The organism is Microcoleus sp. BR0-C5, from assembly GCF_036705045.1.
In the GTDB taxonomy this organism is placed as follows: Bacteria; Cyanobacteriota; Cyanobacteriia; order Cyanobacteriales; family Microcoleaceae; genus Microcoleus.
The window spans coordinates 47,338-92,729 of the sequence record NZ_JAUBTR010000002.1 but is presented as its reverse complement, the minus strand read 5'-3'; the positions used below and the strand labels follow the sequence as shown (position 1 = coordinate 92,729).

General features: G+C 46.2%; 31 protein-coding genes. 16 read left to right on the top strand and 15 right to left on the bottom strand.

Annotated features, from left to right (window positions below):
* Nucleotides 1-55 precede the first annotated feature (55 nt).
* The 7 genes from QUB08_RS01220 to QUB08_RS01190 form a co-directional block, all read right to left on the bottom strand.
* On the bottom strand, nucleotides 56-643 hold the full coding sequence (locus tag QUB08_RS01220) for an REP-associated tyrosine transposase (RefSeq protein ID WP_333222739.1): 588 nt from the start codon (nucleotides 641-643) through the stop codon (nucleotides 56-58).
* Between the two features lie 147 nt (nucleotides 644-790).
* The gene (locus tag QUB08_RS01215; protein WP_333222737.1) at nucleotides 791-1,240 is read right to left on the bottom strand and encodes an EVE domain-containing protein; all 450 of its coding nucleotides are present in this window, start codon (nucleotides 1,238-1,240) and stop codon (nucleotides 791-793) included.
* Nucleotides 1,237-1,728, bottom strand: a complete 492-nt coding sequence (locus QUB08_RS01210; RefSeq protein WP_333222735.1) for an SRPBCC family protein — start codon at nucleotides 1,726-1,728, stop codon at nucleotides 1,237-1,239. The genes QUB08_RS01215 and QUB08_RS01210 overlap by 4 nt, the downstream gene beginning before the upstream one ends.
* A 59-nt stretch (nucleotides 1,729-1,787) precedes the next feature.
* Nucleotides 1,788-4,148, bottom strand: a complete 2,361-nt coding sequence (locus QUB08_RS01205; RefSeq protein WP_333222733.1) for an FHA domain-containing protein — start codon at nucleotides 4,146-4,148, stop codon at nucleotides 1,788-1,790.
* Between the two features lie 77 nt (nucleotides 4,149-4,225).
* The gene (locus QUB08_RS01200; protein WP_333222731.1) at nucleotides 4,226-6,076 is read right to left on the bottom strand and encodes an ABC-ATPase domain-containing protein; all 1,851 of its coding nucleotides are present in this window, start codon (nucleotides 6,074-6,076) and stop codon (nucleotides 4,226-4,228) included.
* Between the two features lie 177 nt (nucleotides 6,077-6,253).
* Nucleotides 6,254-7,291: a M28 family peptidase gene (locus QUB08_RS01195; RefSeq protein WP_333222729.1), complete on the bottom strand. Its 1,038-nt coding sequence runs from the start codon at nucleotides 7,289-7,291 to the stop codon at nucleotides 6,254-6,256.
* Nucleotides 7,292-7,643: 352 nt separating this feature from the next.
* On the bottom strand, nucleotides 7,644-8,222 hold the full coding sequence (locus QUB08_RS01190) for a hypothetical protein (protein WP_333149614.1): 579 nt from the start codon (nucleotides 8,220-8,222) through the stop codon (nucleotides 7,644-7,646).
* A 342-nt stretch (nucleotides 8,223-8,564) separates the two neighbouring features.
* Between QUB08_RS01190 and QUB08_RS01185 the strand changes: the two genes are divergently transcribed.
* Together QUB08_RS01185 and glgP are read left to right on the top strand one after the other, a co-directional pair.
* Complete coding sequence (locus QUB08_RS01185; RefSeq protein ID WP_333222727.1) at nucleotides 8,565-11,912, top strand: EAL domain-containing protein; 3,348 nt, start codon at nucleotides 8,565-8,567, stop codon at nucleotides 11,910-11,912.
* Nucleotides 11,913-12,811: 899 nt separating this feature from the next.
* Nucleotides 12,812-15,370, top strand: a complete 2,559-nt coding sequence (gene glgP / locus QUB08_RS01180) for an alpha-glucan family phosphorylase (RefSeq protein WP_333222936.1) — start codon at nucleotides 12,812-12,814, stop codon at nucleotides 15,368-15,370.
* 571 nt (nucleotides 15,371-15,941) lie between these two features.
* On the opposite strand, the gene mnmG is transcribed toward glgP, so the two are convergent.
* From mnmG to QUB08_RS01165, 3 genes are all read right to left on the bottom strand, one after another.
* On the bottom strand, nucleotides 15,942-17,858 hold the full coding sequence (gene mnmG / locus QUB08_RS01175) for a tRNA uridine-5-carboxymethylaminomethyl(34) synthesis enzyme MnmG (RefSeq protein ID WP_333222725.1): 1,917 nt from the start codon (nucleotides 17,856-17,858) through the stop codon (nucleotides 15,942-15,944).
* A 226-nt stretch (nucleotides 17,859-18,084) separates the two neighbouring features.
* Entirely contained in the window at nucleotides 18,085-18,438 is a 354-nt protein-coding gene (locus tag QUB08_RS01170) for a transcriptional regulator (protein WP_333159525.1), read from the bottom strand.
* Nucleotides 18,428-18,799, bottom strand: coding sequence for a type II toxin-antitoxin system RelE/ParE family toxin (locus QUB08_RS01165; RefSeq protein ID WP_333222723.1), 372 nt, complete (start codon nucleotides 18,797-18,799; stop codon nucleotides 18,428-18,430). The genes QUB08_RS01170 and QUB08_RS01165 overlap by 11 nt, the downstream gene beginning before the upstream one ends.
* Nucleotides 18,800-18,953: 154 nt before the next feature.
* On the opposite strand from QUB08_RS01165, the gene QUB08_RS01160 reads away from it, so the two are divergent.
* From QUB08_RS01160 to QUB08_RS01125, 8 genes are all read left to right on the top strand, one after another.
* A complete protein-coding gene (locus tag QUB08_RS01160) occupies nucleotides 18,954-19,283 on the top strand; it encodes a hypothetical protein (RefSeq protein WP_333222721.1) in 330 nt (109 codons plus the stop codon).
* Nucleotides 19,284-19,481: 198 nt separating this feature from the next.
* Nucleotides 19,482-21,011: a photosystem II chlorophyll-binding protein CP47 gene (psbB, locus tag QUB08_RS01155; protein WP_333222719.1), complete on the top strand. Its 1,530-nt coding sequence runs from the start codon at nucleotides 19,482-19,484 to the stop codon at nucleotides 21,009-21,011.
* 419 nt (nucleotides 21,012-21,430) lie between these two features.
* Complete coding sequence (locus tag QUB08_RS01150) at nucleotides 21,431-21,526, top strand: photosystem II reaction center protein T (protein WP_006635641.1); 96 nt, start codon at nucleotides 21,431-21,433, stop codon at nucleotides 21,524-21,526.
* Nucleotides 21,527-21,720: 194 nt separating this feature from the next.
* The gene (nrdR, locus tag QUB08_RS01145; protein ID WP_333222934.1) at nucleotides 21,721-22,278 is read left to right on the top strand and encodes a transcriptional regulator NrdR; all 558 of its coding nucleotides are present in this window, start codon (nucleotides 21,721-21,723) and stop codon (nucleotides 22,276-22,278) included.
* 639 nt (nucleotides 22,279-22,917) lie between these two features.
* Nucleotides 22,918-24,051: a 30S ribosomal protein S1 gene (locus QUB08_RS01140; RefSeq protein WP_333222717.1), complete on the top strand. Its 1,134-nt coding sequence runs from the start codon at nucleotides 22,918-22,920 to the stop codon at nucleotides 24,049-24,051.
* 364 nt (nucleotides 24,052-24,415) lie between these two features.
* Nucleotides 24,416-25,825, top strand: coding sequence for an adenylate/guanylate cyclase domain-containing protein (locus tag QUB08_RS01135; protein ID WP_333222715.1), 1,410 nt, complete (start codon nucleotides 24,416-24,418; stop codon nucleotides 25,823-25,825).
* Nucleotides 25,826-26,070: 245 nt separating this feature from the next.
* Nucleotides 26,071-30,285 (top strand): chemotaxis protein CheB, encoded by a 4,215-nt coding sequence (locus QUB08_RS01130; protein WP_333222713.1) that lies wholly within the window; start codon nucleotides 26,071-26,073, stop codon nucleotides 30,283-30,285.
* Nucleotides 30,286-30,515: 230 nt separating this feature from the next.
* The gene (locus QUB08_RS01125; protein ID WP_333122668.1) at nucleotides 30,516-31,256 is read left to right on the top strand and encodes an HAD family hydrolase; all 741 of its coding nucleotides are present in this window, start codon (nucleotides 30,516-30,518) and stop codon (nucleotides 31,254-31,256) included.
* A gap of 342 nt (nucleotides 31,257-31,598) precedes the next feature.
* On the opposite strand, the gene QUB08_RS01120 is transcribed toward QUB08_RS01125, so the two are convergent.
* Together QUB08_RS01120 and tsaD are read right to left on the bottom strand one after the other, a co-directional pair.
* Entirely contained in the window at nucleotides 31,599-32,090 is a 492-nt protein-coding gene (locus QUB08_RS01120; RefSeq protein ID WP_333222711.1) for an N-acetyltransferase family protein, read from the bottom strand.
* 195 nt (nucleotides 32,091-32,285) lie between these two features.
* Nucleotides 32,286-33,359: a tRNA (adenosine(37)-N6)-threonylcarbamoyltransferase complex transferase subunit TsaD gene (tsaD, locus tag QUB08_RS01115; RefSeq protein ID WP_333222709.1), complete on the bottom strand. Its 1,074-nt coding sequence runs from the start codon at nucleotides 33,357-33,359 to the stop codon at nucleotides 32,286-32,288.
* Nucleotides 33,360-33,689: 330 nt separating this feature from the next.
* On the opposite strand from tsaD, the gene QUB08_RS01110 reads away from it, so the two are divergent.
* The 5 genes from QUB08_RS01110 (at nucleotide 33,690) to QUB08_RS01090 (ending at nucleotide 36,905) form a co-directional block, all read left to right on the top strand.
* A complete protein-coding gene (locus QUB08_RS01110; RefSeq protein ID WP_333037176.1) occupies nucleotides 33,690-34,178 on the top strand; it encodes a Photosystem I reaction center subunit III in 489 nt (162 codons plus the stop codon).
* A gap of 118 nt (nucleotides 34,179-34,296) precedes the next feature.
* On the top strand, nucleotides 34,297-34,425 hold the full coding sequence (gene psaJ / locus QUB08_RS01105; RefSeq protein ID WP_333037175.1) for a photosystem I reaction center subunit IX: 129 nt from the start codon (nucleotides 34,297-34,299) through the stop codon (nucleotides 34,423-34,425).
* Between the two features lie 259 nt (nucleotides 34,426-34,684).
* Nucleotides 34,685-35,497 carry a carbon-nitrogen hydrolase family protein gene (locus QUB08_RS01100; protein ID WP_333222707.1) on the top strand — a complete coding sequence of 271 codons (813 nt, stop codon included), beginning with the start codon at nucleotides 34,685-34,687 and terminating at the stop codon, nucleotides 35,495-35,497.
* 405 nt (nucleotides 35,498-35,902) lie between these two features.
* Entirely contained in the window at nucleotides 35,903-36,421 is a 519-nt protein-coding gene (gene ilvN / locus QUB08_RS01095) for an acetolactate synthase small subunit (protein ID WP_041622928.1), read from the top strand.
* Nucleotides 36,422-36,539: 118 nt separating this feature from the next.
* Nucleotides 36,540-36,905 carry a four helix bundle protein gene (locus QUB08_RS01090; protein WP_333222705.1) on the top strand — a complete coding sequence of 122 codons (366 nt, stop codon included), beginning with the start codon at nucleotides 36,540-36,542 and terminating at the stop codon, nucleotides 36,903-36,905.
* A 43-nt stretch (nucleotides 36,906-36,948) separates the two neighbouring features.
* On the opposite strand, the gene QUB08_RS01085 is transcribed toward QUB08_RS01090, so the two are convergent.
* Nucleotides 36,949-40,494: an EAL domain-containing protein gene (locus QUB08_RS01085; protein WP_333222703.1), complete on the bottom strand. Its 3,546-nt coding sequence runs from the start codon at nucleotides 40,492-40,494 to the stop codon at nucleotides 36,949-36,951.
* 242 nt (nucleotides 40,495-40,736) lie between these two features.
* Entirely contained in the window at nucleotides 40,737-41,798 is a 1,062-nt protein-coding gene (locus tag QUB08_RS01080; RefSeq protein WP_333222701.1) for a transposase, read from the bottom strand.
* Between the two features lie 198 nt (nucleotides 41,799-41,996).
* On the opposite strand from QUB08_RS01080, the gene QUB08_RS01075 reads away from it, so the two are divergent.
* Nucleotides 41,997-43,013 (top strand): zinc-dependent alcohol dehydrogenase family protein, encoded by a 1,017-nt coding sequence (locus QUB08_RS01075; RefSeq protein ID WP_333222932.1) that lies wholly within the window; start codon nucleotides 41,997-41,999, stop codon nucleotides 43,011-43,013.
* Between the two features lie 482 nt (nucleotides 43,014-43,495).
* Here QUB08_RS01075 and QUB08_RS01070 read toward each other — a convergent pair whose 3' ends face one another.
* The gene (locus QUB08_RS01070; RefSeq protein ID WP_333222699.1) at nucleotides 43,496-45,169 is read right to left on the bottom strand and encodes an asparagine synthase-related protein; all 1,674 of its coding nucleotides are present in this window, start codon (nucleotides 45,167-45,169) and stop codon (nucleotides 43,496-43,498) included.
* Nucleotides 45,170-45,392 lie beyond the last annotated feature (223 nt).

The window sequence follows — 45,392 nt, the reverse complement described above, 5'->3', positions numbered from 1 at the left end:
CTTGCCTGTGACTGAAGCGGGCAAGATGCCCACCCCACAAGAAATTCAGAAAAAGCTAAACTTCATACATTTGCCAGAAAAAAGGATATTCCTCTGGAGTCACTGAAAGACCAGCTTTGACAGGATTTTGCCTAATATATTCCCAAAAAACCTGAAATTCTCGTTCATCTCTGACAATGTGGTCATGTCGCTCATCCTGCCAGACAGTACCAATATGCTTCATCACCTTGGGAATTTGTTTAGAACTGTAGCTTTTCATACTGTGCAGAATGCTGCTGAGCGACCAGAATTTATTATCCGACTTTTCTAAAGGCTGCATGAGCATATGCACATGATCGGGCATTACAACTAAGCAAAAGATTTGATATCTTTGCCTATCAAAAAAATTGCAAGCATTGAGGACAACTTGCCTCGCAGCCGGATTTAATTCCAGCTTTTCCCAAGTATTAAAACTGATGAAATAGACCGATCCTTCTAACTCCCAATGAGGTAAATTTCTGTAAGTAACTTTTAATTGAGCATCTCTGAGTTTAAGGGGCAGACTAGAAGCCTGTCCCACAAAAAGCTGATATTGACCTGTGGGGTGGGCATCTTCCCCGCCCAAATCCTGATTGCTTGCCTCACTCAAGTTTCCGCGAATCATATGACTAAGTACAACCGCAACTTAATCTAAAATAGCCTTCATCAGGCAAGATGCCAATACCCTTACAGCTCATTTTCCTAAAGTCTTTAAATTTTTGTGGGGTGGGCATCTTGCCCGCCCCAAATATGCAGGTTAAATGGTCACAGTTTATTTCATCTTCAAAATCTTCTGTGCCGCACTTTCAGATACCGGCATCACCGATAACCGATTGCCTTTCCTCACCAGCAAAATCTCATCACCGCTAAACTTTTGTTTCAGTTCATCCAAAGATATTAATTGAGCAAATTCCTCAACAAACTCAACTTTCACAGTTTGCCAGCGAGGAGCATCAATCTGCGATTTAGGATCGTAATATTCGCTATTCATATCGAACTGAGTCGGGTCAGCAAGCCCAGTTTCCACGACGCGCACTAACCCGACAATACCCGGAAATTTAGTATTAGAATGGTAAAAAAATACTAAATCTCCCCGACTCATTTCTCGCATAAAATTGCGCGCTTGATAGTTGCGAACGCCATCCCAAATGGAAGTGCGATCGTGCTTCAAATTCGCAATACTATAAACATCGGGTTCCGACTTCATTAGCCAATAATTCATACAATCTCTTCGCTTGGGTTAGCCAAATATTCTTGAATATTATCTAAACACTGCTGCATAGCTTTTTGCATAAAAACCTGAACTAGCAACAACCCAAGCGGATAGAATACCGGAGAAGTCAGCATAAAATAAAACTCCCAATCAATCCGAGTTCCCTTTGCTGTAGCAGTGAAATTCCAATCTCCGCCACCAGACTCAATGAGTAGAGAAACCGGAAACTTAAACCCTCTAACCAGTCGGTAGGTTTGTCTTTCTGGCTTTTTGAAAGTAATGATTTCTTCATCAATCACCGAAGTGTCGGAATTTTCTATCAGCCGCACGCCGCCTTCACGCATCTCTCCACCATCTGCCATCTCAGCTTTAATAATTGCTGGAATTGGACCATATCCGCGAAAGACTTTGGGCAGATTTGACAGGGACGTAACAAAATCAAAGACTACTTCAGGCGATGCAGCAATTTCTACTACTGCGTTGGTTTTAACTAACATTTATTCCTCCCCCAATCTGATTTGATAAAGAACTGTGAGTTAAAAAAGCGTAATTTTAATTATAAAATATCCTTCCGCTTCTGCAACCACAGAGTCAACATCAAATAAACGAAAATATGCAGGCACAAAATACCCCAGTTTAAACTCAAATTCTCCCAGGTTGGATCGTAAACAGGAGTAGGCTCAAACGGCTGAGGAAGCGTACTCCCGTCCGGTAATGTAGTAGGCGCGGGAACCATCCCATTCACATTAACTAAAGAGCCGTAAGCACCCACAGACCAGCGGCTTAACATCAGCCAAGAAAACTTGCTCGCCGCACCTTCCATCTTAAACAAAACTCCCGAAAAAATAATCTGAGGCAGCAATAATAGAGGCAAAGCGCTATTAGCTTGAGAGCTATTTTTAACAATCGCGGAAACGACTAATCCAAGGCTTATGCAGCTCATTAAAGTTAGGAATGTGGTAATACTTGCCCCCACAGGCCAGGAAATAAAACTCGGTTCGGGGGATTGAAAAGCAATCAGAATAACTCCTACCATTAACAGCGTTTGCAATACTGCCAAACCAGAAAGTATGAAAAACTTTGAACCCAAATAAGCAAACAATCCTAAATTTACCAAACGTTCGCGCAAATAAATAGCAGATTCTTTAACAATTTCTTGCAGAGAAGTTGCCAGTCCTACCCAAATCGCCGCGCAGGTAAATACAAATAAAACTCTGAGCGCTAAAGGTGCTAAAGTTGCCTCCGGTGCGCCAATTAACGGGTCTTTATCTCTGACGGCCAGCCGCAGTAAACTAATGCCGATCGGCGCCGTTAAAAGAGCTAAACTCAAGTTAACTAAGTCGCGGGAAATAAGCTGAAAATATCGCTGGGCTAGCAAAACGAGTTGTTTTACAAAAGATTGAGATTTGGGTGCAGAAGGTGCAGAAGGTATTTTTGCATTAGCGTTGCCTGTGCTGAAGTGGTTGACAATATAGCGCTGATAGTATTGAGATTGTTTAAACTTTTCTGACCAGCTTAGAACGTTGGTTTCTCCTGTTTCTAATTCGTTGTAAATGTCGGCAAAATCGCTTGTTTTGACATCGAAAAAATCGAGCGCTTCCCTAGGCGGGCCGAAGTAACAAAGGCGTCCGCCGCGACCCATAAACACAATACGATCGCACATCGTGATATTTGCCGTCGCGTGAGTCACCAGAATCACCGTCCGGCCTTGATTTGCCAACTTTCGCAGCAGTTGCATCATCTTCTTATCCAAACCCGGATCGAGTCCTGAAGTCGGTTCGTCTAAAAAGAAAAGTTTCGGGTCTGCTAACAGTTCAACTCCGATGCTGACCCGCTTCCGCTGTCCGCCACTAAGCTGTTTTACCAAAGCCTTGCGACGGTGATTCATTTCAATATCTTCTAAAGTTTTTGCGACTACCTGCTTGACATCTGTATCAGGAGGTAAGCGCAATTTAGCTGCATAACTCAAGACTTCTTCTACCGTCAAATCTGCGTGTACAATATCATCTTGAGGCACGTAACCGATTTGATTGCGGTAAATATTGAAGTTTTGGCGCAGGTTGTCGCCATTGAGAAACACAGCGCCGTTAGTAGTTTTTTCGATGCCTAAAAGCGTCCGCATTAAAGTAGATTTACCCGCACCGCTACCGCCGACTAAAGCCACAAACTGCCCCGGTTCGATCGCCAAAGTGATGTTATCCAAACGCTTGGGAATCACCAGACTGTCAGCATCCAAACGAATTTGATGGCCGGAGTCTTGCATCTCCAACTCACCGCTGCGGTAAGTTAGAGTAAACGGGCCGATCCGAATTGCATCTCCTTCGGACAATTGTACAGAATTTGTCACTCGCTGACCGTTAACAAAAACCCCATTAACGCTGTGGTCTCGCAAAATATAATTACCGCGACTGTCTTGGTCAATTGTCGCGTGGCGTCTAGAAACCAGCGGCGCATCTAATTGCAGCGAAGCGTTTGGATCGCTGCCCAACAAAACCGACCGATTCTTAAGAAGAATTGACTGCTTGCTAGGGACAGCAACCTGATTCGCCAGCGGATTAAAATAAGTCAGCAAAACTTGATTTTGAGGATCGAGACCGATTTTAATTTCTGTGCCGTTTTTCAGACAATAACCGTCATTGGGAGTGATGCGAGTGCGATCGACAAATAAGCCATTAGTGCTCGGCCGCTGCCCATCACCGTCGTAAATCCAGTAATTATCCCCAATTTGGCGCAAAACAGCGTGAACGCCCGAAACTGCGCGCCAAGCATCGGGAATGACTAAATCAGCACGAGTGCGATCGCGCCCCAATACGTGCTGCTGCTGTTTTAACTCTAACTGTAAAACTTGCCCTTGACTGCTTAATACTATATACGGTCGATCGCTTAAAGCAGTCAGTTGTCCTATATTGCCTGTCATACTTCAATCGCGGTTTTTGCACTCACTTTCGCCAGCATATCAAAAGTAGGACAACAATACACTTATATTAAGAAAATCTACTTAGCAACAACCGACAAACTGCGAAGCCGATTAATTGCCGCCGCCAATTCAAACCGTCGAAACATGGCAAAATCCCCTTCAGGAAAAGGCGATAAAATATCCATTCCCTGCGCCTCAATATCTGCCATCACCAAATCAATAATTTCCGCGAAAGTGCGTTTTCCGTCCATGTATTGCTGCTTAGCATAAACCATTGCCGCAGCGATCGCCCTTAACTGTCCGCTGTCCACAATTTGCTCAACAGCACCCAAATCAATATCCTCTGTTCCGAAAGCCAATTCATCAACATCCCGGACCTTCACCCGCACATCTCGCCGTCCCCGACTCGGATCTAAACTAGCAGGAATCGGCACTCTTTGAGTAATCTCACCAAAATTTTCTCCCCCTTCAGCAGCGCGGCTAATGGAGTATTTTTTAGCAATTTTTTTAGCTTTTTCCGTCACATTATATGCTTGAAAGTTCTCCATTGAAATCACAGTATCTGCCACATCAAAATAATCGCCACTTCCCCCCATGACTAAAATAGTCGATACGCCATAATCTGCATACAATAGTCTCACTTTATCAATAAACGGCGTAATCGGTTCCTTATCCTTAGCGATGAGTTCCTGCATTCGGCGATCGCGAATCATAAAATTCGTCGCTGCCGTATCCTCATCCACCAATAAAACAGGCACTAAATCCCCTTCTGAAATAGCGACTAATTGCCTCTCTAAAACAAAAGACTGAGCTTCTTCCTTCTTCCCTCTTCCTTCTTCCTTCTTCCCTCTTCCTTCTTCCTTCTTCCTTCTCCCCACTTCCAAAGCCTCAACAATATTAGCAGCTTGCGACGTGCTACCGCTCGCATTTTCAGTATAAAATTGTGCAGTATCTCTACCTTGCGGCAAGTGGTTAATAAAAGGCGAAATATCAACTCCCGCCACACTTCTCCCATCTTCCGCCCTAATTTTCACCGCCGCCGGATTAGTCACCACAAATTCCCGACCATCTCCAGGAATGCGGTTGTAAACTCCCAACTCAATCGCCCTGAGTAAAGTTGATTTGCCGTGATAGCCGCCGCCAACAATCAAAGTAATGCCAGCGGGAATACCCATACCGGAAATCAAACCGCGATTCGGACAATTAAACTCTACTTTTAACGAAGGCGGCGACTGAAAAGCCACAGCATTATTTAACAAAGGGCGATCGTCAACACCGCTGCGGCGGGGCAAAATAGCACCGTCAGCAACAAACGCAACTAATCCATTTTTAGCTAACTGCTGCCGCAGCCAGTCAGCATCTTCTACAGTTTCAACATGACGGCGACATTCCGCAGCATTTAAATTAGCATATTTCAGAGATTTACTGACAATTTGCGGGATATCTTCGCACAGCATTTCAGCAGCTTGTCGCCCTAAAATACTGCGCCCGCCGGCCGGAAGTCCGACGGCAAATCGCAGTTCAACTCCTCCTAAATCTTCGATACCGGATGTATGTGAAGAAATGATAAATGCGGAAGTTCGCTCTAAAACTTCTTGTCCGAAGCGAGTCACTGCAATCAAACCGCTTTTCCCAGTGCCGCGTTTGCTGCTGATGCTGTGTGCTGCTCGGTCAAACTGGCGAGTTAGGTAATCTCGCAAGGCTATTTCTCGACTGGGAGAGTTAAAAATTTCGCGGGGAAGTTGAGCAATGTTTGGCGGAACTCTGACTCTAAATTTACTGGGAGAAGCAAACGGATCTCCCTGCACGTAATCAATAATTAATGTGAAGTCAGAAAAGTCGTACTTACCTTGAATGTCTTTGTAGGCTTTGTAGCCTCGATTGTCTAGTTGCCGTAAATGCCGTTCCAGGCTTTCTTTGTTAGTCATTCGTTATTACTTATTAGTTATTACTTATTAGTTATTTACCTAGTTCCTAGGCAGAGCCTAGGAACCGATTTCCAGAGGCTCTGCCTCGCTTGCTTGGCGTTGGAAAATCGGAGGCCGAGCCTCCAGATATGCGTTACCAGGCTCTGCCTGGTAACGAGTAGAATTACCGATTACCAATTACCGAATTTCCAATAGTTTAGCCACGGCATTAACAACAATTTGAGCAGAACCGGCGAAAAAAGGTCGATCGATAGTTGCTAATGTATCGCTAGATTGGTGATAGTGGGGCGATCGCAAATTTGCAGTATCCGTCACCAACACAGCACCAATTCCTTTATACCAGAAAGGCGCGTGGTCGCTGCGTAAAACATCGGGAGTCAGCAACCCTTTCAGGGGAACCGGCAGCGCCACCACAGGCGGCAAATCGGCTTTTCCAGACTCCGCAAAACTTTTCAATAGCAGCGGATGTTCCGCATCCCCAATCACAGCGATAAACTCGCCTTTGTCGGGAGAAGTTACCCCCGATGCTTCTAAAAAAGGTTGCGCTGTCAATCCTTCGGGATATTGCTGGCATCCGGGCGTGCGGCAGGCATAACCTACCATATCCAGGACGATCGCTCCTTGCAAATTTTTTAACCGCGCCTCGCTACCTGTAAATGCTAAACTGCCTAAAAGTCCGAGTTCTTCCCTGTCGAAAAATGCGACTTGCAATGTCCGAGGGGTGGGGCGAGAACCCAGCAATCTTGCTACTTCTAAAACTACTGCAACTCCCGTCGCATTGTCGTCAGCACCTGGGGAGTTTGGTACAGTATCGTAGTGTGCTGCTACTAAAATTGCACCGGCGTTTGAGTCAGTGCCTTTTCTCTCAGCGAAGACGTTGATTCCGCGATCGAACTGCTGCAACTCTGCGGAAAATCCTAATATTTGCAATTGCTGGGAAATGTAGTCTCTCGTGAAAGAGCGAGCTCGTTCTCCCTCGCGTTCTCCTGCTAAAATATCTACGTGTTTCCACAACCGAGACGGGTCAATTTGGGGCAGATAAACTGCATTTTTTTCAGCAGGAATCGGTAAGGGAGACGGGTTTTGGGAAGTGTGGATATTGCGATCGACCCAAACTTCTGGTACAGCCGACAACCGCTGCCACGAGTCAGAACCCCAGCCGACAGCCGTCACCGCAACCAGAATAAATAGCGCTATCCAAATCAATTGTTTCATCAGTAAATCTATTTGAGATTTTAGACAGAGCTTACGCACTCTTGGCTCTCATCAACCGGGTTGTTTAGCGGAAGCGAGGGCTGCAACAAAGTCTTTTTATAAAACCCGGTTGATGCGTCCAGAAGAGTTATATTTTAGATTTTAGATTGGCACCAGAGTTAAAAATAAACCTGTTTCAAAAAATGAAACTCCAACATCTTAAAATTAGCTGCGCCAGAGGCAGTTTTGTATTTTTTATCGGAAAAAGCCTGTCAAAGCCTTGGGATGTTGCCGTCGAATCTGTGTTGCTTATTGGAGCCTTCGACGGCGACATTCAAATCACTAATTTACATTTAAACTTTACAAGTCAAAACTATTGTTTTTCCCACTCAATCTCCTTATTCTCCAAAATCAACCCGCTGCTGCTGGGAACAGCGTAAGGAATAGTTTTTGCCGAAAATTTGACTATTTCAGTTGGTTGTTGAAACCACTCGGAATAACTGGGATTGAGTTGGTCGTACAGTGCTTTTAAAGCTTGGATTTCTGCCTCTAGCTGCGCTGCTGCTTGATTGATTCTGCGAGCTTGTGTTTGCAAGCGCTTTTCCCCGGTTTGAACTTTGTTTTCTAGTTCTTGCCAGTGCTCTCCGGCCACCACTTTTTCTAGTTCACCTTGCTTGTAATTGAGTAAAGCCTGTTTTTGTTGCAGTTGCTTTTCAATATTTTTAGTCTCTCGGTCAATTTCCTGGATTTGCTGCAACCACTGCTCCCCAAAAGCAGCAGTTTGCTGGTGGAACTCGGCAATGGCTTCAGGAGTATTATTTTTGGGAAAACTGACTGCTACTCGGCACTCAGAGCGCTGTACGCCAAGTTTTTCCCGCGACTCTTGCAGGGCGGTAACTTCTGCTTGCAGCGCGCGGACTTCTTTTTGGAGTTCTGGGATGGTCTGACTCATGGGTTCAATTAGTTGACCTCTGCATCGATTTTAAGCTGATTGTTTATTTTTCTAACAAATCCCCGTCGCCTCCTTGCGGGAATTATCTAATTTTAGCGCGCTCCCACCCGGTGTCTAGGCAGAATGGCGGATAATTTGTGGCACAATGGCTGATGACACATTTTAAATTAAGATTAAAATTATAATTAGTTATAAAGCTCAATTATTAGATGGGTAAAATTTAATTTACAAATCCACATAAATTAATGGTGGCTGGGTTTTCCTATGGCAGACAAAGTTCTGCTAAAGTTTTTTAAATTTATGGTTCCTCCAAAAAATATTGGGGAGTAGAAAATAGAGCAAATGAAAATAATTTTTCAATTAATGTTGGGATATTTCGCGGTTGCTATTTTTGGTGTGGAATGTGGCATAAATCCCAAACTATTACCGACAAGTCTAGGAGATGGACATGGCACTCGCCCTGTAGAAGGGATTTTGGTTGGGTCTCACAAACATAGCTATTTGCGATCGGCATCTCGCCCTCTTACTTCTGCAAGTGCCTCATTATTTTTGGATAAATTCTCCCAAAGTGAACCAGTAAAATTACCGATTTACCATTATATACAATCTCAGGAATCTCCTAGAAAAAAAGCTACTCTTAGATTAAAAACAATCGGTTATTCTCTGGTTTTTCTTTGTTTAGTAATCTCATTATTGATCCGGGGGAAGACAGTAAATAGCTTATCCAAGACGATGAGGTTAATCAAGCCCAAGTCTGAAACAGAGAATGACAAGCTACCAAAAGGAGAAAAAGTGTTGTTTCCAAAAAAAGAACAGGATATCTGGCATACTATTGCCCAAATGACCCAAGATTTGCAGCAAACTGCCGAATATGCTCTCGATATTTGCGAGGAAATGAACGTCTCGATAATTGCGACCACCCCCGGCGGTCATATCCTGTCGTTAAACCAAGCTACCTGTCAACTTTTGGGATACTCTAAAAAAGAGTTGTTAGGCAAACCAATAGCCGGACTTTTTAAGAAAAGTGAATCACCAGCCCCGGAGTTAGATTTAGGAAGTTTAACAGCCGAAGGTTCTGTCCACAACGTGGAAAAAGTCTACCTTTCCAAACATGGAAAAAAAATAATTGTACTGCTTTCTATTTCACTTATTCGCGACAGTCAAGGCAAGGTCAGCGGCAAGTTATATATAGCACAAGATATTACCGATAGAAAGCGGGTTGAAAAAAATTTGCGGCGCAGTGAAAAAAAGTTTCGCCAACTGATAGAAACTGTCAATGCTGTTGCATTTATCTATCACCGCAGACAGTTCCGCTATGTCAATTCTGAGACAGAAGTTCTAACAGGATATACTCGCGAAGAATTACTAGCATTGGATTTATACGACTTAATTCATCTAGATTTTATAGAAATAGTTAAAAACTGGGGTAAATCCAGCCACGCGCGCTCAACAGCAGGCTCTAAATATGAATTAGTAATAGTCACTAAAACAGGAGAAATGCGCTGGATTGAAGCAACTGTAGATATTATAAAATTTGAAAAAAAAGCCTCAATATTAATCACAGCGTTTGACATCAGCGATCGCAAATTAGCAGAGTTAGAACGAGAAACATCTTTTTCCTTGCTTCAAGCAACCATTGAATCTACTGCTGACGGTATTCTGGCGGTTGACAGTGGAGGCACAGTGCTCACCTTTAACCGCAAATTTGCCGAAATGTGGCAGTTGCCGGATTTGCTGGTTGATTCGAGAGATAACAACCCAATTTTGGGGTTGGGAATCAACCAGTTAAAATACCCGGAAATATTTCTAAATCGTGCTAAAGAATTGTCCGATCGCCCCGCCGCAGAAAGTTACGATATCATCGAGTTGACAGATGGCAGAATCTTCGAGCGCTACTCGTTGCCCCAGCGCACGGGAGGCAAAATTACTGGTCGAGTATTCAGCTTTCGGGATGTAACGGAACGGGTGCACTCCGAAGAAAAACTACGCAAAAGCGAAGAACGCTTTCACCTGCTGACGCGGGCGACAAATGATGCAGTATGGGATTTTGATTTGTTAAAAAATGAGTATTGGTTGAGCGAAGAATTTGAAAAAGTTTTTGGATACAAACTCAACGAAAATCAGACTATAGAATTAGAATCTTGGTGGCTAAATATTCATCCCGAAGAACGGGAAAGAGTGATGTCAAGCTTCTACGAAACAATGACCTCAGACGCTCAATGTTGGTCGGAAGAATACAGCTTTCACCGTGCAGACGGGGGATATGTTTTTGTGCTCGATCGTGGCTATATCATCCGTAATGAAAGTGGCAAAGCAGTAAGGGCGATCGGCACGATCATGGACATTACTCAGCGCAAGCAAGCTGAAGAAATTATTCGCTATCAAGCTGTTTATGACCAACTCACCGGTTTACCGAACCGGATACTTTTTAACGAGCGGCTGCTGGCCTCCTTAAAACAAGCTAAAACAACCCAAAAAATGCTAGCTGTGATGTTTTTAGACTTGGACAGGTTCAAAAAGATTAATGATACACTAGGTCACGCTGCGGGCGATCGCCTGTTAGAAGGTTTTGCCGGACGCATCAGCGACACTTTGCGATCGACTGACACGGTTGCCCGGTGGGGAGGCGACGAATTTACCATACTGCTTCCCGATATCAATTGCTTAGAAGATGCAGTTAAAACAGCTCAAAGAATACTCAACAATTTAAAGCCAGCATTTAAACTAGAAGGACAACCGTTTCATGTTAGCAGCAGCCTCGGCATTGCCCTTTATCCCGATGATGGTGAAGATGCCGAAACTTTAGTCAAAAATGCCGATGCTGCCTTGTACCGCGCTAAAGAAATGGGAAGAAATAACTATCAGTTATATACTTCAACAATTAATCCCCAAGGCAGCCATTTACTAACTATAGAACACAGGCTGCACGAGGCTTTAGAACAGGGAGAAATTGAGGTTTTCTACCAGCCTAAAGTCAACATTACTACTTGGAAAATTCAGGGCATGGAAGCCCTGCTGCGCTGGCAACATCCACAATTAGGTTTAGTTACTCCCGCTACATTTATTCCGATCGCCGAAGAGAACGGACTCATTGTACCTATTGGGGAATGGGTGCTGCAAACAGCCTGCACTCAAAATAAAGCTTGGCAGGATGCTTTGCAGCCAGATTTGCGGGTAGCAGTCAACGTTTCGGCTAGGCAGTTCCAGCAATTTAATTTATTAGAAATGGTAGCGAACTGCTTGGAAAAAACTGGTTTAGCACCCAAGTATTTAGAGTTAGAAATTACCGAGACTACAGCCATGCAAGATGTGGATTATACCACAAAAGTTCTCAGGGAGTTGCAGAATATGGGAGTGCAAATTGCACTGGACGATTTCGGCACGGGTTATTGTTCTCTAAATTATCTCAAAAAGTTTCCCTTGAATATCTTAAAAATAGACAGGTCGTTTGTCAGCGGATTGACGACTGATCCCTGCGAACGGGCGATCGCCAAGGCTGTAGCGACCTTGGGGCGAGATTTGAACTTGAGCGTGGTAGCCGAAGGAGTAGAAACTAAAGAGCAGTTGGAGTGTTTGCGCGAACTCCACTGTCAAGAAATTCAGGGTTACTATTTCAGCCCGGCCCTCTCGGCTGGTGAGGCTACCAAACTTTTGGTAAGTTCTATGTTGAGGGAAGTGAAAATTGCTTAATTAGTCATTAGTTATTAGTTATTAGTTATTAGTTATTAGTCATTCCTGAGCGGTCATCAGTCAATTTTAGGGGCCGTTGTGTGGGGTTCAAGATTTATCTATTGGTGACAATAGTGAATCGGCGCGCGTCACATACTAATAGGTCTCAGGTGCTTCCTGTACACCCGAAAGTTATATAGCAATCCGATCTGAGTCTCACAACACAACGCCCTCTTGTCTTCCTAGACTTCTTGTATAGCAAGACTTTCAGATTTTACAGATCTAGAAAATCACTTAGGATTGCTATATATAGCGGTTCTCAAAAAAGTGAGGAGAGCCTCATGCCCTATGCCCTATGCCCTATGCCCTATGCCCTATGCCCAGTCGTACCTCATCTTTCTGAGGATTGCTATAGTTCTTGACCGCGAATCTTAGTCTCCCGACTTATTTTCCTGCGCTGCACCCCCAACATCATCACTGCTAGAGCGCTTCGGCGGGCCTAAGTTGTCGGGCAATTCGTTAAGATTCTTGCCCAAAGCGTGACACAGCGCTTTAACTTGAGGGATTGTCAGCTCCGAGGCATCAAGTCCTCGCTCCCGCCACCGCAGTTAAAAACTTAGGATCGCGAATTAAATAATTTACACTCTTGAAAGTGGGGAGTAGGGGTTGGGCGTCCCGCCCGTCCAGAAAGGGCGGGCGGGACGCCCATCCCACAAGAACCATCACGCATTGTAAGTTATTTAATTCTCATTCCTTAGCTGGATTAGGGACACGGCACTGCTGTGTCATTGCAGATAGTCGATACAGATCGTCGCTCGCGATCGCCCGCGCTGGTTAAAACTTAAAATAGTGTGCAGAATAACGGACTTGTACCTAAAGACAGAGGAAAATATCGCTACCCCAACATAAAGGCTTTGTCTATGCAGCCAATTCGCACATTTAACGTTTCCCCGTCGCTACCGACAATTCTCGAACCCCTACGCAAGCTTGCCTACAACTTGCACTGGGACTGGAACGTCGATACCAAAGACCTCTTCCGCCGCCTCGATCGAGACCTGTGGGACTCCAGCAACCAAAACCCGGTGCTGATGCTCGGAACCATATCTCAAGAGCGACTGCAAGAAATGGCAGAAGACGAAGGCTTCATTGCCCAAATGAACCGAGCAGCCCAGCAGTTAGACGATTATCTCAAAAATCGCGCCTGGTACCGCAAACAGCGCGGCACCGAGCAGCAAGAATGCTACGCTTACTTTTCGATGGAATTCGGCTTAGTTAAAGCCCTACCGATCTATTCCGGCGGTTTGGGCGTGCTCGCAGGCGACCACCTCAAATCAGCTAGCGATTTGGGCTTGCCCTTAGTCGGTGTCGGCCTGCTTTACCAAGAAGGCTATTTTTCGCAGTATCTCAACGCCGACGGCTGGCAGCAAGAACGCTATCCGCTCAATGATTTCTACAATATGCCGCTGCACCCAGAACGCAATCCCGACGGTTCGGAATTGCGGATTGAGGTAGACTATCCCGGCCGCAAGGTGTATGCCCGGATTTGGCGAGTACAAGTGGGAACGGTTCCTTTGTACCTAATGGATACAAATATTGAACCTAACAGCCGCTACGACCAAGATATTACCGACCAACTGTATGGCGGTGATAAAACTCTGCGGATGCACCAAGAAATCATGCTGGGCATCGGCGGCGTGAAAATGCTCAAGGCATTGGGGCTGACAGTTACGGCTTATCACATGAATGAAGGCCACGCGGCTTTCATGGCTTTGGAACGCATTCGGATGCTGATGGAGGAATATCACCTGAGTTTCGTGGAAGCGGAACAGGTGGTGGTTTCGAGCAGTATGTTTACGACTCACACGCCGGTGCCTGCTGGGTTTGACTTGTTCGAGCCAGATATGGTGATGCACTATCTGAGTCACTATCCCAAGATATTTGGCTTGTCGCAAGATGAGTTTTTAGGATTGGGCCGCGAGAATACTGGCGATTTGTCCGCACCTCTGAATATGGCAATTTTGGCAATTAAAATGTCGAGTTTTGTCAACGGGGTGGCGGCTTTGCACGGCGTGGTGTCGCGCCCGATGTTTCAGGGTTTGTGGCCGGGTTTGCCGCAGGAAGAAGTACCGATTACTTCGATTACCAACGGGGTGCACGCTCGCAGTTGTGTGGCGAAGTCTACTCAGGAGTTATACGATCGATACCTTGGCCCGGACTGGGAAATGACAGGTAAGGACGATCGGCTCTGGGACAGGCTGTCGTCGATTCCTGATGAGGAATTGTGGCGCAATCACGAACGCTGTCGATCGGAGTTGGTGGTGTTCGCGCGGGAGTGGCTGCAAAAGACTTTGCGCGAGCGCGGTGCGGCCCAAACGGAAATCGAACACGCGCGGGAGGCTCTCAATCCGAAGGTGCTGACGATCGGGTTTGCCCGCCGCTTTGCTACTTACAAGCGGGCGACGCTATTTTTGCGCGATGTCGATCGAATTATGCGGATCATGCGGGATCAAAATCGCCCGGTGCAGTTTGTGATTGCTGGGAAGGCTCACCCCATGGATATTCCCGGTAAGGAATTGATTCGGGATATCGTTCACTTCATCCGCGAACACGAGACGATGAGCTCGATGGTGTTTTTACCGAACTACGACATTAACGTGGCTCGGATGATGGTGTCTGGCTGCGATGTGTGGCTGAATACGCCGCGCCGCCCGCGTGAGGCTTCGGGTACTTCCGGGATGAAAGCTTCGATGAATGGTTTGCCGAATCTGAGCATTCTTGACGGATGGTGGGATGAGGCTGATTATGTTCGTACCGGTTGGCCGATCGGACATGGGGAATTTTACGAAGATACTAAGTATCAGGATGAGGTCGAGGCTAATGCTTTGTACGACTTGATGGAAAAAGAAGTTGTACCCCTATTTTACAACCGGGATGATGATGGAATTCCCCGCGGTTGGACGGCGAAAATGAAGGATTCTATTCGCTTGAATTGTCCTTTGTTCAATACAGCTCGGATGGTGAAGGATTACGCGCGGCGGGCATATTTCCCGGTGAGCGATCGCTACCACACCATGACTTCGGATAATTGCGCTCCCGCCAAGGAGTTGTCTCACTGGAAGAAGCATGTTCTCGCGAAGTGGCAGGATATTAAGATTGAGGCTGTTGATATTTCCCAGGATAAGGAAGTTAAGGTCAATCAGTCGATATCTGTTAAATCTCGGATTAATCTGATGGGATTGACTCCTGCAGACGTGCAAGTCGAACTTTATCAAGGTTCGGTTGATGCTAACGGCGATATCATTGGTGGCGTGCCGGTGGTGATGGAGTATTTGGGAGAAGATTCTCACAATGCTAGCCTTTATACGGCTGACATTACTTATACTTCTAGCGGTTTGCAAGGCTTGTCGTTGCGCGTTTTGCCGAAGCACGATAATCTCAGCAGTCCTTATGAAGCTGGCGTGATTCTCTGGGCACATTAAAGGAAGCAAGAAGGAAGAAGGAAAAGGGAAGAAGGGCACGACACGGATACACGGATGAATTTAACTGTGTTTCCCAATTCTCCCCCTCTCCCCCTCTCCCCCTCTCCCTCTCGCTGTCTCCCCCTCTCTCTCGCACTCTTTATGGAAGTTGGGGTTCGAGGATTGATAAATATCTACAATAGACTGGCAGAGTTTCATCAATTCTAGTTGACATTCTGCCAGTTTTCTGTTTTTGTGGCGTTGCTGAATACAGGTATCAATTCCCGATTTCGGAGTTTTTATAAGCCAAGTCGGGTGAGTTTTGTAAATTCCGATAAAAGTTGATTCATACCGTGACTCAGCAAAGCCCAGAATCTATATCCATCAATATGAAAGCCGCCAAACACAAAAGTGATGCCACAATAGCCAAACTTTTTCATACTACTATAGCAATCCTCGCATCATTTGTGAATTTCTTACTCCCTCCCCTTGATAAGGGGAGGGTTGGGGTGGGGTAAAAAGTTTACGACTCCTGCAAGGATTGCTATATTGCATAAAATTGAAGGAAGCCTTGAGACACCTCTAGTTTAACTTATTTTCCCACACCCGCTGGCTGCTGACGGTTTCGCACTTCCAGAAAAATCAACAAAGCATTAACATCAGCCGGATTCACCCCGCCAATTCTCGCCGCTTGGCCAATCGTCAGCGGTTTCACCTTAGCCAACTTTTCCCGCGATTCTTTGGAGAGAGTTGTAATTGCCATGTAATCCAAATCTGCAGGCAATTGTCGGCGTTCATGTCTGACAATTTCATCAATTTGATTTTGCTGTTTTTGCAGATAGCCCGAATATTTGATATCAATTTCTGCACCATCTTTCTCAGCCAACTTCAGACTAGAATTGCCTAAATTGTACCGTTCCAAATCGACATAATGAAAACCCGGACGACGCAACAAATCAGCCAGAGTAATTGAACCTTTAATCGCTTGTTGAGTATCAGCCAAAATTGCCTTGCCAATCTCCTCGTGTTCTTTCACCCGCGTCGAGTACAAGCGTTCCTTCTCTGCCACAATATTAGCTTTTTTCCGCTCAAATAACTCCCAGCGGCGATCGTCAATCAAACCAATTTCCCGTCCCAGCGGCGTCAAGCGTTGATCCGCATTGTCCGATCGCAATAATAGCCGATATTCCGATCGCGAAGTCAACATCCGGTAAGGTTCCCGCAAATCCTTCGTACACAAATCATCTATCAGAGTGCCGATATAACTTTGCTCGCGAGGAAACACAATCATCTCCTGATTTTTCGCAAACCTGGCTGCATTAATACCCGCCACGAGCCCCTGTGCAGCAGCCTCCTCATATCCAGTTGTACCGTTCACCTGACCCGCGCAAAACAGCCCTTCAATCTTCTTAGTCATCAGCGTGGGAAAGCACTGAGTAGCCGGCAAATAATCATACTCCACCGCATAAGCAGGGCGCATCATCTCGCACTTTTCCAAACCCGGAAGAGTCCGCAGCATTTGCAATTGCAAATTTTCCGGTAAACCAGTAGAAAAACCTTGGATATAAAGTTCAGGAATATCTCTACCTTCCGGTTCAATAAAAATCTGGTGACTTTCCTTATCCGCAAACCGCACAATCTTATCTTCAATACTCGGACAATAGCGCGGCCCCTTCGCATCTACCCAGCCGCCGTAGACTGGAGAAAGGTGCAAATTGTCTCTAATTAACTGGTGAGTTTCAGGCGTAGTTCGAGTCAAATAACAAGGCATTTGTTCCCGTTCGATCCAAACTTCGGGATCGAAACTAAACCAGCGAACCTCTGCATCTCCCGGCTGCGGTTCCAGGTTGGTGTAATCGAGAGTACGTTTGTCAACTCTTGCCGGAGTTCCTGTTTTTAACCTGCCCGTTTCAAATCCCAAACGATTGAGAGTTTCCGTCAAGCCAACGGCGGCAAACTCTCCCGCACGTCCGGCGGGCATGGACTTATTGCCCACCCAAATCGTGCCGCCCAAAAACGTACCTGTAGTTATAATTACTGCTTTGCATTCAAAAGCGACGCCGAAGTATGTTTCAACTCCGATAACTTCTTCATTTTTGCCCAAAACTAAGTCTGTTACCATCGCTTCGCGGATGGTCAAATTGGGTTGATTTTCGACAATATTATTCATTACAGCGGCGTATTCCCGCTTGTCAGTTTGTGCTCGCAGCGCCCACACAGCGGGGCCTCGTGAAGAGTTGAGGATGCGCTTTTGTAAGTAGGTGCGATCGGCCATTTTGCCAATTTCCCCGCCTAACGCATCAACTTCGTTAGTGAGTTGGGTTTTAGCCGGGCCACCGACAGCCGGATTGCAAGGTTGCCACGCAATTTTGTCGAGGTTGAGGGTGAGGAGAAGGGTGCGACAGCCGAGGCGAGAAGTAGCGAGGGCGGCTTCGCAGCCGGAGTGTCCCCCACCTACTACGATGATGTCGAAACTGTCTTGGAATTCTACTGGAGTTTTTGCGGTCATTCGATTTTAGATTTTAGATTTTAGATTTTAGATTGAATAATAGACATCTGGCAAAATTAGGTTTTAGTCCAGGTAGGGCAAGGCTGACAAAATCTTTTTAGAAGATGTCTAATTGACTTCAGAGTTTAATGCGGATGCGTACTTATCGGATACGATGTTTTTGATCATCGGTCTCTAGATGCGAACAGGTTCGAGCGCTCTCACTTTAACAACAGGTGTTCCTCAATTAAAACTCTTCCTCTCCATTAGTGTAGCTGCTTTCTTCAAACATCGATGTTAATCCAGTAATTTTTACGGGGGGTCGATCTTTGAATTCTACGACAAATGACAACTCCCCACCCATTGCCGCGATATAACTTTGCAAAGTAGATACCAACAAATCCGCACGGCGTTCGAGTCGCGAGACATTTTCTTGACGCATATTTAATAATTCTGCCATGCGAATCTGAGTAAATTTCCTTGCTTTTCGTAAGTCTTGCAAGGTCATTTCTTCAGCCATTAATTCAACCGATCGCTTTTCGACTATTGCTCGTTCTTCGGGAGGCAAATTCTCCATAATAGTCTTCAGGCTAATTGTCATCTGTTTCTGGCTCCATTAACTTATTCAAATGCTCGGTAAATCTACTATCTGCTATCTTAATTAGTTGCTTGTAAAATCGCTTCTCACTACTACCAGATTTGTCCCCACCTACCAACAGAATCGCTTCTCGGCGGGGGTCAAATGCAAAAGCGACTCGCCAAACTCCACCAGCCACCTGAAACCTAAGTTCCTTCATATTAGTGTAGGTAGAACCATTGAGAGTATCGACGTGAGGACGCTTGAGGTTTGGGCCAAATTCTTGTAACAGTGTGAGTTTTGCTAAAAGCTCTAATCTGACATCAGTGGGGAATTCGGTAAACTCAGAGTAAAAATCAAAGTGAAACTCAATGTTCCATGTCATTTGGATCAATTATGCCTTAGATAGCATATTATAGCCAATAGTCGATCGAATAACAATATTTATATGCACCCTTCGCGTCTTCGCGGTTCAATAATTCCGTACAATTGCAGTTTTGCGTTATGTTAGACAAAAAAATCTCAACAAGCGTACACAAGTGAAATACTTCTTCTTATCCGACGGCTGGAAAGTTGGGCGCGTTTGGGGCGTCGGCGGCGAGTGGAGTCACGCCGCCTGGAGGCGGGCGCCGGACATCCAACAGCTCAACCTCTGTCTTTCCGATCGCAACGAAAAAATGTGGCTCTACCGCGTAGAAGACGCCGTACTCATGGTAGAAGTCCAACCAGGAGTCCGTCCCGATCCCGCCGATCCCGCCAAAAATATCGGCAACGTCACCCTCACCAGACTGATCGATGCCGAGCAAGTCCTCGAACGCCTCGGGACGATCGCCGCCCGGTGCGAAATGGGCAACCCGCAACTAATGTAATGCTCAACATATTGCAATCGGTTCTAACACTCGATACACTTCTTTAAATAACTTTCATTTTTATGCCTCCACCTTTGAAGGTAGATGGCAGTCGGCAAAAGGCAGAGTTTAAACCCTGCAGGTAACTGCTGGGGATTCAGAATCTGATTTTTCCGTAAAAATAGACATCATCACTTACACCTTGGAGAACCGCAGTCAATGGGACTACCCTGGTATCGCGTACACACAGTCGTCTTAAATGACCCAGGCCGATTGATTTCTGTACACTTAATGCACACTGCCCTCGTGGCAGGTTGGGCCGGCTCAATGGCCCTTTATGAACTAGCAGTTTTTGATCCCACAGACCCAGTTCTGAACCCAATGTGGCGTCAAGGGATGTTCGTGTTGCCCTTCATGACTCGCTTGGGAGTTACGGGTTCTTGGGGCGGTTGGAGCATCACCGGCGAAGGTAACGTCGATCCGGGCTTCTGGTCCTTTGAAGGCGTCGCCGTCGCTCACATCGTCCTCTCAGGCTTGCTGTTCTTAGCAGCAGTTTGGCACTGGGTATTTTGGGACTTAGAACTTTTCAGAGACCCTCGGACCGGTGAACCAGCCCTTGACTTGCCAAAAATGTTTGGCATTCACCTGTTCCTCTCCGGCTTGCTTTGCTTCGGCTTCGGCGCATTTCACCTTTCGGGACTTTTTGGCCCCGGAATGTGGGTGTCCGACCCCTACGGCCTGACCGGTCACGTCCAGCCAGTGGCGCCTTCTTGGGGCCCTGAAGGCTTCGATCCGTTCAATCCGGGCGGCATCGTGGCTCACCACATTGCAGCGGGCGTAGTCGGCGTAATTGCCGGTTTGTTCCACTTGACAGTGCGGCCGCCGGAACGTCTTTACAAAGCCCTGCGGATGGGGAATATCGAAACTGTACTTTCTAGCAGTATCGCTGCTGTGTTCTTTGCAGCCTTTGTGGTTGCGGGTACGATGTGGTACGGTTCTGCTGCAACTCCGATCGAACTTTTTGGCCCGACTCGCTATCAGTGGGACGGCGGCTATTTCCAACAAGAAATCGATCGCAGAGCTCAAGCTAGCTTAGCCGGTGGCCAAAGCTTCCAAGAAGCTTACGAACAAATTCCTGAAAAATTGGCTTTCTACGACTACGTGGGCAACTCTCCTGCTAAAGGCGGTTTGTTCCGGGCCGGCGCGATGGTCAATGGCGACGGTATTGCGAAAAGCTGGCTGGGCCATCCAGTATTTACTGACAACGAAGGTCGGGTATTGTCGGTTCGCCGCCTCCCCAACTTCTTTGAAACTTTCCCAGTAATTTTGACGGACAAAGATGGGGTCGTTCGTGCTGACATCCCCTTCCGCCGTGCTGAATCCAAATACAGCTTTGAACAAAGCGGAGTTACCGTCAGTTTCTACGGCGGCGAACTTAACGGTCAAACCTTTAATAATCCTCTAGATGTTAAGAAGTTTGCTCGCGCTGCTCAAAAGGGTGAAGTGTTTGAATTTGATCGTGAAACCTTGAACTCTGACGGGGTGTTCCGCACTTCGACTCGCGGTTGGTTCACTTTCGGACACGTTTGCTTTGCTTTGCTATTCTTCTTCGGCCATATCTGGCACGGTTCTCGGACTATTTTCCGCGACGTGTTTGCTGGAGTTGAGGCTGACTTGGAAGAACAAGTCGAGTGGGGCCTGTTCCAAAAACTGGGCGACGTGACCACCAGAAGACAAGAACCTCTCTAAATTTCGCCAGCCTCTGGCTAGCCGGGAAACATCCCCGGTGTAAAAAAACCCGGTTTCTTCAAGAAACCGGGTTTTTTTAGTTAATAATAAAACCAGCAATTAACTACCAGCCGGGAAGTCCCGAACGTATATTTAGAGGGGATTAATCTGAGCGCTCGGCCCCGTACCCCGTTGGGAATTACTCCTTGGGATGAAAGGTTTGTTGGGTTTTGGTACCGAAACCGACAATTATTCTTTTAAACCCCAAGATGATCGGGAAATACTCTGATACTATATTAGCAAGTGGGGGTGGAACTACCTCACTATAAAAAGCCTTTGAAAAAAAGGAAAAAGAAGCCTGCGGTCTAAATGTACTCAGTTGACCGTCAGGTTTGTTCACGATAAAATAATACGGCAAGGGAAGATAGGGAAAATTTAACATGGAAAGTGTTGCTTACATTTTGATTCTGGCTTTAGCCATAGGCGTACTATTTTTTGCGATCGCCTTTCGGGAACCTCCCCGGATTGGCAAATAATTAGCTATACGCCTGCGGTAAGTCCAAAATATCCTGAACCGGACTGCGGTTAGCCCGCATCATAGTGATCTAATTTGGTGCGGGACTCTTTCACCGCTGTGTGCTAAGTGATTTTTCTAGTCCAGCCATTCATCAGACCCCTTGGGGTTAGATGAATGGCAATTTGCTGGCAATGCCTGTTAAACTCAGCAATCATGCGCTGTTCCTCCTGCCAACACACAAATAGCCGCGTTCTAGAATCGCGTTCAGCCGAATCAGGTCAAAGCATTCGTCGGCGGCGTGAGTGTTTGAGCTGCCAGCACCGCTTCACAACTTACGAACGCATAGAATTTGTGCCGATTACGGTGATCAAGCGGGACGGCAAGCGCGAATCTTTTGACAGGTCAAAATTAGTCAGGGGATTGATTCGGGCCTGCGAAAAAACAGGTTTGTCTTCCGGGCATCTCGAAACTCTCGCGGAAGAAATCGAGGCCCAACTCCAAGGTCGATCGCTCCGAGAAATCGCCAGTTCAGAAATAGGGGAACTGGTGCTGTTGCACCTGCGGCCGCTCAGCGAAGTCGCTTATGTCCGTTTTGCCTCCGTATATCGGCAATTTCGAGGCATCCGAGATTTTGTAGATACCCTAAATCACCTTCAGAATCCCCTCAACGAAGCTGAAGATACAGAAACTGGGACAAATTTTGACGCAGATTTGCCAGAGCCCGAAGCAGTCGATCGAGAAAGCCCAGCATCCTGCGCTAGTCCCAGCTAAGCTCGGTTAAATTAATTTATAGAAATTTTCTGGGAGATTGAAAACCGTGTCGCGAGGAAGGCCCGGAGGAATAGCGACTCAAGGGACTCTCATTCGAGCGAGTGTTCTTTTTTCTCAGTAAGAGTGCTGGGTGTGATATGATCGTCATCGGTCTAAAATAGAGTATAACTAGACAACGTAAAAACTTAACTGGATTAGTTGAGTGCGTAGTCACACCTAACGGTGTTGCAGTTTAGGAAAGCTCGCATTTGAACAAAACCTAACTAAAGCTCGGCGACTAATTAAATACGGTAGGGCATACCGAAATTTACGCTTCTGGAGAAACCGACCTCTACTTAGACTGGAGTAATCCTGTCGCCAGCAAGTCGGCTCGTTGAATGAAGAATCTCAGTTTATTTATACCTGAGAGTGTCAAAATAGTCTACTTGACTCGGAATGTTAAGATTAAACGTTTTAACACAGAGTATGGAGTAACAGTAAAGGCAAGCGCTGGTGTGCAGTTGCACCCGGCAAAAGTTAGCAAAAACTGACTTTAGTAAAAGATTTTGAAAAAAGTTAATCGCTTTTTCACCAAAATCTCGAATATCTGCCGGCACAAACGAAAAACATGAAGGAGAGAAATCCTAGGAAACTATTCGCATGGTCAATCTCAAAACCACAGTCAAAGACATCGGCTTTACTCACGAAGATTTTGCAGCCCTACTTGATAAATATGACTATCACTTTAGCCCGGGCGATGTAGTAGCGGGTACAGTTTTTAGTATAGAACCCAGGGGCGCTCTGATTGATATCGGTGCTAAAACAGCAGCGTACATTCCCATTCAGGAAATGTCCATCAATCGAGTGGAAAGCCCTGAAGAGGTATTGCAATCAAACGAAACCAGAGAATTTTTCATTCTAACCGATGAAAATGAAGACGGACAATTAACCCTGTCCATCCGGCGCATTGAGTATATGCGGGCGTGGGAAAGAGTGCGACAACTGCAAGCAGAAGATGCCACAGTACGATCGCAAGTATTTGCTACCAACCGCGGCGGCGCACTCGTGAGAATAGAAGGCTTGCGAGGCTTTATTCCTGGTTCTCATATAAGTACCCGCAAACCGAAGGAAGAATTAGTCGCCGAAGAATTACCATTAAAATTCTTAGAGGTAGACGAAGACCGCAACCGCCTAGTGTTGAGTCATCGTCGCGCCTTAGTTGAGCGCAAGATGAACCGCCTCGAAGTCGGGGAAGTCGTCATCGGTACAGTACGCGGTATCAAGCCTTACGGTGCCTTTATCGACATCGGCGGCGTCAGCGGCTTGCTGCACATCTCGGAAATTTCACACGATCACATCGATACGCCTCATAGCGTCTTCAATGTCAACGACGAAGTGAAAGTGATGATCATTGACTTGGATGCTGAGAGGGGCCGGATTTCTCTCTCCACCAAGCAGTTGGAACCGGAACCGGGCGCGATGGTTAAAAATCGCGAATTGGTGTACGAAAAAGCTGAGGAAATGGCAGCTAAGTTCCGCGAGAAAATGCTCGCTCAAAAGCAAGCTAAAGCGGGCATAGACGTTCCTGTAGACTCGATCGATGCTGATGATGACATCTCCGACGAAATACTCGAAGACGTGCCCTCAGCAATGGAAGAGGATCTGCCGGAAGTAGCACTCGAAGCAGCACCCGAAGCAGCACCCGAAGCAGCACCCGAAGCAGCAGCACCCGAAGCAGCACCCGAAGCAGTATTAGATGTAGAGGAAGAAATCCCTCCTGCGACGGAAGAATAACATTGCAGTTAGTGTAATAAAAAGAGGGAAAATTCCCTCTTTTTTTTTGAGTTAGTCATTAGTTATTAGTCTTTAGTCGCTGCTGGGTGGTTGACAATTCCCCCTTCTTAATTACCGAGATTTAAGATATTTCTGTAGACCGATGCAGCGATCGCACTTTGAATTAAAAGAAGTGACAGCGCGATCAATCTGCCTAAATAGGCATGGCCTTCATCGTGCTAATTTGTTAAGATTTATAAAGACCAGAGATATCCGCACAGGTGCAAACTCATCAGAATTCTCACGGTAGAACTAACCAGACGAGCAAAGTATACAACAAAATTCTTATAACTTTCTTGCCCTGACGCTCAAAGGCAAGCAGATAATGAACATCGAACTATTAAAAGAAAAATTAGAACAGCTAAAAAAACGTCCCAATTGTAGCAAAGGAACGATCGACCAAATCGAAAAATGGTTAATCGGTTCCCACATTTTGCAGAGATTGAGAATAAACCCTTACTACATAGCAGGCGAGACTGTCAAGAATATTAAAAGAATTACTTCGGAATTTCTGCACGGAGTGAAAGCCGGTGCCTTCGACTTGCACTGGGATATTCACTGCCCCCACTGCAACATGATTACAGACGAATTTAAGGATTTGGCAGACACATCAGAAGTGTCTTTTTGCCCGATGTGCGAGCGCGAGTTTAAAATTGATTTGCTCGATCGTGTCGAAGTTACTTTTTCCCTGAACAAAGAAATCGAAGACCCGCAACTGCGACCCATCTGCGCTCCCCCTCCCGTACTCCAGAACAAACTGCAACTGGTAACACCTTTATACTGCACCGAATCCGAGACTGTCACCTTAGAAAAAGGTCGATACCGCTACTGCTGTCCCCTGACTTTAGCTAAAGGGATTTTAAAGGTTGAAGGCGCAGAAACAGAAGACATACAAGAAATTAAACTCAAGCAGTTAGCCGATTCAGATTTTGACAAAACAGACCTAGCCGTGCGTCCGGGAAAAGTCAAGATAGAATTAACTAATACCGAGCACAATTTGTCCGGGCTGATTTTGCATTCCGATGAATTGCCCGATGAATTGACATTAGAACAACTGCCCCTACGGCTATCAGGAATGCAACTGCTTCATCACCCCGATTATAAGCGTTTGTTCGGCGATCAAGTAATATCGGAAAGAGAGCGAGTCAAGATTCGGGCGATTACTATTATGTTTACTGATATTACCGGTTCTACCAGAATGTACGAAACGCTGGGAGATACGAAAGCTTACAATATTGTGCGCGATCATTTTGAAATTTTCTTTGAGTCGATCGAGAAATTTGGCGGAAAAGTAATTAAAACCATCGGCGATGCCGTCATGGCTTCCTTTATCAGCAACGAACAAGCAATTATGGCGGCCGTCGGTGCTGTAGCCCGTTTAAGAAAATACAATTCAACTCGCCCGCAACCAGAGTGGATTCAAGTCAGAATTGGCATTCACCGAGGTACGGCTTTGCTCGTAAATCTCAATAATTCGATAGACTATTTTGGTTCCACAGTCAACAAAGCTGCCCGGATTCAAAATCTTTCTAAAAGTGACGAAGTTTCGTTTTCCGAAGAAGTTTACAGCGACGAAGCATTTTTAGTAGCATTAAAAGCTGCTGGAGTGTCCGAAATTCACAAACGAGTTGAAGATTTAAAGGGCATACAAGGCGCACAAGTCACTTATACTGCTAGAATTAATACGGAATCAGTAATCGCACTTTCTGCTACACAGGTCGCTGCAAAAAGCTAAGTAGGCAAGCAGATATACTACTTAGTTATTGCCGTTATTGCCAGCCTCTCGTTGCGATCGTCCCAACAGCAGATAGAGTTTTGAGATCGCCCTCAGAAGATAATGACTCCAACAGTGGACTTACTCATTAAAAGAGTTACATAATACCTATAACTTAAGGTATACTTAAGTAAAGTACGGGTTCCTCAGCGGCACCTTGCGAGAAATGTAGGTTGCTAAATAGCTGAAGTCCTCGACTTCATAACATGACTTCTCATCAGACCTCTCCAGAAATTACACCCGAAGCCATCGTACCAGCCGCCCTCGACAGCGAACAATTAGTCAAAACCGATGCCCCCTTTCCCATTGTTGGGATTGCCGCCTCAGCAGGAGGGCTAGAAGCATTTACGGGGTTGCTCAGCCATTTGCCAGTAGATACGGGTATGGCGTTTGTGCTGATTCAGCATTTAGCCCCCGATCACAAAAGTTTGCTGACCGAGATTCTCGCCAGACAGACGAAAATGCCTGTTAGTGAGGTAGAAGACGGGATGGTTGTAGAGCCGAATCAAGTCTACATCATTCCCCCCAACACCAAAATGGTGCTATCTCAAGGCGTGCTGCAACTATCACCCCGCGAGAAGATTTATGGCAAATATATGCCGGGAGATGCGTTTTTTACCTCATTGGCGATCGATCGCGGACACAAAGCAATCGCCGTAGTTTTATCCGGGGGAGACGGAGACGGTTCACTCGGGCTCAACGCCATCAAAGTAGCCGGAGGTATGACTTTTGCTCAATGTCAAGACACGGCAAAATTCGATAGTATGCCCAATACCGCTGTTGCTACAGGGAATGTCGATTTCGTTCTGCCACCGGAAAAAATTGCCGAGGAACTGGCAAACTATAGTCGCAGTCCCCTTCTCACGGGCTCGCTTCACCTGACAAAAGTTGAGGAATCGCCCGAACAGGGAGATGCCCAGGCAAGTATTTTTGCGCTGCTACAATCGACCACAGGTGTAGATTTCAGCGACTACAAACCCACGACGATCGCTCGACGCATCCAACGACGGATGGTGTTGTACAAGCTCGATAGCTTAGATGATTATGCCCAATATCTTCGACACAATTCGGCTGAAGTCACAGCCCTGTATGGAGAAATCTTGATCCACGTTAGCAGTTTCTTCCGTGACCCCGAAGCCTTTGAAAAGTTAAAAGAACTGGTTTTCCCCACGATTACCCAAAATAAATCGGCCGAAATTCCGATTCGGGTTTGGGTGGCGGGATGTTCGACAGGTGAAGAAGTTTATTCGATCGCCATTTGCTTGTTAGAGTTTTTGGGGGATCAAGCTATCCAGCCACCGATCCAGATTTTTGCCACCGACATTGGCGAACAGGCGATCGGCAAAGCGAGGTCTGGCGTCTACTCAGAAAACCAGATGGTAAATGTTTCACCAGAGAGACGTACTCGCTTCTTTATTGCCGAAGCAAGAGGTAGCTATAGAATCAGCAAGGCAGTCCGCGAACTCTGTGTATTTGCCCGACAAGACTTAGGCAGCGATCCGCCTTTTTCCAATATCGATTTAGTTAGCTGTCGCAATGTGCTGATCTACTTGGGAGAGTCATTGCAAAAAAAAGTGATGCCTATTTTCCATTACAGTCTGAAGCCAACGGGCTTTCTCCTGTTAGGCACTTCTGAGAGTACCGGAGAATTTTCCTACTTGTTTACTTCAGTGGATAAAAAGTCTAAAATTTATGCCAAAAAGTTGACTGCGACTCGTCTCAATTTTTCCTTTACGCCGAGTTCCTATCCGGTAGCTAAAGCACGTGAACGCCAGGAAATGAAGGACAATTTTACGAATAGCTTTGATTTACAACAAGAAACTGACCAACTTATTTTAAATCGATATGCCCCAGCCAGTGTGGTTGTCAACGAGCAGATGAAAATCTTGCAAGTGCGGGGAGACATCGATCCTTACTTGAGAGTGGTAGCCGGAACGCCCGACTTAAACTTGCTGGCAATGGCAAGGGCAGGGTTGCTGGTTGATCTTCGCACCGCGATTTATCAGGCACAAACGCAGAACGTAACCATTAGGAAAGAAAGGGTAGTGCTTGAATTGGGCGGACGATCGAGTCTCGTCAATTTTGAGGTGATTCCCTTCCTGCCACAGGCAGTCGAAGGACGCTACTTTTTGGTGGTATTTGAAGAGGATTCACCCCCGGTGCTTAACTTCAGCACCCTCCCTTCTGAAAGCTTCGAGCAAGCTGATTTAGTGCGCGAAATTGAGCTGCTGAGGCAGCAAGTTTCAGTCGCTAACCAAGAAAAAATTGCGGCTCAAGCCCAACTGCAAGCCGTGATCCAGGATCAGGAAAGTCTCAACCAAGACCTCAAAGTTGCGAACGAAGAAATCCTATCGAGCAACGAGGAGTTGCAAAGCACCAATGAGGAGTTAGAAACTGCCAAAGAAGAGATTCAAGCGACTAACGAGGAACTCACTACTACTAACGATGAACTTCGCAGCCGAAATATTGAACAAAGCCTGGTGAATAACGATCTGATAAATTTGCTTTCCAGTATCAATATCCCTATCTTAATGCTGACAAACGATTTACAGATTCGACGTTTTACGCCAATGGCACAGCAAATTTTTAGTGTGATTCCCACAGATGTTGGACGACCTTTTAGCGACATCCGCTCAACTCTGAACGTTCCAGACTTGGAACAGATGATTTTGGAGGTGATTGATACTCTCCAGACGAAAGAACAAGAAGTTCAAACTTTATCGGGATATTGGTACAACCTCCGCATTCGCCCTTACCGGACAACGGAAAACCAGATTGACGGTGTGGTAATGGTTTTGCTCGATATTGATGCTCTTAAACGCAGTGCCAGAACTTTGGAGGAAGCGCGAAATTATGCTGAAACCATTGTGGAAACTGTGCAAACGCCTCTAATCGTGCTAGATGCTGATTTCCGAGTGAACAAAGCAAATCGATCGTTCTATGAAACATTTCAGGTTTTATCCTCAGAAACAGCAAAGATTTCGCTGTTTGAGCTAGGAAATGGGCAGTGGAATATCCCCCAATTACGATGGATCTTGGAAGATATTCTAGTTAGTGATGTTCAGCTTGAAAACTTTGAGTGGGAATACCTGTTTGACCAGATCGGGCAGAAAACTATGCTGCTGAATGCTTGTAAACTTCAACGAGAAGACCAAGCTTTAATGATTCTGTTGTCGATCGAGGATATCACAGAGCGCAAGCAGTTTGAGGCAGTACGATCGCAGTTATTACTGCACGAACAGTTGGCCCGCCAAGAGGCAGAAATGGCCAACCGTAGTAAAGATGAATTTCTGGCGAATCTCTCCCATGAGCTCCGCAATCCCCTGACTCCGATCCTGGGGTGGTCACAAATTCTGCGCTCTGGCAAGCTTAATGAAGCACAGGCTATTCGCGCTCTAGAGGTAATCGAGCGCAGCGCGAAAGCGCAATCTCAGTTAATCGAAGATATCCTGGATATTTCCCGGATTACCAGTGGCAAGCTTAAACTGTGCATTTGTCCGATAGATCTGCGGTTAGTGGTGCAAGCTGCGCTGGAGGGGGTGCAATTATCAGCCGAAGCAAAAAACATTCAAATTGTTTCGCAGTTGATTTCTACGACTGTTTTAGGGGATATCAATCGCTTGCAGCAAGTTGTGTGGAATCTTCTGTCTAATGCGATTAAGTTTACTCCGGCGGGAGGACGAGTAGAAATCATGCTATCGACGATCGAGAATCATGCTCAACTTCGAGTCAGCGATACGGGAAAAGGAATTAGCGCACAATTTTTGCCGTATATTTTCGATCGTTTCCATCAAGGCGATTCCTGCAGCACTAAGGCGAATCAAGGGCTGGGATTGGGTTTGTCGATCGTGCGTCACTTGGTTGAATTGCACGGGGGAACGGTGCAAGCCGAAAGTCCGGGTGAGGAACAAGGAACTACAATGACTCTGAGATTGCCGTTGCGATCGCTGCCTCCAGAGTTGACATCGGCGATCGATTTAAAGTCAACTGGTTTGGTAGGGCCTTTAAACGCCTCTAGCGAGCGGGTTCCCTCTCTAAAAGGCTTGCACATCTTAGTCGTAGATGATCAGATCGATACGTGCGACTTCTTAAAATTTGTGCTTGAAGGCTACGGGGCGGAGGTTTTGACAGTTACATCTGCCAGAAGTGCGATCGCTGCTTTGACGGAAAATCCGGGCAGATATGATGTGCTAATCTCCGATATCGGAATGCCAGAGGAAGATGGGTATTTCTTAATTCGAGAAGTGCGAGCTCTTGCTGCAGAAGCCGGAGGAGAAATCCCAGTGGCGGCGCTGACTGCTTATGCGAGCGATAAAGAACGCGAAAGGGCGATCGAAGCTGGTTTTCAAAGGCATATGGTTAAGCCGATCCAGCCCGTTGTACTAGGATTAATGGTGGCTAATTTGGTAGGACGATTTTAATTTATTGATTGTAGAGACACAACAATGTTGTGTCCTAGTTTTGTAGGAACACAACAATAGTTAGCTCCCCAAAAGCCTGTTTTGAACAGGCAAGATGCCTGTTCCACAATGATTATGGGAGATGTCTAATGTTGGACATGATTACAACGATCGTGGGCAATTAGGAATTGCCAAAAATAGCGCAATATGGGAAGATAGAAAAAAATATAAAAATTACGGAGTTCAGATTCTTGGTAACTATTAAATGTCGGGGCATTACCTTCTCGAATATCCAAGCCGTAATCTTTGATAAAGACGGCACTCTAGAGGATTCTCAAGAATTTTTGAGACTGTTGGGGATGAAGCGAGCGCGCCTCGCAGACGCTCAAATTCCGGGCGTTGGAGAGCCTTTACAAATGGCTTTCGGGATCGAAGGCGGCAGCATTGACCCTACGGGCTTGCTAGCAGTCGGTAGCCGCAGGGAAAATGAGATTGTGGCAGCGGGATACATCGCCGAAACCGGCAGGGGATGGCTGGAATCTTTAACTATTGCGCGCCGCGCTTTTGACGAAGCTGACGAAATGTTTAAAAATAGTGCTGTTTCTCCTTTATTTGTCGGTAGTTTGGAAGTGCTGAAATATCTTTCGGAAGCGGGTTTAAAACTGGGAATTCTTTCGGCTGCTACAACAGAATCGGTGCAGAAATTTGTGAAACACCACGCCTTAGCCGAGTGGATTCAGTTAGAAATGGGAGTTGATTCAACGGTTCATAAACCCGATCCGAAATTGTTTTGGCAAGCTTGTGAGAAACTTGGAGTAAATCCCGCAGCAACTTTGATGGTGGGAGATTCAGCGGGCGATATTCAGATGGGTAAAAATGCGGGCGCGGCTGGCTGTATCGGGATTTGTTGGGGAAAGGCCCAGGTTAGTCATTTGGAAAATGCTGATGTGGCGATCGCATCTTTGGATGAAATTAAAATTTTAGCAGATTGAGGTAGGGAAACGGCAATGCCGTTTCCTCCAAATTAGGACACGGCATTGCCGTTTCCCTACAAATCAAGACACGGTGTTGTCGTTTCCTTCAAATTAGGACACTCCAAGAGCCCATTGGTGACAACTTAACGTACAACCGATAGTCCGCCAGGGGTTGAAACCCCTGCCTCAAAGCGAAAGTCCTCTTAAGAGGACTGAGAAGAAAAATTTAAGATTCATTAGTCCTCTTAAGAGGACTTTCGCTATTAGACAGGGAATTCATTCCCTGGCGGACTGACGGGCGGACGGAAGGATTGGGCGGACTGACAGTTTAAGTTGACACCAATGGGCATTGCCGTTTCCCTACAGACAACGCAAACCTAGAATTACGACATTTCTTTCAACGCCGTCAAGTTCGGCAACTTGCGGCAGATATCCCCACCGCTGAAAGCCAAATTTCTCAAACAATCTTACACTCGGCTGATTGTGAGCAAAAATTATTCCTATTAGAGTTTTAAGCTTCAATTCTGGACTCCGCACAATTGCCGATTGCAATAAATTTTGTCCGATTCCGCAGCGTTGGCGATCGGGTGCGACGTAGATGCTAACTTCTGCTGTATGCTGATAGGCAGCGCGTCCGTAGAAAATCTGCAAACTCAGCCAGCCAACAATATTTTGTTCTGATTCCATTACCAAAATCGGCCAGGAATTGGGCGAGTGTTCTCTGTACCACGGGAGGCGACTTTCGACTGAGACTGGTTTTAAATCTGCTGTCGCCATTCTGCCCGGTATTGCTGCGTTGTATATTTGGACAATTGCTGGCAAATCGCTTTCTTCTGCGTCGCGGATTTTCATCGTTGGGTTGACTGTTGACTGTTAACTGTTGACTGATACTAATTTAAGGTGAAGTTGCACATATCTCGATCCCCCTAAATCCCCCTTAAGAAGGGGAGTAGGGGTTGACTTTGAGAAGAATCTTGTCCCCCCCTTATTAAGGGGGGCTAGGGGGGATCAGATTCTATGCAGCCTCATAAAAAATTCGTATAATAACTAATGACTATTGTACAATTCCATAATATCGCTAACAGCCATTCTTGAATTGGCTCCCAAAGTCAGCGGCGATGTGTGTCCTCGCTGCAAGTGTTCTGCTGCCGCACAGCCGATCATTGCGGCGTTGTCTGTACAATATTTTAATGGCGGAAACAATACCCGCAAGTTGTGTTTTGCTGCTGCTGCTTGTAAGTGTTTTCGGAGTCCGCTGTTTGCTGCAACTCCCCCGCCGACTACAATAGTGGTAAGCCCGAAATTTACGGCGCAGTCGATCGCTCTTTTTGTTAAACCCTTAGCTACAGTTTCCTGAAAGCTAGCCGCAATATCATTAATTGTAGAGGCAGGCAAGATGCCTTCCTCACCCACATTGTTATTTTGTTTCTTGAGTTTCTGTACTAATTGCAAAACAGCAGTTTTCAAGCCGCTAAAACTACTGTCGTAAGGATGGTAGCCTCCACCGGGCAAGGAAATTCTGCCTTCTGGTAGGGGGTATGCTTGGGGATTGCCAAGGGCGGCCAATTTGTCAATCATCGGCCCGCCGGGATATCCTAGCTGCAACAGTCTCGCAACTTTATCAAAAGCTTCGCCGGCAGCGTCGTCTCGTGTGTGTCCTACAGTTTCATAAACGCCGCAATCTTTGACGTAAATAAAGCTAGTGTGTCCCCCGGAAACTAACAAACACAAAAACGGTGGCTGCAAGTCGGGTTCGGTAAGGTAAGAAGCGTAGATGTGCCCTTCGAGGTGGTGGACGCCTAAAAAAGGTTTTTGATGGACTATGGCCAAGCTTTTCGCCGCTGTCAGCCCGACTAACAATGCACCTACTAAACCAGGGGCACAAGTCGCTGCAATACCGTCAATTTCTGACCAACTCAGGTTTGCTTCACCGAGACACTGGGCAATTACCTGATTGAGCATTTCTAGGTGACTCCGCGAAGCCACTTCCGGTACTACCCCGCCATACTGCTCGTGGATTTTAATTTGTGATGCTACAACATTGCTGCAAACTTGACGATTCTTAACAATTGCTGCTGCTGTTTCGTCACAACTTGTTTCGATTGCGAAAATGGTTGCCATTAACTGCTAATTTTATTTGATAGGTTAGTTATTGCTAGCTTAACTAATTCGGCGCAAGTCCCCCGCTCTACCTGTACTCAGGTTATTGTTCAGGGATTTTTGCCCGATCGACAGGTAAGACCATCATCGGATGCAATGAAGGAATATCCTCGCGGTATTGCTAGCTCAGCATTGACCTATGAAAACGGGAATCCCTCATTCTATTGGGCTTTGCCACATCAATGATGGATACTTTACACTGTCAACAAACACGGTAATCTGGATTCCAGATCGGCAAGTTGAAATGCTTGTACAAAAACTTATTGTTTTGTAACAAAAGGAAACAATTCCATGCGACGATTGTTTGCTGCAATTTTAGTGTTGAGTGTCTGGATCAGTTTTGCTCCAGTTGCTTCGGCTTACAATTTAGTGCCGTGCAAAGACTCTCCCGAATTCAAGGAACTGGCTAAAAATGCACGTTCTACCAATGGCGACCCGGCATCTGCGAAAGCAAGATTCGATCGCTATTCTCAAGCTATGTGCGGCCCAGAAGGATACCCGCACTTAATCGTAGACGGCAACTTGAGCAAAGCAGGGGACTTTTTGATTCCTAGCATACTGTTCTTGTATATCGCCGGTTGGATTGGTTGGGTGGGCCGTTCTTATCTGCAAGTTACCAAAAAATCAGCAACCCCAGAGGAAAAAGAGATTATTATCGACGTTCCTTTGGCAATCAAATGTATGCTGAGCGGCGTTTTATGGCCTCTGGCAGCTCTCACATCAATCACCAGTGGTGAAATGTTTGCGAAGGACGACGAAATTACTGTTTCCCCCCGCTAAAATTGGGAAATGGAGAAGAGCTAATAGCTAACAGTTAAGTGATTAACTAGAAAATAGCAATTAGCCCGCTTACCGATCGGCAATTACTAACTGTCTCGAATTTTCAGGAGCAGAATTCATGCAATACTTTGTCAAGTTTCTTTCGACAGCACCAGTATTGGCTATCCTTTGGATATCTATTCAAGCTGCGGCTTTAATTGAATTTAACCGCTTTTTCCCCGACCTGCTTTTCCATCCAATGCCTTAAGATTTGAGGAAAATTAGGTGGCAAAACCTAGAAGGTAAGAGTTGAGAGTTTTGATTTTTGAATTATGAGTTACAGGTTAATTTAAAGCTCAAATATCAAAACTCTCAAACCATACCCGTTAGTGCTAAACAGCGCATAAATTGGGTAAAGTTCAAGGATATCAACTATTTAGTTATCAAATTAGTTACCAATGACTATTGACTAATGACTACTGACTAATGACTACTGACTACTGACTACTGACTAATATTGTGAATCGATGAAGTCTTATCTCGCCGCAGCAATTCAAATGACTAGCTTGCCTGACCTGCAAAAAAATTTGGTTCAGGCAGAGGAATTAATCGACCTGGCAGTACGTCGGGGTGCGGAATTAGTTTCCTTACCAGAAAATTTCTCGTTTATGGGCGAAGAGGAGGAAAAAATTGCTTCAGCAGAGGCGATCGGGCTCCTGAGCGAAAAATTTATCAAAACTATGGCCCAGCGGTTCCAGGTAACGATTCTGGGCGGCGGATTTCCAGTGCCGACGACCGGGGGGAAGGTATACAATACTTGTTTGCTGGTAGACCAAAACGGCACTGAAGTGGCAAGGTACCAAAAAGTACATTTGTTCGATGTGAATGTGCCAGACGGCATTACTTACAGGGAATCGAACACGGTGAAAGCTGGTGAAGATTTGCCGCCAATTTATGTGTCGCCGGAGTTGGGGACGCTGGGACTTTCCGTGTGCTATGACGTGCGGTTCCCGGAAGTGTACAGGCATTTGTCGTACAAGGGGGCTGATATTTTGTTCGTGCCGGCGGCGTTTACCGCTTACACTGGCAAGGATCACTGGAAGGTTTTGTTGCAAGCTAGGGCGATCGAGAATACTTGTTATATGATTGCCCCGGCACAGACTGGACACCACTACGGCCGCCGTCAAACACACGGTCACGCGATGATTATAGACCCTTGGGGTGCCGTTTTGGCGGATGCTGGAGAGGAACCGGGTGTGGCAATTGCAGAAATTAATCCCGATCGACTAGAACAAGTCCGCCGCCAGATGCCATCTCTGCAACACCGGGTTTTTATTTGAAGGAATTTTGAGACCCATTGGGTCTCAAAATTTCAGTCCCGTCCGGGACAAGACATGAAAAGTTTTTATTCGGTCGCGTAATTGTGTACGTTCGTACACAAAAAAACTTGGATCGGGTGCGCCCAGAACTGAGTTGGGGCGGGTTGACGGTTGAGATAAAGCCGATCCCCCCTAACCCCCCTTAAGAAGGGGGGGACAGGAGTGTTATCAAAGTCTCCCTTGTTAAGGGGGATGCGAGGGGGATCGAGACGGGTAAAAGCGAAATTGATCGAGGGTTTTTTTCCCAGGAGATGAACGGTCAATAACTCGCGATAAAATATCTAATGCAGGTTCAATGGGCGTGCACTTCTGCTAAAAGGCGAATTGGCGAAAGTAGAATTGCACGAAATGCGTCTTTTTGGAGAAATGAAACACACTCTTTCGGTTTTAGTTGAAGATGAAGCGGGTGTCCTCACTCGAATTGCTGGTTTGTTTGCCCGTCGGGGTTTTAATATTGAAAGTCTGGCCGTTGGCCCGGCGGAACAAGGGGGAGTGTCTCGGATTACGATGGTTGTACCCGGAGATGACCAGATTATCGAACAGTTGACAAAGCAACTGTACAAGTTGATTAACGTGCTTAAAGTTCAGGATATAACGGAAATTCCCTGTGTGGAACGGGAGTTGATGTTGCTGAAAGTTAATGCTGCTAGCGGGACGCGATCGGAGATAATTGAGTTAGCTCAAATTTTTAGAGCGCGAGTGGTGGATATTGGTGATGATACGCTGACATTGGAAGTTGTCGGAGATCCCGGTAAAATGGTGGCGATCGTCCAGGTTCTGAATAGATTTGGGATTAAGGAAATTGCTCGTACTGGAAAAATTGCCCTGACGCGAGAGTCGGGGGTAAATACTGAGTTTCTCAAGTCTTTGGAAGCGAAAGTTTAAGGAAGTTGACGGTTGACGGTTGACGGTTGACGGTTGACGGTTGACTGTTGACTGTTGACGGTTAACTTGTATTAGTCATTAATCAATTGTTGGCTATCAATTATTTAAAGAAGCTAATATGGAAAGCTTTCAACAGCTACAAGTTTATCAATTAGCTGAAAAAACATCAAACGAAATATGGTTTATTGTTAAAAAATGGGACGAGTTTACGAAGGATACGATGGGCAAACAAATAGTGCGCTCGGCTGATAGTGTTGGTGCTAATATTGCAGAAGGACATGGACGCTATAGCTGCCAAGATAATCAGCGTTTTGTGAAAATTGCCAGATGCTCCTTAAACGAAACAAGACACAGGTTAAGACTTGCCTACGCTCGAAATCTTTTAACTCAAGAACAGAGCGATCGCCTGCATCCCTTATTAAATGAACTTTCACCAAAACTTAATGCTTATCTTAACTCACTAAAACAAAAAGCCAAAAGTTAATAATCAACAGTCAACAGTCAACAGTCAACAGTCAACAGTCAAATTACCATTTGGGTTGACTTTCTATCAAAAGTGTGGCTGCGATGCTGTCTATCGGCTTTGAGAAAAAGTATCCTTGTCCGTATTCGCATTGCAGCGCCCTGAGTAAATTAAGCTGTTCGATGGTTTCGATGCCTTCAGCAATTACATCCATGCCTAAATGACTGGCTAAAATTAAAATAGTCTGTACAATCGCTTCGTTGCCTTCATCTTCTGTCATGCGGCTGACAAAAGCTCGATCGATTTTTAAAGCATCAGTTGGAAAGGTGTGCAGGCGGCTCAAAGAAGAATAGCCAGTGCCGAAATCGTCAATATATAATTGAATTTCTAAATTTTTCAATTCCGCGAGGATAGCGACTGCTGATTCGGCATTTTCCATGATGACTCCTTCAGTAATTTCTACCTTTAAAGTGCGGGGGTCAAGCTGAGTTTCTTGTAAAATTTCGCGAATGCGAGCGATTAAATCCGGTTGTTTAAATTGTTGGTTAGAAAGGTTGACGCTGACAGTCAACGGCGGATTTGCTGGGAATTTTTGGTGCCACTCATGGATCTGACGGCAAGCCGATCGCATCATCCACCAGCCCATAGGTATAATCAATCTAGTTTCTTCAGCTACTAAAATAAACTCGCCAGGAGATACGACACCCCGCTGCGGGTGATACCACCGCATCAGCGCTTCAAAACCGCTGATTCTACCAGTAACTAGAGAGACGATGGGCTGATAGTAAAGCTGAAATTCCTGGGAGTCTAAAGCGCGTCGCAGGTCGTTTTCCAGTTGCAAAAGGGCGACGGCGCGAGTGTGCATACTTAAGTCGAAAACTTCGTGGCGAGCTTTGCCCAATCCCTTAGCATGATACATGGCAGCATCTGCATCTCGGAGCAGTTCTTCAGGCCGATCGTACAATATCGGGAACGGGGCATTGGGAACCGGAGAGTCAGAAGATAAGCAAGACAAAGAAGTTTCCCGATCGATATTTCCCAGATTTTCGGGACTCGACAGTTTGCTGGTTTCCCTTGGATACGGAGGAAAACCAGAACAAACAATCCCAATGCTAGCACTGGTAAAAACTTGATATTCGTTAAGGTAAAAAGGCTCTGCCAGTTCCGCTTGCACTCGTTCGGCAATCTGGATCGCATCCTCGGTGCTTTTGATATTTTCCAGCAAAATAGCGAATTCGTCGCCGCCAAGACGGGCAACGGTATCTCCAGCGCGCAAACAGATTCCCAGGCGCTGCGCGATCGCGATCAGCAACCGATCGCCCACTAAATGCCCCAAACTGTCGTTAACAACCTTAAAGCGATCGAGATCGATAAACAGCACCGCAAACAAAATCTCGGGGCGGCGTTTTGAAAGATCGATCGCGTGCCCCAAGCGATCCATAAATAAAGATCGGTTGGGCAAACCGGTTAGCATATCGTGCAAAGCATCGTGTACTAACTTATCTTCTGCTATTTTGCGGAGGGTAATATCTTCGACAGTACCTTCGTAGTAAAGTAAATTTCCGTCAGGATCGCGAACTGCCCGGCCGTTCTCGGAAACCCAGATAGTAGTGCCGTCAGCGCGGTAAACTTGGGACTCGAACTCAGACACAAAACCGTGTTTTTCGATCGCGCGCAAAAACTCGACGCGGCGGTTGGGATCGAGGTAAAGTTGGCGGTCTATGTCTTGGATATTCGCGATCAAGTCGGCGGCCGACTCGTAACCGTAAATTCTCGCCAAAGCAGGGTTAGCGCTGAGGTAGCGTCCGTCGGGCGTTGTCTGGAAAATGCCTTCGATCGCATTTTCAAAGATACTGCGGTATTTCTCTTCCGCCTGTTGCAGCGCGAATTCTGCCTGCTTGCGATCGGTGATATCCGTCAACGTGCCGAGATAGCCTAGAACTTCCCCGCTTTTGGTCATTTCTGGCACTGCTTGCCAAAATACCCAGGTTGTGAAGTCACCGTTGCAAAAGCGGTACTCTAACTTACAGGGCAACTTGTCTGTGACAGCGCGATACCACTGGCTCAAAACACGATCGCGGTCTTCGGGATGCAAACTTTGCGCCCAACCTTCGCCTAGTGCCTTTGGCGCAGTCAGTCCCGCCATCTCCAAAAATCGCTCATTGACGTACAAGCAATCTCCAGCAGCGTCGGCGCGGAAAATCCCGACAGGCAGTATTTTTGCCAAGGTGTAATAGCGGTATTCGCTTTCTAGAAGCGCGCTGGCAGCTACTTTAGTCTCTGTGATGTCAAACATTGCGCCTTGAAGGATGACAGACTTGCTTGCTTCATCGCGAACTGCGGTAGCTTGATCGCGGAACCAGACGACTCGGCCGTTGCGGGCGATCGCGCGGTATTCTGAAACCAGCGACCCGTCGCAGAAGATATCTTCTCCATCGCTGAATTTCTGTGTGGCGTTTTCAACTAACACGCGGTCACGGTCTTCTGGGTGAACGAGTTTCAGCCACAGGTTGGGATCTGCTCTCCATTCAGCTACAGAATAACCTAGAAAAGTCTCGATTTGCGGGCTGATGTAAAGTTTGGCAGCCTTGCGGTTGAGGGGAGAAATGTAGGTGACAGCGGGCATTTGTTCTACCAGGGCGCAGTATTTCGCTTCTACAGTAGACAGTGCTGCTTCTAGGCGCTGCCGCTCTAATTCGGCGGCGGCCCGTCCGGCAAAGATACTGAGAATTAATCGGAATTTGGCAAGATGTGCTTCCACCAGGGGTCGATCGTGAAAAATACAAATAATGCCTAAAGGTTCGCCGTAAGAGTTTTTCAGCAAGACTCCCAGGAAACTGCGCGCACCTTTAACTACCGGTCTGCGGTCTTCTGGAAAGGTTTCCCCGAGGTAGTCGGGACAGGAATACATTCCCGCCTCCAGCACCCGCGCTTCGGGAGTATTGGCGGTGTCGCACTCAAAGTTTGGCTGCTGCTGTCCGTCGCTCCAAAAACTGATAAGTTGCAATCTATCGGCAGCAGCATCGGTGCGTGCCTTCGACTTAATCGATTTGGCAGTGACGGCGGTGCGAACTCCGAGTGCTGAGGCTAAGTGGCAAACTAAGGCATCAAAGAATTCTGCTCCCCCCGGCGAATCAGTACCTGCTAGGATTTCGCCCAGCAAATCTTCCTCTAATTGCGCGAAAGCATTAACTTTGGGAGGCTCCTCGGCATTTGGGCGATCGGGATTTTCCCCCATCGAACCCGAAATGCTCAGACTTAGGGTTTTGCAGGTTCCAGGCCCCATAATAGGCGAAGAATTCACACTTAGGCGCTGTTGCTTGGCCAAGAATACAGCCTGGCCCATACCTAAAACTTTACCCAAGAAGCTGTCAGTTGCCGGCCACAGATTTGAGTTGGGAAAAATCAAAAAGTTATTCCGCATTTTCAATCCCGCAGATAAATCGTCGGGCTTTAATTCTGCCAACTGCCGTTGCTCGTGGGCTAGCGGTAGACTAGATAGCCTTCGGTGCCACTTGAGATAAATCGTGGACGCCACGGCTAAAGTCGCCAATAATCCCAGAAGATATGCAAGAATCTCAAAGTAAAAAAATAAATCTAGATCGAACATCGATTAGCACCGCTCGACAATTGTTGTAGTTATCTGAAGCCAATCTATTTAAAAATAACTAAGTATCGTCACAGATGGGTAACGAATACAAGGTAAGATCGCCGTGAAGGCGACAACAGAGTTAACAGTTCACAAAAAACCTGGCACTACTTGACATTACCGAACTTTTTGTATTTTTTTTCGTACAGGCTGAAACCGTACAGGTGAAATTGTAAACACATATATACGATTGTGGCACTCCTCTAAGGGGGTGAGTTTACGTTTACTTTTCTAATCATAATTAACGCTGCATTCACATCAGCATTAATCCGACTTTCATTCCAAGACCGAAACCATCCGCGTTTATCGATCTTACCCTGGTAAGAGTCTTGCTTACCGACAGGCTCTAAATCCCCTAATCTGCACTTATTTGTATAATATGCTTGTGTAACTATTATGTTGATACCGACTATCTCAGTTTTGTAAGTAATAAAATTCATGATTTCGGCATGAGGAATTACACCCAAAATTTGATGCTTTTTTTGTGATTTTATATTCTGTTTATTTCTCACATTGGTGTCAATAATGAACTGAATTATTTTCCGAGCCACCAACCGCTTGATAATCAAACTGCTGGTTTTATCTTGGTAGTTTTCTAATCGTTTATTTCGATTAAAGGTGATTTGCTGCATTTGGCGCGTGGTAGATTTTCCCTGGTCAATTTTTGATAGTAAAAATGCTCGGCGCTGATTGAAACATTGATTGATTGATTTGAGATTTTTTTGATTATCATAAATAGTTGGAATAAATGTTGGCTTATTGGATGCCACAGCTACGAGGTGATCGATCCCTAAATCTATACTTGCTCTAAGGTGGCAATTTAAATTCACCAACGTTACAAGCTTTTGATGGGCAGCCTCAACAAAGTAGAGTGCTGTTGCAGGAACTATTCTTACCTTGATGACATTAGGAGATTTTGTATAAATTATTATGTCACTTGGAGAGAAATGAAGTAGTCCCTTATTGGATTCGCTCCCCCTTTTTTTTATGGATTGGTTATCAGAACTGAACAAGTTACCTGTACAGATTCTATGTTTGTATTGGGGGATGCTGGGGAGAAATGAAAATTTAGGTATATCTCGGTCATAAGCTATTCTTGATTTTTGGCAATCCTCCCAATCGTGAAAAACTTGTTTGAAAACTTGCTTGCTAATATTAGCAGGGAATGATTGAGAGAAGTCTCTAGGTTTGAAAATGGCAAATAACTGTCTGATAATTTTAGTGCCACCAACTTTAGAACCCGAAGTGAAAAAGTTTGTCCTCATAAATATTTACCCCGATCGTAGAGATTTTTGAACAGAAATGATAAGCCATCAAACTGTTTATAAAATTGATGCTGCCGATCTATGTAATGCCTTTCAACAACCCTCATATATTTTGGGATAAACGAAAAGTTTTTTGTTGCTTTGCTAAGCAATGTACAATAAAGTCTAGGGATTATCTGATCTAGTGTAACACTCATGATGAAAGCGATCGTTTTTCAAACCCCCGGAATCCCGTCCGTATTGAAACTGCAAGATATCCCCGCCCCTACTATACAAACAGAAACTGAAGTTTTGGTGCGGTTGCGAGCGGCGGGTATCAATCCGATAGATACTAAGTTGCGATCGCGCGGCACTTTTTACCCCGACAAAACTCCTCACGTTTTGGGGTGCGACGGTGCGGGAGTCGTAGAGGCTGTCGGTGCTGGTGTGCAAAGTTTCCAAGTGGGAGACGAGGTTTTTTTCTGCAATGGCGGTTTGGGGGGGTCGATCGGGACTTATGCTGAGTTTGCCGTTGTAGACGAACGCTTTCTAGCCCTCAAGCCTGCTGCTTTAAGTTTTGCTGAGGCGGCGGCGGCACCGTTAGTTTTAATTACAGCTTGGGAATCGCTGTACGATCGAGGGCGCTTGCAAGCCGGCCAGGTGTTATCAAAGAAGGTGCTGATTCAAGCTGGTGCCGGCGGTGTCGGCCACGTCGCGGTACAGTTGGCGAAGTTGCAGGGTGCAGAGGTTTGCACAACTGTTAGTTCTGAGGAAAAAGCCAATTTTGTCAAGCACCTAGGTGCAGATTCAGTTATTTTATACAAAAACACCAATGTTGTCGATGAGGTTTTGACTTGGACTCAAGGACAAGGAGTTGATTTGGCTTTCGATACAGTCGGGGGAGAAACTTTTTACCAAACTATTCCGACTGTGAAAATTTATGGAGATTTGGTAACAATTTTGGAACCCGATCCGGCTTTGGGCAATTTGAAAACAGCGAGAATGCGGAATCTGAGAATTAGTCTGGAATTAATGTTAACACCGATGCTGGAAGGTTTGGTGGAGGAACAGGAACAGCAGGCTCAGATTTTGCAGAAGTGTGCTCGTTTGTGCGATCGCAACTTGCTAAAAATTCACGTCAGCAAAACTTTCCCTCTCGAAGAAGCGCAAGCCGCTCACGAACTGTTAGAAAAAGGCTCAGTAACTGGTAAAATAGTGCTGGAAATTGGGGGTTAAAAATGCGGCTGGTTAAAATTGCGGCTTGAAGAATTGCGGGCGATTTCAAGAGACTGTTGGCGAATTTTAAAAAGGTGAAACCAAACATCCCATAATCATCGCAAGAGAACTATAGCAATCCTTGCAGGAGTCGTAAAAAGATGTAGGGGTAGTGCCTTTCTTTGCCTACCGCAGCCTCATGGGGGCAACCACGGGGGGTTTGCCCCTACAAGAATTACACAAATGATGCGAGGATTGCTATATAAACAAGAGCGAAAACCGCATAGGGAAAATGCCATTGTTGATCGAGAAAATTGGGGTCAAGTGCTTAAATTGACACGACGCAAAACACGGCTTCCTGTCCTAATTTTGGATAGCTAAGGAATGAGAATTAAATAACTTCCACAAGTTTGTGGGATGGGCGTCCCGCCCGTCCAAAAAAGACGGGCAGGACGCCCATCCCACAATAACAATTAAAATTGTAAGTTATTTAATTCGCCATCCTAACGGCGATTCACTTGTAACCAAATTTCCAGCGTCACCAGCAGCCACAGCTTCAACCCATAGCGGGGAAAAACTTCCCCACGATAGTTTAGCCACTCGCGAATTAGTGTTCGATCGAGGTAAGGCGCGATCGCAGCACGACGATTCAAAAGCAACGATCGCGCTTGTCGCTGCCAATCCCTCAAAAACCACTGCTGCATCGACATCACCATCCCGCTTTTCGGACGGTTGACAATCACATCGGGCAGCAAATCCGCCACAGCAGCCTTGAGAACCGCTTTTTCCTGCGCGCCCGAAAGCTTGTATTCTGGCGGAATTTGCAAACTCAGTGCCACCATCCGCGCATCGAAAAGGGGCGATCGAGCTTTTAGTCCCGCCGCAGCCGTGAGATTATTCACCTTGGTCAAAATGTAATCGGCTCCTTTAAACTCAATGTTGAGCCGCATCAGCCGATTCAAAAACGTCGTTTCTGTCTGTTGCAATTCCTCAGCAAAGACAGAAGGCGCATTCTTCACTTTTTCCCAAACCTCCGGCTTCAGCAAACGTGGCAAATCCACATAGCATTTTTGAAACGAAGTCAAGTAAGCTGCGATCGGATCGGCTTTAACCTGAACCGAACCGTACAAACTATTCAGCAGCATCGGCTTATTTTTCGGCCCGCCAAAGCACGGATCGCCGCCTTCGCCATTCAGTACCACGTCTGCGAATTGCTTTGCCGATCGCCCCAGCAGCAAATTTGGCACCGTCAAGCCTTCCCCCACCGGATCATCCATCGCCGCCAGCGTTTCCGGCAGCAACTCCCAAATTAGCTGCGGCGAAACTTCCAAAACGTGGTGCTCAGTGCCACAATGTGCCGCAACGATGTTGGCAAATTCAATCTCGCTGGGATATTGAGCGCCAAAGTGCATCGAAAAAGTGTGTACCGGACGATCGTGCAGCCTTGTGGCGATCGCCGTGACGCAACTTGAGTCTATCCCGCCCGAAAGATATGCTGCGACTGGTTCTCCCGCTGGTAGCGCTTCCTGCACCAGTTGTTCCAAAAGCGATCGCACTTGTTGACTATGCCATTCCAAAGGGCGATCGGCGTTAGTAATTTGCTCCTGTGGCTGCCAGTATCTCTGCGCCTCAACATCCGGTAAATACAAGTAGCTACCGGGCCGCAACTCTCGCACCGCTTCCCACAGCGTTTGTGCTCCGGGTACAAACGCACAGCACAAATAGTCGCGCAAAGCAACTAAATCAAGTTCTCGATCGTGATAGGGATTGAGCGATCGCAGTCGAGGCGCAATATGGCGAGTCGTTCCCGTGCGAGTGTAATACAGCGTTTTTGCTCCCACGCGATCGCGCCCCAGACACAAGGTTTGCTCGTCTCGATCCCACACAGCAAGGGCAAATTGTCCTTCCAATAAGCTCAAAGTTTGAGGGCCGGATGTTTCCCATAACTGTCCGACGATCGCCAAATCGCTCAATCCATCAGTATCAATTTGTTGTTTGACTAGCAAAGTGCGATCGAAGCAGCAGTCGCCTACCAGCACAAATCGCCGATCGGGGCTGAAGGTGGGTTGAGCGCCGATAATGGCAAAACCGGACGTTTCCCAAGTTGCAGGGTGCGATCGGGCTTCTGGGCCCCAAGCAATGACCCAATTAGGGTTAATAGACTTCTGATTTTCCATTGATTTATTAAGCTTTTTATGGACGGGCAGGATGCCCATCCCACAATAAATTCACTCTTTGTGGAACAGGCATCTTGCCTGTTGCGATCTCTATGCCCATCCCACAATAAATTCACTCTTTGTGGAACAGGCATCTTGCCTGTTGCGTGGAACAGGCATCTTGCCTGTTGCGATCTCTATGCCCATCCCACAATAAATTCACTCTTTGTGGAACAGGCATCTT

Excerpts from the sequence above, each read along its gene's own strand:
- QUB08_RS01220 (WP_333222739.1), bottom strand. The coding sequence starts at position 643 with ATGATTCGCGGAAACTTGAGTGAGGCAAGCAATCAGGATTTGGGCGGG.
- QUB08_RS01215 (WP_333222737.1), bottom strand. The coding sequence starts at position 1,240 with ATGAATTATTGGCTAATGAAGTCGGAACCCGATGTTTATAGTATTGCG.
- QUB08_RS01210 (WP_333222735.1), bottom strand. The coding sequence starts at position 1,728 with ATGTTAGTTAAAACCAACGCAGTAGTAGAAATTGCTGCATCGCCTGAA.
- QUB08_RS01205 (WP_333222733.1), bottom strand. The coding sequence starts at position 4,148 with ATGACAGGCAATATAGGACAACTGACTGCTTTAAGCGATCGACCGTAT.
- QUB08_RS01200 (WP_333222731.1), bottom strand. The coding sequence starts at position 6,076 with ATGACTAACAAAGAAAGCCTGGAACGGCATTTACGGCAACTAGACAAT.
- QUB08_RS01195 (WP_333222729.1), bottom strand. The coding sequence starts at position 7,291 with ATGAAACAATTGATTTGGATAGCGCTATTTATTCTGGTTGCGGTGACG.
- QUB08_RS01190 (WP_333149614.1), bottom strand. The coding sequence starts at position 8,222 with ATGAGTCAGACCATCCCAGAACTCCAAAAAGAAGTCCGCGCGCTGCAA.
- QUB08_RS01185 (WP_333222727.1), top strand. The coding sequence starts at position 8,565 with ATGAAAATAATTTTTCAATTAATGTTGGGATATTTCGCGGTTGCTATT.
- glgP (WP_333222936.1), top strand. The coding sequence starts at position 12,812 with ATGCAGCCAATTCGCACATTTAACGTTTCCCCGTCGCTACCGACAATT.
- mnmG (WP_333222725.1), bottom strand. The coding sequence starts at position 17,858 with ATGACCGCAAAAACTCCAGTAGAATTCCAAGACAGTTTCGACATCATC.
- QUB08_RS01170 (WP_333159525.1), bottom strand. The coding sequence starts at position 18,438 with ATGACAATTAGCCTGAAGACTATTATGGAGAATTTGCCTCCCGAAGAA.
- QUB08_RS01165 (WP_333222723.1), bottom strand. The coding sequence starts at position 18,799 with ATGACATGGAACATTGAGTTTCACTTTGATTTTTACTCTGAGTTTACC.
- psbB (WP_333222719.1), top strand. The coding sequence starts at position 19,482 with ATGGGACTACCCTGGTATCGCGTACACACAGTCGTCTTAAATGACCCA.
- QUB08_RS01150 (WP_006635641.1), top strand. The coding sequence starts at position 21,431 with ATGGAAAGTGTTGCTTACATTTTGATTCTGGCTTTAGCCATAGGCGTA.
- nrdR (WP_333222934.1), top strand. The coding sequence starts at position 21,721 with ATGCGCTGTTCCTCCTGCCAACACACAAATAGCCGCGTTCTAGAATCG.
- QUB08_RS01140 (WP_333222717.1), top strand. The coding sequence starts at position 22,918 with ATGGTCAATCTCAAAACCACAGTCAAAGACATCGGCTTTACTCACGAA.
- QUB08_RS01135 (WP_333222715.1), top strand. The coding sequence starts at position 24,416 with ATGAACATCGAACTATTAAAAGAAAAATTAGAACAGCTAAAAAAACGT.
- QUB08_RS01130 (WP_333222713.1), top strand. The coding sequence starts at position 26,071 with ATGACTTCTCATCAGACCTCTCCAGAAATTACACCCGAAGCCATCGTA.
- QUB08_RS01120 (WP_333222711.1), bottom strand. The coding sequence starts at position 32,090 with ATGAAAATCCGCGACGCAGAAGAAAGCGATTTGCCAGCAATTGTCCAA.
- tsaD (WP_333222709.1), bottom strand. The coding sequence starts at position 33,359 with ATGGCAACCATTTTCGCAATCGAAACAAGTTGTGACGAAACAGCAGCA.
- QUB08_RS01110 (WP_333037176.1), top strand. The coding sequence starts at position 33,690 with ATGCGACGATTGTTTGCTGCAATTTTAGTGTTGAGTGTCTGGATCAGT.
- psaJ (WP_333037175.1), top strand. The coding sequence starts at position 34,297 with ATGCAATACTTTGTCAAGTTTCTTTCGACAGCACCAGTATTGGCTATC.
- QUB08_RS01100 (WP_333222707.1), top strand. The coding sequence starts at position 34,685 with ATGAAGTCTTATCTCGCCGCAGCAATTCAAATGACTAGCTTGCCTGAC.
- ilvN (WP_041622928.1), top strand. The coding sequence starts at position 35,903 with ATGAAACACACTCTTTCGGTTTTAGTTGAAGATGAAGCGGGTGTCCTC.
- QUB08_RS01090 (WP_333222705.1), top strand. The coding sequence starts at position 36,540 with ATGGAAAGCTTTCAACAGCTACAAGTTTATCAATTAGCTGAAAAAACA.
- QUB08_RS01085 (WP_333222703.1), bottom strand. The coding sequence starts at position 40,494 with ATGTTCGATCTAGATTTATTTTTTTACTTTGAGATTCTTGCATATCTT.
- QUB08_RS01080 (WP_333222701.1), bottom strand. The coding sequence starts at position 41,798 with ATGAGGACAAACTTTTTCACTTCGGGTTCTAAAGTTGGTGGCACTAAA.
- QUB08_RS01075 (WP_333222932.1), top strand. The coding sequence starts at position 41,997 with ATGAAAGCGATCGTTTTTCAAACCCCCGGAATCCCGTCCGTATTGAAA.
- QUB08_RS01070 (WP_333222699.1), bottom strand. The coding sequence starts at position 45,169 with ATGGAAAATCAGAAGTCTATTAACCCTAATTGGGTCATTGCTTGGGGC.